The sequence below is a fragment of the Streptomyces argenteolus genome (assembly GCF_042902585.1).
Taxonomy (GTDB): Bacteria; Actinomycetota; Actinomycetes; order Streptomycetales; family Streptomycetaceae; genus Streptomyces; species Streptomyces argenteolus.
Map to the genome: position 1 here is coordinate 513,424 of NZ_JBIBEG010000002.1, position 57,671 is coordinate 571,094.

At 71.4% G+C, this 57,671-nt stretch carries 50 protein-coding genes (2 of these 50 only partly in view); 37 read left to right on the forward strand and 13 right to left on the reverse strand.

What is annotated here, in order from left to right:
- The 7 genes from leuS to ACFY8O_RS08870 form a co-directional block, all read left to right on the forward strand.
- A protein-coding gene (gene leuS, locus ACFY8O_RS08840; RefSeq protein WP_387900165.1) for a leucine--tRNA ligase crosses the window boundary here: on the forward strand, positions 1-2,026 show its 3' portion. The gene continues 848 nt to the left of window position 1, outside the view; only the last 2,026 of its 2,874 coding nucleotides appear in the window; its start codon lies beyond the left edge, outside the window; its stop codon occupies positions 2,024-2,026.
- A 180-nt stretch (positions 2,027-2,206) separates the two neighbouring features.
- Positions 2,207-2,920, forward strand: coding sequence for a hypothetical protein (locus ACFY8O_RS08845; RefSeq protein ID WP_387900167.1), 714 nt, complete (start codon positions 2,207-2,209; stop codon positions 2,918-2,920).
- A 322-nt stretch (positions 2,921-3,242) separates the two neighbouring features.
- Positions 3,243-4,088, forward strand: a complete 846-nt coding sequence (locus tag ACFY8O_RS08850) for a DegV family protein (protein ID WP_145801587.1) — start codon at positions 3,243-3,245, stop codon at positions 4,086-4,088.
- A 1,081-nt stretch (positions 4,089-5,169) separates the two neighbouring features.
- Positions 5,170-5,853, forward strand: coding sequence for a helix-hairpin-helix domain-containing protein (locus ACFY8O_RS08855; RefSeq protein WP_387900169.1), 684 nt, complete (start codon positions 5,170-5,172; stop codon positions 5,851-5,853).
- Entirely contained in the window at positions 5,850-8,510 is a 2,661-nt protein-coding gene (locus tag ACFY8O_RS08860; protein WP_387900171.1) for a ComEC/Rec2 family competence protein, read from the forward strand. Before ACFY8O_RS08855 ends, ACFY8O_RS08860 begins: the two co-directional genes overlap by 4 nt.
- 84 nt (positions 8,511-8,594) lie before the next feature.
- Positions 8,595-9,422, forward strand: coding sequence for an arylamine N-acetyltransferase family protein (locus ACFY8O_RS08865; protein WP_387900173.1), 828 nt, complete (start codon positions 8,595-8,597; stop codon positions 9,420-9,422).
- Between the two features lie 237 nt (positions 9,423-9,659).
- Positions 9,660-10,544: a YceI family protein gene (locus ACFY8O_RS08870; RefSeq protein ID WP_387901061.1), complete on the forward strand. Its 885-nt coding sequence runs from the start codon at positions 9,660-9,662 to the stop codon at positions 10,542-10,544.
- Positions 10,545-10,814: 270 nt separating this feature from the next.
- Here ACFY8O_RS08870 and ACFY8O_RS08875 read toward each other — a convergent pair whose 3' ends face one another.
- Positions 10,815-11,060, reverse strand: coding sequence for a hypothetical protein (locus ACFY8O_RS08875; protein ID WP_145801589.1), 246 nt, complete (start codon positions 11,058-11,060; stop codon positions 10,815-10,817).
- A gap of 90 nt (positions 11,061-11,150) precedes the next feature.
- Here ACFY8O_RS08875 and holA point away from each other — a divergent pair, with 90 nt between their 5' ends.
- Positions 11,151-12,140: a DNA polymerase III subunit delta gene (gene holA / locus ACFY8O_RS08880; protein WP_387900175.1), complete on the forward strand. Its 990-nt coding sequence runs from the start codon at positions 11,151-11,153 to the stop codon at positions 12,138-12,140.
- A 477-nt stretch (positions 12,141-12,617) separates the two neighbouring features.
- Here holA and rpsT read toward each other — a convergent pair whose 3' ends face one another.
- Positions 12,618-12,884 carry a 30S ribosomal protein S20 gene (gene rpsT, locus ACFY8O_RS08885; RefSeq protein ID WP_014156344.1) on the reverse strand — a complete coding sequence of 89 codons (267 nt, stop codon included), beginning with the start codon at positions 12,882-12,884 and terminating at the stop codon, positions 12,618-12,620.
- Positions 12,885-13,099: 215 nt separating this feature from the next.
- Between rpsT and lepA the strand changes: the two genes are divergently transcribed.
- The 4 genes from lepA (at position 13,100) to hemW (ending at position 20,656) form a co-directional block, all read left to right on the forward strand.
- Complete coding sequence (gene lepA, locus ACFY8O_RS08890; protein ID WP_145801591.1) at positions 13,100-14,974, forward strand: translation elongation factor 4; 1,875 nt, start codon at positions 13,100-13,102, stop codon at positions 14,972-14,974.
- A gap of 399 nt (positions 14,975-15,373) precedes the next feature.
- Positions 15,374-17,263 carry an AMP-dependent synthetase/ligase gene (locus ACFY8O_RS08895; RefSeq protein WP_145801592.1) on the forward strand — a complete coding sequence of 630 codons (1,890 nt, stop codon included), beginning with the start codon at positions 15,374-15,376 and terminating at the stop codon, positions 17,261-17,263.
- 175 nt (positions 17,264-17,438) lie between these two features.
- Positions 17,439-19,352, forward strand: coding sequence for a SpoIIE family protein phosphatase (locus tag ACFY8O_RS08900; RefSeq protein ID WP_387900178.1), 1,914 nt, complete (start codon positions 17,439-17,441; stop codon positions 19,350-19,352).
- 71 nt (positions 19,353-19,423) lie between these two features.
- Positions 19,424-20,656, forward strand: coding sequence for a radical SAM family heme chaperone HemW (gene hemW, locus ACFY8O_RS08905; RefSeq protein WP_387900180.1), 1,233 nt, complete (start codon positions 19,424-19,426; stop codon positions 20,654-20,656).
- A 112-nt stretch (positions 20,657-20,768) separates the two neighbouring features.
- Here hemW and ACFY8O_RS08910 read toward each other — a convergent pair whose 3' ends face one another.
- A complete protein-coding gene (locus ACFY8O_RS08910; protein WP_387900182.1) occupies positions 20,769-21,587 on the reverse strand; it encodes a DUF3097 domain-containing protein in 819 nt (272 codons plus the stop codon).
- Between the two features lie 25 nt (positions 21,588-21,612).
- Positions 21,613-22,335: an MBL fold metallo-hydrolase gene (locus tag ACFY8O_RS08915; RefSeq protein WP_387900184.1), complete on the reverse strand. Its 723-nt coding sequence runs from the start codon at positions 22,333-22,335 to the stop codon at positions 21,613-21,615.
- A 165-nt stretch (positions 22,336-22,500) separates the two neighbouring features.
- Here ACFY8O_RS08915 and hrcA point away from each other — a divergent pair, with 165 nt between their 5' ends.
- The 7 genes from hrcA to ACFY8O_RS08950 all read left to right on the forward strand — a co-directional run bounded on the left by hrcA (position 22,501) and on the right by ACFY8O_RS08950 (position 29,144).
- The gene (gene hrcA / locus ACFY8O_RS08920) at positions 22,501-23,517 is read left to right on the forward strand and encodes a heat-inducible transcriptional repressor HrcA (protein WP_145801598.1); all 1,017 of its coding nucleotides are present in this window, start codon (positions 22,501-22,503) and stop codon (positions 23,515-23,517) included.
- Positions 23,518-24,657, forward strand: coding sequence for a molecular chaperone DnaJ (gene dnaJ / locus ACFY8O_RS08925; protein WP_145801599.1), 1,140 nt, complete (start codon positions 23,518-23,520; stop codon positions 24,655-24,657).
- A 168-nt stretch (positions 24,658-24,825) separates the two neighbouring features.
- Entirely contained in the window at positions 24,826-25,899 is a 1,074-nt protein-coding gene (locus ACFY8O_RS08930) for a nitronate monooxygenase (RefSeq protein WP_387900186.1), read from the forward strand.
- Positions 25,896-26,642, forward strand: coding sequence for a 16S rRNA (uracil(1498)-N(3))-methyltransferase (locus ACFY8O_RS08935; protein ID WP_387900188.1), 747 nt, complete (start codon positions 25,896-25,898; stop codon positions 26,640-26,642). The genes ACFY8O_RS08930 and ACFY8O_RS08935 overlap by 4 nt, the downstream gene beginning before the upstream one ends.
- Before the next feature lie 226 nt (positions 26,643-26,868).
- Positions 26,869-27,228 (forward strand): histidine triad nucleotide-binding protein, encoded by a 360-nt coding sequence (locus tag ACFY8O_RS08940; RefSeq protein ID WP_145801603.1) that lies wholly within the window; start codon positions 26,869-26,871, stop codon positions 27,226-27,228.
- Between the two features lie 4 nt (positions 27,229-27,232).
- On the forward strand, positions 27,233-28,141 hold the full coding sequence (locus tag ACFY8O_RS08945; protein WP_145801604.1) for a ribonuclease Z: 909 nt from the start codon (positions 27,233-27,235) through the stop codon (positions 28,139-28,141).
- Positions 28,142-28,151: 10 nt separating this feature from the next.
- Positions 28,152-29,144: an adenosine deaminase gene (locus ACFY8O_RS08950; RefSeq protein ID WP_145801605.1), complete on the forward strand. Its 993-nt coding sequence runs from the start codon at positions 28,152-28,154 to the stop codon at positions 29,142-29,144.
- Here the strand turns inward: ACFY8O_RS08950 and ACFY8O_RS08955 are convergent.
- Positions 29,108-30,466, reverse strand: a complete 1,359-nt coding sequence (locus tag ACFY8O_RS08955) for an MFS transporter (protein WP_387900191.1) — start codon at positions 30,464-30,466, stop codon at positions 29,108-29,110. The genes ACFY8O_RS08950 and ACFY8O_RS08955 overlap by 37 nt on opposite strands.
- Before the next feature lie 395 nt (positions 30,467-30,861).
- Between ACFY8O_RS08955 and ACFY8O_RS08960 the strand changes: the two genes are divergently transcribed.
- From ACFY8O_RS08960 to ACFY8O_RS08980, 5 genes are all read left to right on the forward strand, one after another.
- The gene (locus ACFY8O_RS08960; protein ID WP_387900193.1) at positions 30,862-31,965 is read left to right on the forward strand and encodes a carbohydrate kinase family protein; all 1,104 of its coding nucleotides are present in this window, start codon (positions 30,862-30,864) and stop codon (positions 31,963-31,965) included.
- Positions 31,966-32,092: 127 nt separating this feature from the next.
- Complete coding sequence (locus ACFY8O_RS08965) at positions 32,093-33,115, forward strand: PhoH family protein (protein WP_145801608.1); 1,023 nt, start codon at positions 32,093-32,095, stop codon at positions 33,113-33,115.
- A 12-nt stretch (positions 33,116-33,127) separates the two neighbouring features.
- Positions 33,128-33,625: an rRNA maturation RNase YbeY gene (ybeY, locus tag ACFY8O_RS08970; RefSeq protein ID WP_145801610.1), complete on the forward strand. Its 498-nt coding sequence runs from the start codon at positions 33,128-33,130 to the stop codon at positions 33,623-33,625.
- Positions 33,622-34,905: a hemolysin family protein gene (locus ACFY8O_RS08975; protein ID WP_145801611.1), complete on the forward strand. Its 1,284-nt coding sequence runs from the start codon at positions 33,622-33,624 to the stop codon at positions 34,903-34,905. The genes ybeY and ACFY8O_RS08975 overlap by 4 nt, the downstream gene beginning before the upstream one ends.
- A complete protein-coding gene (locus ACFY8O_RS08980; RefSeq protein ID WP_145801612.1) occupies positions 34,902-35,255 on the forward strand; it encodes an MmcQ/YjbR family DNA-binding protein in 354 nt (117 codons plus the stop codon). The genes ACFY8O_RS08975 and ACFY8O_RS08980 overlap by 4 nt, the downstream gene beginning before the upstream one ends.
- Before the next feature lie 23 nt (positions 35,256-35,278).
- On the opposite strand, the gene ACFY8O_RS08985 is transcribed toward ACFY8O_RS08980, so the two are convergent.
- Positions 35,279-36,694: an MFS transporter gene (locus ACFY8O_RS08985; RefSeq protein ID WP_387900196.1), complete on the reverse strand. Its 1,416-nt coding sequence runs from the start codon at positions 36,692-36,694 to the stop codon at positions 35,279-35,281.
- A gap of 119 nt (positions 36,695-36,813) precedes the next feature.
- On the opposite strand from ACFY8O_RS08985, the gene ACFY8O_RS08990 reads away from it, so the two are divergent.
- The 3 genes from ACFY8O_RS08990 to era are packed head-to-tail and all read left to right on the forward strand — an operon-like array spanning position 36,814 to position 39,165.
- Positions 36,814-37,734, forward strand: a complete 921-nt coding sequence (locus ACFY8O_RS08990; RefSeq protein ID WP_145801614.1) for a helix-turn-helix transcriptional regulator — start codon at positions 36,814-36,816, stop codon at positions 37,732-37,734.
- Between the two features lie 50 nt (positions 37,735-37,784).
- Positions 37,785-38,138 (forward strand): cytidine deaminase, encoded by a 354-nt coding sequence (locus tag ACFY8O_RS08995; protein WP_387900199.1) that lies wholly within the window; start codon positions 37,785-37,787, stop codon positions 38,136-38,138.
- Between the two features lie 52 nt (positions 38,139-38,190).
- A complete protein-coding gene (gene era / locus ACFY8O_RS09000) occupies positions 38,191-39,165 on the forward strand; it encodes a GTPase Era (RefSeq protein ID WP_208765916.1) in 975 nt (324 codons plus the stop codon).
- A gap of 98 nt (positions 39,166-39,263) precedes the next feature.
- Here era and ACFY8O_RS09005 read toward each other — a convergent pair whose 3' ends face one another.
- Positions 39,264-39,530 carry a protealysin inhibitor emfourin gene (locus ACFY8O_RS09005; RefSeq protein ID WP_145801618.1) on the reverse strand — a complete coding sequence of 89 codons (267 nt, stop codon included), beginning with the start codon at positions 39,528-39,530 and terminating at the stop codon, positions 39,264-39,266.
- A gap of 54 nt (positions 39,531-39,584) precedes the next feature.
- Positions 39,585-40,661, reverse strand: coding sequence for a M4 family metallopeptidase (locus tag ACFY8O_RS09010; RefSeq protein WP_145801619.1), 1,077 nt, complete (start codon positions 40,659-40,661; stop codon positions 39,585-39,587).
- 292 nt (positions 40,662-40,953) lie between these two features.
- On the opposite strand from ACFY8O_RS09010, the gene leuA reads away from it, so the two are divergent.
- From leuA to ACFY8O_RS09030, 4 genes are all read left to right on the forward strand, one after another.
- The gene (leuA, locus tag ACFY8O_RS09015; protein WP_145801620.1) at positions 40,954-42,747 is read left to right on the forward strand and encodes a 2-isopropylmalate synthase; all 1,794 of its coding nucleotides are present in this window, start codon (positions 40,954-40,956) and stop codon (positions 42,745-42,747) included.
- A 202-nt stretch (positions 42,748-42,949) separates the two neighbouring features.
- Positions 42,950-43,651 carry a TerB family tellurite resistance protein gene (locus tag ACFY8O_RS09020; protein ID WP_387900202.1) on the forward strand — a complete coding sequence of 234 codons (702 nt, stop codon included), beginning with the start codon at positions 42,950-42,952 and terminating at the stop codon, positions 43,649-43,651.
- A 120-nt stretch (positions 43,652-43,771) separates the two neighbouring features.
- On the forward strand, positions 43,772-44,518 hold the full coding sequence (recO, locus tag ACFY8O_RS09025; RefSeq protein WP_145801622.1) for a DNA repair protein RecO: 747 nt from the start codon (positions 43,772-43,774) through the stop codon (positions 44,516-44,518).
- A gap of 22 nt (positions 44,519-44,540) precedes the next feature.
- The gene (locus ACFY8O_RS09030) at positions 44,541-45,353 is read left to right on the forward strand and encodes an isoprenyl transferase (protein ID WP_387900205.1); all 813 of its coding nucleotides are present in this window, start codon (positions 44,541-44,543) and stop codon (positions 45,351-45,353) included.
- 43 nt (positions 45,354-45,396) lie between these two features.
- Here the strand turns inward: ACFY8O_RS09030 and ACFY8O_RS09035 are convergent, their stop codons facing one another.
- The 4 genes from ACFY8O_RS09035 to ACFY8O_RS09050 all read right to left on the reverse strand — a co-directional run bounded on the left by ACFY8O_RS09035 (position 45,397) and on the right by ACFY8O_RS09050 (position 48,585).
- Positions 45,397-45,831 (reverse strand): Fur family transcriptional regulator, encoded by a 435-nt coding sequence (locus ACFY8O_RS09035; protein WP_145801625.1) that lies wholly within the window; start codon positions 45,829-45,831, stop codon positions 45,397-45,399.
- 65 nt (positions 45,832-45,896) lie between these two features.
- Positions 45,897-46,796, reverse strand: coding sequence for a metal ABC transporter permease (locus tag ACFY8O_RS09040; RefSeq protein ID WP_208765942.1), 900 nt, complete (start codon positions 46,794-46,796; stop codon positions 45,897-45,899).
- A complete protein-coding gene (locus ACFY8O_RS09045; protein WP_145801627.1) occupies positions 46,796-47,572 on the reverse strand; it encodes a metal ABC transporter ATP-binding protein in 777 nt (258 codons plus the stop codon). The genes ACFY8O_RS09040 and ACFY8O_RS09045 overlap by 1 nt, the downstream gene beginning before the upstream one ends.
- Before the next feature lie 41 nt (positions 47,573-47,613).
- Complete coding sequence (locus ACFY8O_RS09050) at positions 47,614-48,585, reverse strand: metal ABC transporter substrate-binding protein (RefSeq protein ID WP_387900207.1); 972 nt, start codon at positions 48,583-48,585, stop codon at positions 47,614-47,616.
- A gap of 219 nt (positions 48,586-48,804) precedes the next feature.
- On the opposite strand from ACFY8O_RS09050, the gene ACFY8O_RS09055 reads away from it, so the two are divergent.
- The 3 genes from ACFY8O_RS09055 to ACFY8O_RS09065 all read left to right on the forward strand — a co-directional run bounded on the left by ACFY8O_RS09055 (position 48,805) and on the right by ACFY8O_RS09065 (position 50,876).
- Complete coding sequence (locus ACFY8O_RS09055; protein ID WP_145801629.1) at positions 48,805-50,187, forward strand: glycine--tRNA ligase; 1,383 nt, start codon at positions 48,805-48,807, stop codon at positions 50,185-50,187.
- A gap of 93 nt (positions 50,188-50,280) precedes the next feature.
- Positions 50,281-50,484 carry a hypothetical protein gene (locus ACFY8O_RS09060; protein ID WP_145801630.1) on the forward strand — a complete coding sequence of 68 codons (204 nt, stop codon included), beginning with the start codon at positions 50,281-50,283 and terminating at the stop codon, positions 50,482-50,484.
- Positions 50,485-50,669: 185 nt separating this feature from the next.
- Complete coding sequence (locus ACFY8O_RS09065) at positions 50,670-50,876, forward strand: DUF6243 family protein (protein WP_145801631.1); 207 nt, start codon at positions 50,670-50,672, stop codon at positions 50,874-50,876.
- 70 nt (positions 50,877-50,946) lie between these two features.
- Here the strand turns inward: ACFY8O_RS09065 and ACFY8O_RS09070 are convergent, their stop codons facing one another.
- Positions 50,947-52,464 carry an MFS transporter gene (locus ACFY8O_RS09070; protein WP_387900210.1) on the reverse strand — a complete coding sequence of 506 codons (1,518 nt, stop codon included), beginning with the start codon at positions 52,462-52,464 and terminating at the stop codon, positions 50,947-50,949.
- Between the two features lie 53 nt (positions 52,465-52,517).
- Here ACFY8O_RS09070 and ACFY8O_RS09075 point away from each other — a divergent pair, with 53 nt between their 5' ends.
- The 3 genes from ACFY8O_RS09075 to ppdK form a co-directional block, all read left to right on the forward strand.
- Positions 52,518-53,381, forward strand: coding sequence for a helix-turn-helix transcriptional regulator (locus ACFY8O_RS09075; protein WP_145801634.1), 864 nt, complete (start codon positions 52,518-52,520; stop codon positions 53,379-53,381).
- A gap of 42 nt (positions 53,382-53,423) precedes the next feature.
- On the forward strand, positions 53,424-54,572 hold the full coding sequence (dusB, locus tag ACFY8O_RS09080; RefSeq protein ID WP_387900213.1) for a tRNA dihydrouridine synthase DusB: 1,149 nt from the start codon (positions 53,424-53,426) through the stop codon (positions 54,570-54,572).
- Positions 54,573-55,145: 573 nt separating this feature from the next.
- Positions 55,146-57,671, forward strand: the 5' portion of a protein-coding gene (ppdK, locus tag ACFY8O_RS09085) for a pyruvate, phosphate dikinase (protein WP_145801636.1). Its footprint extends 186 nt past the window's final position; the window shows 2,526 of its 2,712 coding nt (coding positions 1-2,526); it begins with the start codon at positions 55,146-55,148; its stop codon lies off the right edge, out of view.

Sequence of the window (57,671 nt, forward strand, 5' to 3'; positions counted from 1 at the left end):
CTGGCCCGAGGCCATCAAGCTGCAGCAGCGCAACTGGATCGGCCGGTCCGAGGGTGCGCGCGTCGGCTTCCCGGTCGACGGCGCCGGCGACATCACCGTCTTCACCACCCGTCAGGACACCCTGTTCGGTGCCACCTACATGGTGCTGGCACCGGAGCACGAGCTGGTGGAGCGGATCATCCCCGCCGCCTGGCCGGAGGGCACCCACCCGGTCTGGACCGGTGGTCACGCGAACCCGGCCGAGGCCGTCACCGCCTACCGCAAGCAGGCGGCCGCCAAGTCCGACGTCGAGCGGCAGGCCGAGGCGAAGGACAAGACGGGCGTCTTCACCGGCGCGTACGCGACCAACCCGGTCAGTGGCGAGAAGGTCCCCGTCTTCATCGCGGACTACGTGCTGATGGGGTACGGCACCGGCGCGATCATGGCCGTACCGGCGCACGACGCGCGCGACTTCGCCTTCGCGCGCGCCTTCGAGCTGCCGATGCGCTGTGTCGTCGAGCCGTCGGACGGCCGCGGCACGGACCCGGCGACGTGGGAGGACGCCTTCTCCTCGTACGAGGCGATGCTGGTCAACTCGGCCAACGACGAGATCTCGCTGGACGGCCTGGGCGTGGTCGAGGCCAAGGCCAAGATCACCGAGTGGCTGCAGACGCGCGGCGTCGGCGAGGGCACCGTCAACTTCCGGCTGCGTGACTGGCTGTTCAGCCGTCAGCGCTACTGGGGCGAGCCCTTCCCGATCGTGTACGACGAGGAGGGCATCGCCCACCCGCTGCCCGAGTCGATGCTGCCGCTGGAACTGCCCGAGGTCGAGGACTACTCGCCGCGCACCTTCGACCCGGAGGACGCCGACACCCAGCCCGAGACCCCGCTGTCCCGGAACGCCGACTGGGTCAACGTCACCCTGGACCTGGGTGACGGCGCGGGCCCGCGCAAGTACCGCCGCGAGACCAACACCATGCCGAACTGGGCCGGTTCCTGCTGGTACGAGCTGCGCTACCTGGACCCGCACAACGACCGGCAGCTGGTCGACCCGGCCATCGAGCAGTACTGGATGGGGCCCCGCGAGGGACAGCCCACCGGCGGCGTCGACCTGTACGTCGGTGGCGCGGAGCACGCGGTGCTGCACCTGCTGTACGCGCGCTTCTGGTCCAAGGTGCTGCACGACTTGGGGCACATCTCGTCCGCCGAGCCCTTCCACAAGCTGTACAACCAGGGCATGATCCAGGCCTTCGTCTACCGGGACAGCCGCGGCATCGCGGTCCCGGCCGCCGAGGTCGAGGAGCGCGACGGGGCCTACTACCACGGCGGCGAGAAGGTCAGCCGTGTCCTGGGCAAGATGGGCAAGTCCCTGAAGAACGCCGTCACGCCCGACGAGATCTGCGGTGAGTACGGGGCCGACACCCTGCGGCTGTACGAGATGGCCATGGGGCCGCTGGACGTGTCGCGTCCGTGGGACACCCGGGCGGTCGTCGGCCAGTTCCGGCTGCTGCAGCGTCTGTGGCGCAACGTCGTCGACGAGGAGACCGGGGAGGTCACCGTCGTCGACACGGAGCCCACCGAGGACACGCTGCGGGCGCTGCACAAGGCCATCGACGGTGTCGGCCAGGACATGGCCGGGATGCGCTTCAACACGGCGATCGCCAAGGTCACCGAGCTGAACAACTACCTGACGAAGACCGGTGGCCCGCTGTCGCGGTCCGTCGCCGAACGGCTGGTGCTGCTGATCGCGCCTCTGGCGCCGCACGTGGCGGAGGAGCTGTGGAGCCGGCTGGGCCACACCGGCTCCGTGGTCCACCAGGACTTCCCGGTCGCCGATCCGGCGTACGTCGTGGACGAGACGGTGACCTGCGTGGTGCAGGTCAAGGGCAAGGTGAAGGCTCGCCTGGAGGTCTCCCCGTCGATCACGGACGAGGAGCTGGAGACGCTGGCCCTGGCGGACGAGAACGTCGTCGCCGCGCTGGGCGGGGCAGGGGTCCGCAAGGTGATCGTGCGCGCACCGAAGCTGGTCAACATCGTTCCCGCTTGACGGTCCCGGGCGGCCCGCGCCGCCCCGCGCGAGGCACACCGGGCTCTCGGGCCCGGTGTGCCAGGGCTTTCCCCTACGGGCAGGTTGGGGGTTCCGGTGGAACCCTCGGCCTGCCCGTTCCGTTTACGGTAGGAGGGGCGACCGCACACCGGCAGCCGAGTCGACAACCGAGGGGCGTCCATGGAAACCGTGATCCTCATCCTGACGCTGCTGTTCATCGCGTTCACGGCGCTCGGGGTGTACGCCGGGGTCAAGGCCGTGCGCGCTGCCAAGCGCGGCGTGGACCGGACGATCACGCAGGCCCGCCGCTCCGTGGAGGACACCGCGCTGAGGGCCAAGAGTTACAGCCAGCCGGGCGTGCCCGGGGAGCTCGCACAGCTGCGGCTCGCCTTGCGCACCTCGATGAGGGCCACGCAGGACGCGCTGAACGCCGGAGTGGCGGAGGACGCCTCGCTCTCCGAGTCGCTCGCGCTCTTCGAGCGTCTCAGTGCGCACGGACGCGAACTCGACGACGACCTCAAGCGCCTGGAGCGCGAGCCGGACCGGTCCACGGTGGCCGGACTGATGCCCGGCCTGAAGGAACGGACGCAGCGCATCACGCACTCCGCGGAGTCCCTGCGCTGGGCGGCTCGTGACCGGGCCAGGCAGTTCGCCGACGACGACCTGGCCGCACTGAACGCGCAGATCGACGTGGAGGCCGGGGCACTGCGGCACTGGACGACCGAGGAGGCGCCGGAGCGGGGCACCACCGCCGGCCCCGGCAGGAGCGGATCCGCCGAGGCGGGCCGGAGCACACCCGCCGAGGCGGGCCCGCAGCCACTCGCCCCCGCGGACCCCAGGCTGACCAGCGGCTACCCGTGGCAGAAGTCCTCGAAGCCGGAGACCACGAACTGACCGACCGGCTGACCGGCCGTGTACGGCTCCCACGCGCCGGGGTGGCCGACTCGCCGGATCCTGCTGAGGGCGGACGCACGCGTCCGGCGCAAGCGGATGCGTCGATCCGGATGCCTCCGATCCGGATGCCTCCGATCTGGGCGTCTCCACCCTGGATGCGACCTGCCCGCTGGTAAGTGCGGTCGGATGGTGCGCCGCATGTTTGAGAAGTGCGTATCGGAGAAGCCGGAAGTGTGTCGAGATGGCCTCCGGTCGATCGGAAATGATCAGCAGGCCGGTCCCGGGCTGCCCTGCCCCCTCCCTGGGAGGTAACCTCCGGCTCATGTCCCGCCATGTCGCGATCGTCACCGATTCCACGGCCTACCTGCCGCCCCAGGCGATGGAACGGCACGGCATCACCGCAGTGCCGTTGACCGTGGTCCTCGGGGATCAGGCGCTGGAGGAGGGCACGGAGATCTCGGCCCGGTCGCTGGCCCTGGCCCTGCAGAAGCGCCGCTCCGTGACCACTTCACGACCCAGCCCCGAAGTCTTCGCCGCCACGTACCGCGCCGTGGCGGACGCGGGCGCCACGGGCATCGTCTCCCTCCATCTTTCGGCCGAGTTCTCCGGGACGTACGACGCCGCGCTGCTCGCCGCCCAGGACGCGCCGGTGCCGGTGCGTGTGGTCGACACGGGCGTGGTCGCGATGGCCCTGGGATTCTGCGCGCTCGCCGCCGCTGAGGCGGCGGAGGCGGGCGGTGGTCTGGACGACGCGGTCGCGGCGGCCGAGAAGCGGGCCTCCGGCACGTCCGCCTTCTTCTACGTCGACACGCTCGACTACTTGCGTAGAGGCGGGCGCATAGGTGCCGCCCAGGCGCTGCTGGGGTCCGCCCTGGCCGTCAAACCCCTCCTGCAGCTCGACGGCGGCCGTATCGAACTGCTGGAGAAGGTGCGGACGGCGTCGAAGGCGATCGCCCGACTCGAGGAGATCGCCGTGACCGAGGCGGGCACGGGTCCGGTGGACGTCGCGGTCCATCACCTCGCGGCCCCGGAAGGGGCAGAGCGGCTGGCCGAAAGGCTGCGGGGTCGCGTCCCGGGGCTGGGGGATCTGCATGTGAGCGAGGTGGGTGCGGTCATCGGCGCGCACACCGGGCCCGGGTTGCTCGGCGTCGTGATCTCACCCCGCTGAAGCTCACTCCCGCGAGTGAGGAAGATATCCACAACTGGCAAGTTATCCACCGTAATCGGGGCAGCTCAGCAGGTTTTCGCGGAAGTGCCTAGCGTCGTGAGGCATGACCTTCCGATCACTGCACGTGTCCACCAGCGCGCGGGGCCTCGACGGCCTGGCCCCGGCCCCGCGAACGGCTCTTGCGCCAGAAGCGGCGTCCGCCGAGCAGCCTTTCCGCCGTACGCCCGGCGACACCGAGCTGCTCACGGACCGCCTCGTGCCTCGTGGGCGGCGCGGGGCCGGCGGACCCGCAGGGCGTGCCCGGCACAGATCCGGCGTCCGCCCCGGCGGCCCGGCCGGTACCTCGCCGGGCACCGTGTCCGCGGTCGGACGCGGGCGCGGGCGGCGCGCCGCCCGCGCTAAGGACGCTGAAGTGGCGGCGGCCTCGCGGCTCCGGGCGGACGCGCTGATGGCAGGTGACCGGCCCGCGGAGGGCTGTTCGGTGGGCGATCGGTCTGGCAGCGTCCGGTCGGCTGACGGTAAGTCGGCGGGTGACGCGAGGGCGGGGGCGGCGCCGGACGCCGGCGCACCGATCTCCGGTCTCCCCGCTCCCTTCGTCGCCTCCGAGCGCTCCTCCGGGCTCGTCGGCTCTCCTGGCCCTTCCGGTTCCTCCTGCCTCACCACAGCGTCCGGCCCTTCCGGGGGCTCCCGTGCACCCGGGCTTCCACGCCACTCCCAGGCGGTGCCGTCATGGGCCGCACGCGCGGACACCCGACCGTCGCCAGTCACGGCCCCGGTGAGGTCCTCGGAGCCGGCACCTGCCGTGCGGGGGCCTGCCGTGCAGGTGTCAGTTCCAGGTCCCCCTGCGCCCGGGGTGCCGTTCCCTGCCGCGGAGCCGTCTCCGCGGCAGGGGCCACTCCGTACGACTCTCCCGCAGGGACTTCCCGTGGGGGCGCTTCCCCGTGGGGCGGTGGGCCCGGCCGAGGATCCTGCGGCCGGATCGGACCCTCCAGCGCGCGGTGGGGCATCTGGGCTCGCCGGAGTACGGACAGGGCGGTGGCAGGAAGCCGCTTCCGCTCTGCGGGACCGGTTACCCCTGTGGGTGCAGCTCCGCTGTGGTCTTGAGTCCCGCGCGCTCGCCGCGCTCGCCGTGGTCCTGGCCGGGGCCGCGCTGTTCGCGGCGGTGCACTTCTGGTCGGCCCGCCCCGAGTCCGTACGCGCACCGGAGCGGGTCACGGAGGCCGCCGCGGCCCAGGCCTCCGGGCCCGGTTCCGCGCACACGCAGCTGACCGCCGCCGCACCTGCCCCGACCGGGGGAGCACAGGCGGGCCCGCAGACCGGCGGACGGATCGTCGTCGACGTGAGCGGCAAGGTGCTCCATCCCGGCATCCGGCATCTGCCGGCCGGCTCCCGGGTCGAGGACGCCCTGCGCGCCGCCGGAGGCGTTCGCAAGGGCACGGATGTCATCGGGCTCAACCGTGCGCGTGTCCTGACGGACGGAGAACAGGTCGTGGTGGGTCTGCCCGCCCTGACGACACAGACCGGGGGAGCGGGGGCGGGGGGAGGCCCTTCGGCAGGGCAGGCCGGTCCCGGTGCGCCGGTGAGCCTCGGCACGGCCACCGTGGAGCAGCTTGAATCCCTGCCCGGGGTAGGGCCGGTACTCGCCCAGCACATCATCGACTACCGCACCGAACACGGGGGCTACCGGTCGGTCGACGAACTCCGCGAGGTCAACGGCATCGGCGACCGCCGGTTCGCGGACCTTCGGCCGTTGGTCATCCCGTGAACGGCTCCCACGCGCGGACGAACACGGCCTCGGAGAGTGCTTCGGCTTCGGCCCCCGATGCCGATTCGGTGCGGCAGCCCGGTTCTGCGGACCCGCGCCAGGAAGCCCCGGCCGATCTGCGGCTCGTCCCTCCCGCCCTCGCCGTGTGGGCCGCGGCTGCCCTGGCCCTGGGGGTGCCGGGGTGGTGGGCGGCGGCAGGAGCCGTCCTGTGCGCCCTCGCCGGGCTCAGCCTCATCGCCGTGTCCCGGGCCATGGCCTGCCGGTACCTCGGAGTTCCCAGGCGCTTCCGGTCTCCCGAAGCTCCGCGCCTGCCGGGCCGGCCAGGATGTGCCGGACCGCCAGGGCGCGCCGGGCCTCCCGTGACGCGGGGGCCCTCAGGGGCGGCGCGGACACGGGGGCACGCCTGGCCGCGTGGCACCACCGCCGCCGGCGTGCTGCTCTGCGCGGCTGCCGGCGCGGTGTCCGCCGGGCTCCACGCTGCAGATGTCCGAAGCGGCCCCGTCCCCGGCCTCGCGCAGGACTATGCGCGAGTCGAGGCGGAGCTGACGGTCACATCGGACCCCCGGCAGACCCGGCCGCGCGTACAGGGCGACCACAGCACCCCCGTCTCCCTGTTGCTGAACGCCGAGATCACCCGGCTGACCGCTCCCGACGGAGCGGTCACCGCGCTCAGTACCCCGGTCCTCGTCATGGTCGCGCCGGGGGAGACGGCCACGCTGTGGCAGCGGCTGCTGCCCTCCACCGGGCTGCACGTCGAGGGGAGGCTCGCACCTCCACGGCACGAAGGAGAGCGCGTCACCGCCGTACTGGGCGCGGACGCGGACGACCCGCCACGCGTCACGGTGGAGCCGTCCTTGCTCCACCGCACCGCGGGACGGCTGCGCTCCGGGCTGCGGGAGGCCACGGACGGGCTCGAACCCGACGCACGGGCCCTTCTGCCGGGACTGGTCGTCGGCGACACGTCACGGGTCCCGCCCGAGCTCCACGATGCGTTCAGGACGACCGATCTCACGCATCTGCTCGCCGTTTCCGGGGCCAACCTCTCGGTGCTGCTCTTCCTCCTCATCGGGCCGCCGGGGGCGGCCCTGCGCAGCGAACGCCGCGGTCTCGCCCCGCGACTGGGCATCTCCCTGCGCATGACGGCGCTGATCGGCGGGGGGATCGCCCTGGCGTTCGTGATCGTCTGCCGTCCCGAACCGAGCGTCCTGCGCGCGGCGGCCTGCGGCCTGATCACGCTGCTCGCCATCGGTACGGGCCGGCGCAGGTCGCTGATTCCCGCGCTGGCCGCCGCCGTTCTGCTGCTGGTGCTGTACGACCCCCGGCTGGCCCGCAGTTACGGCTTCCTGCTGTCGGTGCTCGCCACCGGTGCGCTGCTGACGCTCGCGCCCCGCTGGAGCGACGCGCTGCAGCGGCGCGGGGTTCCGGCACGGCTGGCCGAGGTACTGGCCGCGTCAGGCGCCGCGCAGGCGGTCTGCGCCCCCGTCGTCGTGGTCCTCGCGTCCCGGGTCGGGCTCGTAGCGATCCCCTGCAACCTGCTGGCCGAATTCGCGGTGGCTCCCGCGACGGTCCTGGGTTTCGCCGCACTCGCCGCGGCCCCCGTGGCCATGCCGGTGGCGCAGGGCCTGGCCACCGCCGCGGGCTGGCCGACCGGATGGATCGCATCCGTGGCCCGCACCGGTGCCGCTCTTCCCGGGGCCGAGGTCGACTGGCCGGGCGGCTGGCGGGGTGCCGCCCTTCTCGCGGTGCTCACGGCCCTGTCGGTGCCGGCCGCCCGTCGTCTGGCCGGCCACCCGTGGGTCTGCTCGGCCGCTGCGCTCCTGCTCGTGCTGGCGGTCCTGAGACCGGTCCCGCTGACCCGGATGATGACCGGGTGGCCGCCACCCGGCTGGGCCTTCGCCTTGTGCGACGTGGGCCAGGGTGACGCCATGGTGCTCGCCGCCGGGGAGGACACGGGGGTGGTGGTGGACACCGGCCCCGAACCGCGGCTCGTCGACCGGTGCCTGCGTGACCTCGGCATCACCCGTGTGCCCCTCCTGCTGCTGACGCACTTCCACGCCGACCATGTGCGCGGGCTGCCCGGTGCGCTGCGGGGCCGCGCGGTCGGGGCGATCCAGACCACGCATCTCGGCGAACCGCCGGATCAGGCGGCTTTCGTCAGGAGAACGGCCGAGGCCGCTCACGTTCCGATGATCGGTGCCGTGCCGGGGGAGAGACGCCGGGAGGGGCCGCTCGACTGGCAGGTGCTCTGGCCCGCAGCAGACGCGCGGGGGGCCTGGCCGGCTCTCGAGTCCGAGGAGCCCAACGATTCCAGCGTCACCCTCCTCGTTCGGTCCGGCGGGCTGACCCTGCTGCTCCTCGGCGATCTCGAACCTCCGGCGCAGCGAGGGGTGCTGCGGAGCCATCCGGCGATCCCGCGGGTGGACGTGCTCAAGGTCGCGCACCACGGCTCCGCCCATCAGGATCCCGCACTCCTCCGCACCGCCCGCCCTCGGATCGCCCTGATCAGCTGCGGCGCGGACAACCCGTACGGGCATCCGGCGGCCCGGACGCTCGATGCGCTCGAGGCGGCGGGGGCGAAGGTTCTGCGTACCGACACGCACGGGGCGATCGCGGTGACGGGCACCGGTGCGGGACTGCGCGCGGCAGGCCGATCATGAGCGAGGCTTCTCTCCCGCGCTCCGTCGGCGGTCCTAGGACCGGTGGCTCATGCGCTGTCACGCCTGCCGCGACACACTGCCGGTATGGACGACGACGTGCCCCGGCCCACCCCCACATCCGCCCCGGCCTGGGTGGACGCCTATCTGGAACACATCGGCGCCGGCCGCCCCGCGCGTGCTGACGCGGAGGCACTGCGCGAACTGCAACTGCGGCACCTGACGACCGTGCCCTTCGAGAACCTCTCGATCCATCTGGGACAGGACATCGTCCTGGAGGAGGAGAAGCTCATCGACAAGATCGTGACCGATCACAGGGGAGGTTTCTGCTACGAACTGAACGGCGCCTTCGCCGGACTGCTGCGCGCGCTCGGCTTCCGCGTCACCCTGCTCCAAGCGCGTGTGTTCGGCGACGGCGGTCGCCTCGGCATCCCGTACGACCACGTCGCGCTACGGGTGGAGACCGAGGACGGCACGGGCCCATGGCTCGCCGACGTGGGGTTCGGCGACCACGCCCTGGGGCCGCTCGCCCTCGATGTCCGCACGGAACAGGAGGACCCCTGCGGCAGGTTCCGCTTCAGGGAGGCTCCGCAAGGGGATCTCGATCTGCTGCGCGGCAACTCGCGGCAGTTCCGGCTGGATCTGCGCCCGCGCGTCCTTGCCGACTTCCGGGGCGGCGCCTGGTACCACCGCACCTCGCCGGACTCCCATTTCACCCGCTCCGTCGTCTGCTCACGCCGTACCGAGGATGGCCGGGTGACGCTCCGGAACCGCACCCTGATCACGACGGTGCGGGGCGAGCGGCACGATAAGGAACTCGGTGCCGATGCCGAGGTACTCGCCGCGTACAGAGACCACTTCGGGATGGTGCTGCCCCGGTCGCCTTCCGTGCGGGGTGTGATCACGAGCGTATGACCGGTGCGGTGCGGGAGGAGGCTGGACAGAGGCAGTGGCAGACAGGGCAATACGGATGTTCGGTGGTACCTGCACACAGCCGTGCACAGCTCGGCACAACCCCCTCTGAGCTGCGGCGTTTGCCTCGAACCTCGCAACGGTGATCGAATGCGTATTCGTCGGCGGGCCGCTGCTCCGACAACGACGTCCAGCTGTCAGGGGTCCGAGGTGAGATCCGCCCCTGGGGAGTACGTGCACATGTTCGGCCGTTGGCTAGGCAGCAGAGCGAAGTCCGGCACCGCTCAGAACAACGCCCTCGCCGGATTCCCGGTACCGCTCACCGCAGGCATGCTGAGCTGTCGGATCCTGGACCCCGTCAGCGAACCGGTCCAGCAGGCCGACTTCGTCGTCACCGACAGCTCCGGCCGAAAGATCGTCGGTGGAGAGACGGACCCCTTCGGGAACCTGGTCGCGACCGTCCCCGCCGGCGACTACCGCGTGGGTGTCACGGCCGAGGGCTTCACTCCGTTCCACGGCCCGGTCACCGTGACCGAGGGGGGCCACGCGAGTCTCGGTGACGTGTCCCTCCAGGTGGCGCAGCCCCCGCAGCTCCCCGACCCGGGGGACTGGGAGATCGAGCCGTCGCACACCCAGATCGGCTTCACGGCACGGCACATCGGCATGGCCCGTATCCACGGCAGGTTCAACACCTTCGCCGGGGCCGTCCGGATCGCCGACCGCATGGAGGACTCCGCCATGCACGTCGTCATCGACGCCGCGTCGATCGACACGAACGTCCAGATGCGTGACGATCATCTGCGCTCGGCCGACTTCCTCGACATCGAGCGGTATCCGACGCTCGAGTTCTACAGCGACCGCTTCGTCCACCGGGGCGGTACCCGATGGGGCGTCACCGGTGCGCTCACCCTGCACGGTGTGAGCCGGACCGTCACGCTGGACACCCAGTACCTCGGTCTGGGCAACGGCCTCGAAGGGGAGACCAGGGCCGCCTGCCGGGCGACGACCGAGCTGCACCGTGAGGACTTCACGCTCACCTGGCAGACGATGCTGGCGCGCGGTATCGCGGTCGTCGGCCCCAGCATCAAGATCGACATGGACATCCAGATAGTCCCCAAGGGCTGACCGGGTCCCGGCGTCGACCGGGCCCTGTCCCACGACACCCGCACCCGCGCGACCACCTCCCGCCTCACGAGGCGGGGGCGGTGGTCACGCAGGCGCCGTCAGGACGGAACCCCACCCGCCGCACCGGCCATGCTCTGCCCCACTCCCGCCAAGCACCGCCTCGCGGCGGGCGGCAGTGTGTGGAGGGACTGTGTCCCGCTTCACCGTGGCCGTGCGGTCGGGCGGTCCGGGGTCCTCGCCCCAAGAGTCCTCGCGCCAGGTGCCCTTGCCTCAGGGCGACTCCAGCCACCCCTCGTACTCCGCGGCGAACGCGTCGAGGGCCGCGGAGTCCAGCCGTGTGTCCGGGTCCTCCACCACGACCAGCCACTGTGCGTCCTCGGCGTCGTCCTCCCCGGCCAGGGCGTCCCGTACGAGCTGGGGCTCCTCGGTGACGCCGAACCGGTCGGCGAGTTCCCCGGCGACTTCCTCGGCGGCGTCCCGGTCGGGCAGCACCAGTACATGTCTCACATCGCTCACCCGGTCATTCTCCGGTATGCCCGGAGCCGGGTACACGTCCGGGCGGCGGCCCCGCAGGGTTGTCACAGGGGCGTGGGATGCTGGACGGCGATGGCCACCAGACGCAATTCCACCGACGATCCGCTCGCCCCCCTCACCCTCGCCGTGGGCCAGGAAGACCTGCTCCTGGACCGCGCCGTGCAGCAGGTGGTGGCGGCGGCCCGTGCCTCGGACGCCGACACGGACGTCCGCGACCTCACTCCGGACCAGTTGCAGCCGGGCACGCTCGCCGAGCTGACGAGCCCCTCGCTCTTCGCCGAGCGCAAGGTGGTGATCGTTCGCAACGCCCACGACCTCTCCGCCGACACGGTCAAGGACGTGAAGGCGTACATCGGCGCCCCGGCCGAGGAGATCACTCTCGTACTCCTGCACGCGGGTGGAGCCAAGGGCAAGGGGCTGCTGGACGCGGCGCGGAAGGCCGGGGCGCGGGAGGTGGCGTGTCCCAAGACGACCAAACCGGCCGAGCGGCTGTCCTTCGTGCGGTCGGAGTTCCGGGCGCTGGGGCGCTCGGCGACCCCCGAGGCGTGCCAGGCCCTGGTGGACGCCATCGGCAGCGACCTGCGGGAGCTGGCGAGTGCTGTCTCGCAGTTGGTCGCGGACGTCGAGGGCACCATCGACGAAGCGGTCGTCGGCCGCTATTACACGGGCCGCGCCGAGGCATCCTCCTTCACCGTGGCCGACCGTGCGGTGGAGGGCCGGGCGGCGGAGGCGCTGGAGGCGCTGCGGTGGTCGCTCTCCACCGGTGTGGCCCCGGTCCTGATCACCAGTGCCCTCGCCCAGGGTGTCCGTGCGATCGGCAAGCTCTCCTCGGCCCGTGGTGGACGGCCTGCGGACCTCGCCCGTGAGCTGGGCATGCCGCCCTGGAAGATCGACCGGGTACGGCAGCAGATGCGCGGGTGGACGCCGGACGGAGTGGCGGCGGCGCTGCTGGCGGTCGCGGCGGCCGACGCCGGCGTCAAGGGCGGTGGGGACGACCCTGAGTACGCCTTGGAGAAGGCCGTGGTCGCGGTAGCCCGCGCGGCACGTTCGGGTGGCCGCTGACCGACCCGGCCGCTGTGGTCGCACCTCAGGCTCCGGAGGCCGAGGGCCCACCCCCGACCCGCAGAGGCGCGCGCCGCGCTCCGTCGGGTCCCGGATCGGCTTCCCCACCAGGAACCGAGGCCACTGACCCGGCACCCTCCCCAACCCAACCCAGCCCGGCCCGGCCCCGCCGGTCCCGGCCCGGCCCCGCCGGTCCCTGACGGCCCAGCGCCGCCGAGAGCTGCTGGCTGCCCCGCACTCCCGGCCAGCCCCGCCCCCCACGACCAGGGCCAGCCGCGCCCAGGCAGCCCCACCTCCGAGGCCCCATGCCGAAGGCCCCGGCCGTCGTCCTGGGGAGGACGTCGGCCGGGGCCTTCGGTTCACAACGTGGTGCGCCGCACCCGCGTGGCGAACGCAGGTTCGGTGTGCGGCGCGGGGTGCCGGTCAGGGGCGGGAGAGAGGGCCCGCTGAATCCGTCCCGGCGATCACATCAGTAGCTCAGCCCTGGAGGGCGGCAACCTTGAGCGCCAGCGCCGACTTCTTGTTGGCGGCGGCGTTCTTGTGGATGACACCCTTCGAGACAGCCTTGTCGAGCTGGCGCGACGCGTCACGGACGGCCACAGTGGCCTTCTCGACGTCACCGGCAGCGGCAGCCTCACGGGCCTTGCGGATCGAGGTCTTGAGCGAGGACTTGACGGCCTTGTTGCGCAGGCGCGCCTTCTCGTTCGTCTTGTTCCGCTTGATCTGGGACTTGATGTTCGCCACGAAAGAGCCTTTTCAGGTTCGTTGGATCTTCTATGTGCGCCACGCCGCTTCTGAGGGCCACGAGGCACAGCTGCCCACGGTAGCAGTCACCCTCGGACCGGCCCAAACCGGTCCCGGTCCCGCAGGCGTGGGACCATGGAGGCTACGTATCGATCCGTCCGACCCGACATCGACCCGAGACACGGCGTCCGGCGTCTCAAGAATCAGGACCCTGCGTGCCCGCGACTCCTACCAACGTGCCCGAGCCGAGCCGTACCGACCCGGCGCTGATCCGCAACTTCTGCATCATCGCGCACATCGACCACGGCAAGTCGACCCTTGCCGACCGGATGCTCCAGCTGACGGGAGTGGTCGACCAGCGGCAGATGCGCGCCCAGTATCTCGACCGGATGGACATCGAGCGCGAGCGCGGCATCACCATCAAGTCCCAGGCGGTCCGACTGCCGTGGGCGCCCACCGAGGGTGAGGACAAGGGCGCGACCCACATCCTCAACATGATCGACACCCCGGGCCACGTGGACTTCACCTACGAGGTCTCCCGCTCGCTGGCCGCGTGCGAGGGCACCGTCCTCCTGGTCGACGCCGCTCAGGGCATCGAGGCGCAGACGCTGGCCAACCTCTACCTGGCGATGGAGAACGACCTCACCATCGTCCCGGTGCTCAACAAGATCGACCTGCCTGCCGCCCAGCCCGAGAAGTTCTCCGAGGAGCTCGCCAACCTCATCGGCTGCCAGCCCGAGGACGTGCTCAAGGTCTCCGCGAAGACCGGTGTCGGCGTCGACGCGCTGCTCGACCGCGTCGTGCGGGACGTCCCGGCTCCGGTCGGCCAGGCGGACGCCCCCGCCCGCGCGATGATCTTCGACTCGGTCTACGACGCCTACCGTGGTGTCGTCACCTACGTCAGGGTCGTGGATGGTCAGCTCAACAAGCGTGAGCGCATCAAGATGATGTCGACGGGCGCCACCCACGAGCTGCTGGAGATCGGTGTCTCCTCCCCGGAGATGACCCCGGCCGACGGCATCGGCGTGGGCGAGGTCGGCTACATCATCACGGGTGTGAAGGACGTCCGGCAGTCCAAGGTCGGTGACACCATCACCTCCCTGAACAAGGGGGCGACCGAGGCGCTGGGCGGGTACAAGGACCCGAAGCCGATGGTGTTCTCGGGGCTCTACCCCCTGGACGGGTCCGACTACCCGGACCTGCGCGAGGCCCTGGACAAGCTCCAGCTCAACGACGCCGCCCTGGTGTACGAGCCGGAGACCTCCGCCGCGCTCGGCTTCGGTTTCCGCGTCGGCTTCCTCGGCCTGCTGCACCTCGACGTGATCCGTGAGCGCCTGGAGCGCGAGTTCGGCCTGGAGCTGATCGCCACCGCCCCCAACGTGGTCTACCGCGTGGAGATGGAGGACGGCTCGGAGCACATCGTCACCAACCCGAGCGAGTTCCCCGAGGGCAAGATCGACAAGGTGCACGAGCCGGTCGTCCGGGCCACGGTCCTCGCGCCCAGCGAGTTCATCGGCGCGATCATGGAGCTCTGCCAGAACCGGCGCGGCACCCTGATCGGCATGGACTACCTCTCCGAGGACCGGGTCGAGATCCGCTACACCCTGCCGCTCGCCGAGATCGTCTTCGACTTCTTCGACCAGCTGAAGTCCAAGACGCGCGGCTACGCCTCCCTGGACTACGAGCCCACGGGTGAGCAGTCCGCCCAGCTCGTCAAGGTCGACATCCTGCTGCACGGCGACAAGGTCGACGCCTTCTCCGCGGTCACGCACAAGGACAAGGCGTACGCCTACGGTGTCCGGCTCGTGGCCAAGCTCCAGAAGCTCATCCCCCGGCAGAACTTCGAGGTGCCGATCCAGGCGGCCATCGGCTCCCGGGTCATCGCGCGTGAGACCGTCCGCGCCATTCGCAAGGACGTCCTCGCCAAGTGCTACGGCGGTGACATCTCCCGTAAGCGGAAGCTGCTGGAGAAGCAGAAGGAAGGCAAGAAGCGGATGAAGATGGTCGGCAACGTGGAGGTGCCGCAGGACGCGTTCATCTCCGTACTGTCGACCGACGAGTCGGCGGGCGAGGGCAAGGCCAAGAAGTAACCCCTGCCCCCAGGCGAGCCGGAGCGGCCCCGGCCCGGCCGGCCGGAGGAGCGTCCGGGCGCCATCGGCCGGGACGCTCCACCGGGCCCGGGCACCACTCCCGGCGTACCGGGCGTACGCCGTCTCGCCGTCGGCGTGTACCCGGCTGTACGGCCTGGGAGTACCCGGGAGTAGCCCCACTGGCCCCTGCGTCGCGGATGTCCGTGACGCGGGGGCCCGGTTCGTTATGAAGCGGCGGCCTGTTGCCTCTTACGCGACGGTCCCGGGCCCTTTAGTCTGATCACCACCCCGTTAGTTACTCGCCAGTTAAACAAGACAGGCCGAGCGGGAACGAGAAGCAGGAAGAACCAGCAGCACCAAGAAGCCGGTCGTAGCAATGCCGCAGGCCCGGAGGACGTCGTGAGCGACACACAGACCTTGATCGATAGCCGACCGCCCTCCGTGGCGACTCTCTTCATCGACCGCGTGGCGGCCACCCCGGACGGTGAGGCCTATCGCTACCCGGTGCCGGCCGCGTCGGGCCAGGGCCCGGACGAGTGGAAGTCGCTGACCTGGGCGCAGGCCGCCGAACGGGTCCACGCCGTCGCGGCCGGGCTGATCGCTCTCGGCGTCCGGCCGGAGGAGCGGGTCGCCCTGGCCTCCTCCACCCGTGTCGAATGGATCCTGGTCGACCTCGGGGTGATGTGCGCGGGAGCCGCCACCACGACGATCTACCCCTCGACGAACACCGAGGAGTCCGCCTTCATCCTGGCCGACTCCGAGAGCCGTGTGTTGATCGCCGAGGACGCCGTCCAGCTGGCGAAGGCCCGTGAGAGCCGGTCGGAGCTGCCCGAGCTGGCACACGTCGTCGTCATCGACGCGGCCGGGGTCGAGCCCGCCGAGGACGACCCCGAGGGCTGGCTGCTCACCCTGGCCGAGCTGGAGGCCAAGGGCGCGGAGTACCTGGAGAAGAACCCGGACGCGATCACCGACCGGGTCTCCGCCATCACCGCGGACCAGCTGGCCACGCTGATCTACACCTCGGGCACCACGGGTCGCCCCAAGGGCGTACGGCTGCCGCACGACAACTGGTCGTACATGGCCAAGGCGACCGTGTCGACCGGGATGATCAACCCGGACGACGTCCAGTACCTCTGGCTGCCGCTCGCCCACGTCTTCGGCAAGGTGCTCACCTCCGGCCAGATCGAGGTCGGCCACGTCACGGCCGTCGACGGACGTGTCGACAAGATCATCGAGAACCTCCCGGTGGTCCAGCCGACCTACATGGCGGCCGTCCCCCGCATCTTCGAGAAGGTCTACAACGGGGTCGCCGCCAAGGCGAGGGCCGGCGGCGGAGCCAAGTACAAGATCTTCCAGTGGGCCGCAGGAGTCGCCCGCGAGCACGCGAAGGTCTCGCAGGACAACTTCCGCCGCACCGGCAAGGCCTCCGTCCCCTTCGCCCTGGGCGCCAAGCACAAGGTCGCCGACGCCCTCGTCTACGCGAAGATCCGCGAGGCCTTCGGAGGCCGGCTCCGCGCCTGCATCTCCGGGTCCGCCGCCCTGGCCCCCGACATCGGCCTCTTCTTCGCCGGCGCGGGCATCCACATCCTGGAGGGTTACGGCCTCACCGAGTCCAGCGCCGCCTCCTTCGTCAACCCGGGCGAGGCGTACCGCACCGGCACCGTCGGCAAGCCGCTCCCCGGCACCGAGGTCCGCATCGCGGACGACGGCGAGATCCTGCTGCGCGGCCCCGGCCTGATGGAGGGCTACCACCGGCTGCCCGAGAAGACCGCGGAGGTGCTGGAGTCCGACGGCTGGTTCCACACCGGCGACATCGGCGAGCTGTCCCAGGACGGCTACCTGCGCATCACCGACCGCAAGAAGGACCTGATCAAGACGTCCGGAGGCAAGTACATCGCCCCGGCCGAGGTCGAGGGCCAGTTCAAGGCGGTGTGCCCCTTCGTCTCCAACATCCTGGTGCACGGCGCGGACCGGAACTTCTGCACCGCCCTCATCGCGCTCGACGAGCCGACCATCCTCGGCTGGGCCGAGGAGAACGGTCTCGGCGGCAAGCCCTACGCCGACGTGGTGGCCTCGCCGCAGGCCGTGGAGCTCATCGACGGCTATGTGCAGCGGCTCAACGAGGGTCTCCAGCGCTGGCAGGCCATCAGGAAGTTCCGGCTGCTCCCGCGCGACCTCGACATCGAGCACGGGGAGCTGACCCCCAGCCTCAAGCTCAAGCGGCCGGTCGTCGAGCGGGAGTACAAGGACCTGATCGACGACATGTACGCGGGCGCCCGGGAGGCGTAACCCCCCGGAGCTGTGCGGGAGCGGGGCCGGCGGACGCGGAAGCGACCGCCGGCCCCGCGCGTTTCCTTACGGCTCGTCCGGCCACTTCCGTCACTCGGTGCTTATGGGCGCGCCCGGTCTGTCACTCTGTCGTAGAACGTCAGCGGCATTTCGCGAGACCGTCAGGAGCCGCACTGTGGGGCCCATTCCCTTGCAGCGGGACATCGTTCACCGTCCCGGCACCGTCGTCGCCGGTCAGGGCGACGGCACGCGTCCCGTCGCCCGCACGAGCCTGCCGGGCATTCCGCAGGCCTCGTCCGCGGCCCGCAAATTCGTCCGTGCCGCGCTCGCCGACTGGACCGGCCTCGGCCTGCCCAGCGCCGGTGAATTCGGCGAGCGGCTGACCGACGACGCGCTGACCGTGGCCAGCGAGCTGGTCACCAACGCGGTCGTGCACGCCGGTACGACGGTGGAACTGCTTCTCAGGCTGGAGGACTCGGCCGGTCCCGAGCCGGCCGCGCTGGTGCTGGAGATCACCGACCACCACCCCGCCCGGTCGGTGCGCGACAGCCGCGCCGAGCGGCCCGACCCCGCGGAGTACGGCCGGGGGCTGCAACTCGTCGCCACGCTCGCCGAATCCTGGGGCATCACCTACCGCACCGGCCTCAAGACTGTCTGGGCCCGTCTTCCCGGCGACGACCGGTACGGACTGCCCGACGCCACGCGGGCCGAGGAGTCCCCGCGCAGGCGCGCCCTGCCCGACGGCCGGATCCCCGCTCCCGCGGCCGGGCCCGCCGGGCGCGACGACGCCGGCTGGGCCGGGGGCGGCGGGCTCTCCTTCCTGGCCGAGGCGTCCGGCCTGCTCGCCGGCCAGCTCGACGAGGATCTCGTCGCCTCGACCGCGGGCCCGCTCCTGGTGCCCCGGCTCGCCGACTGGTGCGCGATATGGCTGGAGAGCGAAGCGGGCGGCCCGGCGGCCGTCCCCCGGCTCGCCGGCGTCTGGCACCGGGACGAGCGACGGGCCGAGCTGCTGCGCCCGGCGCTGGAGAAGGAACCGCTCCGCTTACCCGGGAGCGTCGGCACGGGGCCCGTGCCGCTGCCGTGGCCCGAAGCGGCGGAACGCGGCAAGGGGCCCGGTGCCGCCCTGGCCCACCGCATCGTCTCGGGCGGGCGCACGCTCGGCGCGGTTCTGGTGGGCCGCGAGGGCGCCGACCACATCCCCGACGAGGTCGCCGCGCTCCTGGCGGACTTCGTCCGCAGGGTCGGTCTCGCCGTGGGCGCCGCGCGCGCCTACACCCGGCAGGCCACCATCAGCCGCATCCTCCAGCGCGGCCTGCTCCCCAGCAAGGTCGCCGACATACCCGGGGTCACGAGCGCCCTGGTGTACGAGCCCGGGGACGACGGGGTCGTCGGCGGTGACTTCTACGACCTCTTCCCCTGCCCCGGCGGACGCTGGTGCTTCGTGCTCGGCGACGTACAGGGCAGCGGTCCCGAAGCCGCCGTGGTCACCGGTCTGGCCCGCCCCTGGCTGCGGCTGCTGTCCCGGGAGGGATTCCGCGTCGGGGAGGTCCTCGACCGGCTCAACCGGCTCCTCCTGGACGACGCCATGGAGGCCGCGGAAGCCGCCGCGCTCATGGTCGCCGCCGCGGGCGGTCAGCAGATCCAGGGCGACGGGCAGATCCAGGACGGCTCCCAGTCCCGTTTCCTCTCCCTGCTGTACGGCGACCTCGTGCCGCTCCCCGGCGGCGGGGTGCGCTGCACCGTGGCGAGCGCGGGCCACCCGCTCCCGCTGCTGCTGCGCCCCGACGGCTCCGTACGGCCCGCCGCCGAGCCGCAGGTGCTCCTGGGGGTCGTCGACGACGTGGCGTACGAGAGCCAGAGCTTCGTCCTGGAGCCCGGGGACAGCCTCCTCTGCGTCACCGACGGGGTGACGGAGCGGCGCTCGGGGCGGCTGATGTTCGACGACGGGGACGGTCTCGCACGGGCCCTCGCCGCATGCGCGGGGCTGCCGGCCGCCGGAATAGCCGAGCGGATCAAGAGAGCCGTCCACACCTTCGCCGAGCGCCCGCCCGACGACGACCTGGCCATGCTCGTGCTCCAGGTCGACTGAGGCGCGGCGAGGCCCCGGGGCCGCGACGAGGTGGTCCGGGGCAGCTCCGGCGGCGAGCGACAATGGACGGTATGCCTTCCGTACTGCCCGATGGTGAAGCCGTGCCCGACGACGGGGCGCTGCCCCGCCACGCCCTGGAAGGCGCCGCCGACCGGCCGCTCGGCTTCTACCTGCACGTGCCCTACTGCGCCACCCGCTGCGGCTACTGCGACTTCAACACGTACACCGCGACCGAGCTGCGCGGATCGGGCGGCGCCCTGGCCTCCCGGGACAACTACGCCGCCCACCTGGTCCAGGAGGTCCGCCAGGCCCGCAAGGTCCTCGGTGACGATCCCCGGCCGGTCCGTACGGTCTTCGTCGGAGGCGGTACGCCGACCCTGCTCCCCGCCGCGGACCTCGTGCGGATGCTCGCGGCGATCCGTGAGGAGTTCGGGCTGGCGCCGGACGCCGAGATCACCACGGAGGCCAACCCGGAATCCGTGGACCCGGCGTACCTGGCCTCCCTGCGGGAGGGCGGCTTCAACCGGGTCTCCTTCGGCATGCAGAGTGCCCGGCAGCACGTCCTGAAGATCCTCGACCGCACCCACACCCCGGGCCGGCCGGAGGCCTGTGTCGCCGAGGCCCGCGCGGCGGGCTTCGAGCACGTCAACCTCGACCTGATCTACGGCACGCCCGGCGAGTCCGACGACGACTGGCGGGCCTCCCTCGACGCCGCGATCGGTGCCGGGCCCGACCACGTGTCGGCGTACGCGCTGATCGTCGAGGAGGGGACCCAGCTCGCCCGGCGCATCCGGCGCGGTGAGGTCCCGATGACGGACGACGACGTCCACGCCGACCGGTATCTGATCGCCGACGAGGCCATGGCGGCGGCGGGCTTCTCCTGGTACGAGGTGTCGAACTGGTCCCGTACGCCCGAGGGCCGCTGCCTGCACAACGAGCTGTACTGGCGCGGGGCCGACTGGTGGGGCGCCGGACCGGGGGCGCACAGCCACGTCGGGGGCGTGCGCTGGTGGAACGTGAAGCACCCCGGGGCGTACGCCCAGGCCCTGGCCGAGGGGCGCTCGCCCGGCGCCGGCCGCGAGATCCTCGCGGACGAGGACAGGCGGGTCGAGCGCATCCTGCTGGAGCTGCGGCTCGTCGAGGGCTGCCCGCTGTCGCTGCTCGCCCCCGCCGGGGCGGCGGCGGCGGGACGCGCCGTGGCGGACGGCCTGCTGGAACCCGGGCCCTACGGGGAGGGGCGCGCGGTCCTCACCCTGAGGGGCCGCCTGCTGGCCGACGCCGTGGTCCGCGACCTGGTGGACTGAGCCGGGGGCCGAGCGCCCCCTCCGCGAGCCGCACACGGCTCTCCCGGGGCCTTCGGCAGGGCGGTCGGGCCCCGGGACGGGTGATCTGCCGGACAGCGGACAGGCCGGGCCGTCAGCCGGGCAGCGTGACGAAGTCGATCAGCTCCTCGACCCGGCCCAGCAGCTGCGGTTCGAGGTCCTTGTAGGACGAGACCCGGGACAGGATGTGCTGCCAGGCGGCGCCGGTGTTCTCCGGCCAGCCCAGCGCACGGCAGACACCCGTCTTCCAGTCCTGACCGCGCGGTACCACCGGCCAGACGGGGATGCCCACCGACGCGGGCTTCACCGCCTCCCAGACGTCGATGTACGGATGCCCCACCACCAGCACGTGCGCGTCCGTGACCTGGGCGGCGATCCGGGACTCCTTGGACCCGGGCACCAGGTGGTCGACGAGGACCCCGAGCCGGGCGTCCGGGCCCGGCGCGAACTCCCGCACGATCGACGGAAGGTCGTCGATCCCCTCCAGGTACTCCACCACCACGCCCTCGATCCGCAGATCGTCGCCCCAGACCCGCTCGACGAGCTCGGCGTCGTGCCGGCCCTCCACGTAGATCCGTCCCGCCCGCGCCACCCGCGCCCGCGCCCCGGGGACGGCCACCGAGCCCGACGCCGTACGGGAGGGACGGGCGGGCCCGCCCGCCGACGGGCGCACGAGGGTGACCACCTTGCCCTCCAGCAGGAAGCCGCGCGGCGTCATGGGGAACACCCGGTGCTTGCCGAAGCGGTCCTCCAGCGTCACCGTCGGGCCCTCGGCCGTCTTCTCGCACCGGATGACCGCCCCGCAGAAGCCGGTGACGGCCTCCTCGACGACCAGGTCGGGCTCGGCGGGCACCTCGGGGGCGGGGGCGGACTTCTTCCACGGCGGAGTCAGGTCCGGCTGGTAGCTGCGCATGGCAGCACGATAATCGGGGCCGCTTTCACGACACGCCGAAGCGCGCGGCCAGTTGATCGCGTTGCGCCCGTACGAACGCGGCGTCCACCACGGCCCCGTGGCCCGGCACGTACAGGGCCTCCTCGCCGCCCAGCTCCAGCAGCCGGTCCAGCGCGGACGGCCAGTGCGAGGGGACCGCGTCCGGACCCGCCTGCGGCTCGCCGGACTCCTCGACCAGATCGCCGCAGAGCACCACCACGGGGGAGCCCGGCACCAGCACCGCGAGGTCGTGCCCGCTGTGGCCCGGGCCCACGTTGGCCAGCAGCACCTGGAGACCGCCGCCCAGATCGAGGGTCCACTCGCCGCTCACCTGGTGCCGAGGCGCCACCAGGGCGTCCGTGGCCGCCGTGGCGTCCGCCTCGCTCATCCCGTGCCGCACCGCGTCCGCCCGCAGTTCCCCGGCGCTCCGCTCCAGCAGCGCGGCCGTGCCGACCGCGCCGTAGACCTCCGCCCCCGCGAAGGCGGCGGTGCCCAGCACATGGTCGAAGTGCGGGTGGCTGAGTGCGATATGCGTCACCCTCCGGCCCAGCAGACCCTCCGCCTGACTCCGCAGCTCTACCCCCTCGCGGAGCGTCGAACCGGTGTCGTAGAGCAGCACACCGTCCTCCCCGGCCACCAGCGCGGCGGTCGCGTCCCAGACGGGAAGGCGCCGCCGCCCCGTGCCGTTGCCCAACCGCTCCCAGCCGAACTCTTCCCAAGCGACGTCCATACGACGACGCTATCGGCAACGACCTGCGCCGTCGCGTGACAGCGTGGCCGGTCGCCCTTGCCCCCGGCCCACCCTGCCCCCGTACACTGACCGGGGGGATCGCTGGCACTCGAACGCACAGAGTGCCAGGCAGACGCCGGAGAACCACAGCTGGAGGTGTGCGCGGTGCTCAGCGAACGCAGACTCGAAGTGCTGCGCGCGATCGTGCAGGACTATGTCGGCACCGAGGAGCCCGTCGGCTCCAAGGCACTCACGGAGCGGCACAGCCTCGGGGTCTCCCCGGCCACCGTCCGTAACGACATGGCGGTGCTGGAGGACGAGGGCTTCATCGCCCAGCCGCACACCAGCGCCGGGCGCATTCCGACGGACAAGGGGTACCGGCTCTTCGTCGACAAGCTCGCGGGCGTCAAGCCCCTGTCGTCGCCGGAGCGCCGTGCCATCCAGAACTTCCTCGACGGCGCGGTCGACCTCGACGACGTCGTGGGCCGCACGGTCCGGCTGCTCGCGCAGCTGACCAGACAGGTCGCCGTCGTGCAGTACCCCTCGCTGACCCGTTCCACGGTGCGGCACGTGGAACTGCTGTCCCTGGCCCCCGCGCGGCTGATGCTCGTGCTGATCACGGACACGGGCCGGGTCGAACAGCGTATGATCGACTGCCCTGCACCGTTCGGTGACACGTCTCTGGCGGATCTGCGGGCCCGGCTCAACAGCCGGGTCGTCGGACGACGCTTCGCGGACGTCCCGCGGCTGGTGCAGGACCTGCCGGAGTCTTTCGAGAGCGAGGACCGGGGAACCGTCTCCACGGTGCTCTCCGTCCTCCTGGAGACACTGGTCGAAGAGACGGAGGAGCGGCTGATCATCGGCGGCACCTCCAACCTCACCCGCTTCGGGCACGACTTCCCTGTGATGATCCGGCCGGTGCTGGAGGCATTGGAGGAGCAGGTCGTCCTGCTGAAGCTGCTCGGTGAGGCAACGGATTCGGGCATGACCGTACGGATCGGGCACGAGAACGCCCACGAGGGCCTCAACGCCACGTCCGTCGTCGCGGTCGGCTACGGTTCGGGCGACGAGGCAGTCGCCAAACTCGGCGTGGTCGGACCGACCCGCATGGACTACCCCGGAACGATGGGAGCGGTACGCGCAGTGGCACGTTACGTCGGACAGATCCTGGCGGAGTCGTAAGTGGCCACGGACTACTACGCCGTACTCGGCGTGCGCCGCGACGCATCTCAGGACGAGATCAAGAAGGCATTCCGCAGGCTCGCCCGCGAGCTGCACCCGGATGTCAACCCGGATCCCAAGACCCAGGAGCGGTTCAAGGAGATCAACGCCGCTTACGAGGTGCTGTCGGACCCGCAGAAGAAGCAGGTCTACGACCTCGGCGGCGACCCGCTGTCGGCCTCGGGCGGCGGTGGCGGAGCCGGTGGCTTCGGTGCCGGCGGCTTCGGCAACTTCAGCGACATCATGGACGCGTTCTTCGGCAACGCCGCCCAGCGCGGGCCCCGTTCGCGGACCCGGCGCGGCCAGGACGCCATGATCCGGCTGGAGATCGACCTCAACGAGGCGGCCTTCGGCACGACCAAGGACATCCAGGTCGACACCGCGGTCGTCTGTACGACGTGCAGTGGCGAGGGGGCCGCACCCGGTACCTCCGCGCAGACCTGTGACATGTGCCGCGGCCGTGGCGAGGTCTCCCAGGTCACCAGGTCCTTCCTCGGCCAGGTCATGACCTCGCGGCCCTGCCCGCAGTGTCAGGGCTTCGGTACGGTCGTGCCGACCCCGTGCCCCGAGTGCGCGGGCGACGGCCGGATCCGCTCGCGGCGCACCCTCACCGTGAAGATCCCGGCCGGTGTCGACAACGGCACCCGGATCCAGCTCGCGGGGGAGGGCGAGGTCGGCCCCGGCGGCGGCCCCGCCGGCGACCTGTACGTCGAGATCCACGAGCTGGCGCACCCGGTGTTCCAGCGGCGGGGCGACGACCTGCACTGCACGGTCACCATCCCCATGACGGCGGCGGCCCTCGGCACCCAGGTGCCGCTGGAGACGCTGGACGGCCTGGAGGAGATCGACATCAGGCCCGGCACCCAGTCCGGCCAGTCGGTGCCCCTGCACGGGCGCGGGATCACGCACCTGCGGGGCGGCGGGCGCGGTGACCTCATCGTGCACGTCGAGGTCATGACCCCGACGAAGATGGACCCCGAGCAGGAGCGCCTCCTGCGGGAGCTGGCGAAGCTGCGCGGCGAGGAGCGGCCCACCGGCCAGTTCCAGCCGGGACAGCAGGGACTCTTCTCCCGTCTGAAGGACGCGTTCAACGGCCGCTGAGCCGGGTCGGCGCACCGCTCGACACCCACCGCACCGCCCGCCGGCCCGTTCCGGCGGGCGGTGCCGTGCGTGGCACGGCCAGGGCCGTCCCCGTGGGTGCGGCGCCCTGCCCGGGCAGGGGGAAAGGGCTGATTCGGCACGGTCCGCGGGACGTGGCACGATGCGGTCATGTCCTTGGCGCTGACCGATCTCTCCCGCTACCCGATCGTGCAGGCCCCGATGGCGGGCGGGGTCTCGCGCCCCGAGCTGGCCGCCGCGGTCGCCGAGGCCGGAGGGCTCGGCTTCCTCGCTGCCGGCTACAAGACGGCGGACGGGATGTACAACGAGATCGAGCAGCTGAGGCGGATGACGCCGCAGCCCTTCGGTGTGAACCTCTTCATGCCGCAGCCGCCGGTCGCCGATTTCAGCGCCGTCGAGGTCTACCGTGACCAGCTGGCCGGGGAGGCCTCCTGGTACGAGACCCCCCTCGGCGAACCGGACGCCGACGGGGACGACGGTTTCGAGGCCAAGGTCGCGATCCTGCTGGAGGACCCCGTCCCCCTGGTCTCCTTCACCTTCGGCTGCCCTTCCCGCGAGGTCCTCGACGCGTTCGCCGCCGTCGGCACGCACACCGTCGTCACGGTCACCTCGGCCCAGGAGGCACGGAACGCCCAGTGGGCGGGCGCCGACGCCCTCTGCGTGCAGGGCGTCGAGGCGGGCGGTCACCAGTCCACCCACCGCGACGACCCGCAGGGCGGACTCTCCGGCACCGGACTGCTCGCGCTGATCGCGGAGGTCCGCGAGTCCGTGCGGCTGCCGGTCATCGCCACCGGCGGCCTGATGCGCGGGTCCCAGATCGCGGCGGTCCTGGCGGCCGGAGCCGACGCGGCGCAGCTCGGTACCGCCTTCCTCGCCACCCCCGAATCCGGCGCGCACCCGCTGCACAAGCAGGCCCTGACCAACCCGCTGTTCGTGACCACGACCCTGACCCGGGCGTTCTCCGGGCGGCCCGCGCGCGGGCTGGTCAACCGGTTCGTCCGGGAGCACGGGCCGTACGCGCCGGCCGCCTACCCGCAGGTGCACCAGGTCACCGGCGGACTGAGGCGGGCCGCGGCCAAGGCGGGGGACGCCCAAGGTATGGCCCTGTGGGCGGGCCAGGGGCACCGGCTGGCACGCGAGCTGCCCGCAGGGGAACTCGTGGGACTGCTCGCCGCAGAAACGGAAGCCGCGTGTGCGGCAGTGAGTGGGAGGAGTGCCCAGTGACGGCACCGGTCTTCGTCGTCGAACACCTGCCCGGCGGGCCGGAGTTCGTCCTGGACGGCCCCGAAGGGCGCCACGCCGTGTCCGTGAAGCGGCTGAACCCCGGTGAGGACGTCGTCCTCACCGACGGCCGGGGGCGCTGGGCCGAAGGCGTCGTACGCGCGGCCGAGGGCAAGGACCGGCTCGTCGTCACGGGCCTGGAGACGGTGCACGAGGAGCCCGTGCACACGCCCTTCGTCACCGTCGTCCAGGCGCTGCCCAAGGGCGACCGGGGCGAACTCGCCGTGGAGACGATGACCGAGACGGGCGTCGACGCGATCGTGCCCTGGCAGGCGGCCCGCTGCATCACGCAGTGGAAGGGCGACCGGGGGCTCAAGTCCCTGGCCAAGTGGCGCAGCACCGCGCGCGAGGCCGGGAAGCAGTCGCGCCGGGTGCGCTTCCCCGAGGTGGCGGACGCCATGACGACCAAGCAGGTCGCCGCCCTGCTGGCGGGCGCGGACTTCGCGGGCGTCCTGCACGAGGACAGGGAGAGCGGAAGCGAACCGCTGGCCACCGCCGAACTGCCCGCCACCGGAACGATCGTGCTGGTCGTGGGCCCCGAGGGCGGGGTCGCCCCCCAGGAGCTCGCCGCCTTCGCCGAGGCGGGAGCACCCCCGTACCGGCTCGGACCGAGCGTGCTGCGCACCTCGACCGCGGGGACGGCCGCGGCAGCCCTGCTGATGGGCCGCACCGGGCGCTGGAGCTGAGACCTCGGCGCGTGCGTCTGCTCCGCGGGGTGCCGGAACCGGGGCGTGCAGCGTCCGTCCGCCGGGCGCCGAGCCCCGGCCCGCGGCGGCAGCGGCCCGCCGGCGCGGGGCGTGCGTCACCGGGGCCTCCGCGTGCCGCTGCCGCCGCAGGCTCCGTGCGGTGACCCCGGCCGGATAGCATGCCGGTGTACTGATCACGAGGACCCTACGAGCGAGGAGCCGGGCCATGGCGGGAGAGCCGCAGACCGACTGCCTGTTCTGCAAGATCGTCACGGGGGACATCCCGGCGACCATCGTCCGCGAGAGTGAGACGACCGTCGCCTTCCGCGACATAAACCCCCAGGCCCCCACGCACGTCCTGGTCATCCCGAAGGCGCACTACCCCGACGCCGCCTCGCTCGCCGCGGCCGAGCCGCGGATCGCCGCCGACGTGATGCGTGAGGCCGGTCTGGTCGCCGCCGACGAGAAGATCACCGACACCGGCTACCGCATCGTCCTCAACACCGGCGCGGGCGCGGGACAGACCGTCTTCCACGCGCACGCGCACGTCCTGGGCGGGCGCGGGATGCAGTGGCCCCCCGGCTGACGTCGTGTCCGTACGAGAACTCGTGGTCCTCGGCACCGCCAGCCAGGTCCCGACCCGCCACCGCAACCACAACGGCTACCTGCTGCGCTGGGACGGTGAGGGCATCCTCTTCGACCCGGGCGAGGGGACCCAGCGCCAGATGCTGCGGGCCGGTGTCGCCGCGCACGACATCGACCGGATCTGTGTCACGCACTTCCACGGCGACCACGCGCTGGGCCTGGCGGGAGTGATCCAGCGGATCAATCTCGACCAGGTCCCGCATCCCGTCACCGCCCACTTCCCGGCGAGCGGACAGCGCTTCTTCGACCGGCTGCGGTACGCGACCGCCTACCGCGAGTCCGTCGAGCTGACCGAGGCCCCGGTGGCGGCGGACGGTGTCCTCGCCACCACCGCCTCGTACACCCTCGACAGCCGGAAGCTCTCGCATCCCGTCGAGTCCTTCGGCTACCGCCTCACCGAGCCCGACCGGGTGCGGATGCTGCCCGCGAAGCTGGCGGAGCACGGCATCGCGGGGCCCGACGTCGGACGGCTCCAGCGGGACGGCGCGCTGGGCGGTGTCACGCTGGAGGAGGTCTCCGAGACCCGCCGCGGACAGCGCTTCGCGTTCGTCATGGACACCCGGCTGTGCGACGGCGCGTTCGCGCTCGCCGAGGGATGCGACATGCTGGTCATCGAGTCGACGTTCCTCGACGAGGACGGACGGCTCGCCGCCGACCACGGTCACCTCACCGCGGGACAGGCCGCCCGGGTGGCGAAGGAGTCGGGCGTCCGGCACCTCGTGCTCACGCACTTCTCCCAGCGCTACAGCGACCCCGAAGCCTTCGAGCACCAGGCCAGGGCGGCCGGCTTCGAAGGCGAACTGACCATGGCCCAGGACCTGATCAGGGTCCCCGTACCCACCCGCCACACGTAACGAGAACCCCGTGCACCTCCCCAAAGCCGAACTCCACCTCCACATCGAAGGGACCCTCGAACCCGAGCTGGCCTTCGAGCTCGCCGCCCGCAACGGCGTGGCCCTGCCCTACGCGGACACCGAAGAGCTGCGCACCGCCTACCTCTTCGACGACCTGCAGAGCTTCCTCGACCTCTACTACGCCCTGATGGCGGTCCTGCGCACCGAGGACGACTTCGCGGAGCTCGCCGACGCCTACCTCACCCGTGCCGCCGCCCAGGGCGTCCGGCACGCGGAGATCTTCTTCGACCCGCAGGCCCACACGGACCGCGGCGTCCCGATCGGCACCGTCATCGAGGGGCTCGGCAGGGCGCTGGACCGCAGCGAGGAGAAGCACGGCATCTCCACCCAGCTGATCATGTGCTTCCTGCGCGACAAGTCGGCGGAGTCGGCGCTGGAGACGCTGGAGGCGTCGAAGCCGTACCTGCACCGCATCAGCGCGGTCGGCCTGGACTCGGCGGAGGTCGGCCACCCGCCCGCGAAGTTCCGTGAGGTGTACGCCGCCGCCACGGCTCTCGGGCTGCGCAAGGTCGCCCATGCCGGCGAGGAGGGCCCGCCGGAGTACATCCGGGAGGCCCTGGACGTCCTCGGCGTCGAGCGCATCGACCACGGCCTGCGCTGCATGGAGGACCCGGAGCTGGTGGACCGGCTGGTCTCGGAGCGGATCCCGCTGACGCTCTGCCCGCTGTCCAACGTCCGGCTGCGCGCCGTCGACATCCTGGAACAGCACCCGCTGCGGGCCATGATGGACGCCGGGCTGCTCTGCACGGTGAACTCCGACGACCCCGCCTACTTCGGCGGATACGTCGGAGACACCTTCCACGCCGTCCACGAGGCGCTCGGCCTGGACCGCGAACAGCTGCGCACGCTGGCCCGGAACTCCTTCGAGGCGGCCTTCCTCGACCACGACGAGGAGCGCAGGGCGCGCTACCTCTCCGAGGTCGAGGCGTACGCGTTCGACTGACCCGCACCGCCGGCCGGGCCGGCCGTGCGGAACGCGCTCCGCACCAGCCGCCTGCGCCGCAGCGCCGGCACGCTGATCTCCGCGACCGCCTGTTCCGGCGCGCCCAGCTTGGGCACCGCGCCGGACAGGCTGTTGGTGGTCGCGGCGAGCAGCGCGGCCGGGGCACCACCCCTGCGCCGGACCGAACCCGGCACCAGCGGGCGTCCACCGGTGTGCAGGGCCACCGCGGTGACCGGAGCGGCGACCAGGAGCGTGGCGGCCCCCAGGATCAGGCCCATCACCGCGTAGCCCGCCTGCTCGGAGAGCACACTGCCGAGCAGGGGGCCGCAGGCCGTACCGACGGAGGACGCCGAGCCCGCGAGGACCGCCCACCGGCCGCGTACGTCCAGGGACGCGGCCAGGCCGATCAGATACGACAGGACCACCGGGTAGATGGTGTTCCACGCGATCTCGCCGGTCGCGAACGATCCCAGGTCCTCGGCCGAGGAGCTGAGCACGATGCTCCCCGCGATGATCATCGTCCCGAGACCGATCGGCACGGCACGCCCGAGGCGGGACCCGAGCATGCCTGCCCCCATGACGCCGAGCAGCCCGGCGCCCAGCGCCGCCGCGAACACGGCCCCGATGGTCACCTCGGACAGCCCCACCTGGACCGCGCCGATGCGGCTGCTCACGCCCCACAGCGCGTTCTGCGCCATGGACCAGACGAGCATCCCGCCGGCCAGCACCAGGCCCGAACGCCGGTGCGGAAGGCGGCCCTGCACCGCTGACGTCTCGCCCACGGGTGCCGGCCCGCCCAGCCGCGACGTGGCGGGCCAGACGAGCAGGGCCACCAGCGCGATGGACGCGAAGGGCAGCCGGTGCCCGCCGCCCAGGTGGGGGACCGTCAGATAGAGGGCTCCCGCCGTCGCCGAGACGCTGAGGAGCCCGAGCGAGGAGGTCCGGTGCGGATCGCGCTGCGCCGCGATGCCCGACGCCGCGACGGCGGTCGCCGTGCCCGAGCCGAACCCGCCGACGCCCACACCCGCGACGACCAGCGGCACCGACGTGGTCAGCGCCGCGCAGCCGTAACCGAGCACCGCCAGCAGCAGACCGGCCCGTGCGGGTCTTTGCGCCCCGAACCTCTCGACGCGTTCCGCCAGGATGAAACCGGCCGAGGCCGAGCTCAGCAGCAGGGCGCTGCCGACCAGACCGGCCTGTGCCGAGCTCAGCCCCAGATAGGTGCTGAGGCGGCCGACGATGGTGGGGAGGAGATAGGCGGCGAGGTAACCGGCGGTGAACACGGCGACCAGGGGCCACGCGGCGCGAGGGCGCGAGGACATGGGCGTTCCTGAAGACATGCCAGAGGAGGCAGAAGAAGGCAGGGGAGGGTACGGCGGGGTGGGGCAGGGGAGGGTGATGCGAGGAGAAGCGGGGGAATGCCGGAGAAGCGGCACTCGTCGTCAACTGTCCCGAACGGTGCTCGCGGGCCAATTTGTATCAAGCGCGCACAGGCGGCGGAAAGCCGGGCTGATGTGATCTGGGTCACGTTTATGTTTATGCATCACAGGGCCGGGTACGAGCGCATGTTTATGCAGGTGGGAGCGGGGATGTGTCGTCCGGTACGGACCCTCCGGACCGAGAGCCGTACGGCGCGGACCCTCCGGGCGGCGGGGCGAATCGGGCACACTGGCCGGATCCCGCACTGTTCAGAACGTCCTCGGCCGGGGAGCGCACGGTGAGCACACTTGATCCAGGCATCGATCCGCTGTACGGGCTGCGCGCCCCGCAGGACCCCGCCTGTGACGTCTTCCTGACCGGCACGGTCTTCCTCGACATCATCTTCACCGGCCTGGACTCCGCGCCGGTGCGCGGAACAGAGTCCTGGGCGCGGGGGATGGGTTCGAGCCCCGGGGGCGTCGCCAACATGGCCACCGCCCTCGCCCGTCTGGGTCTGCACACATCCCTGGCCGCCGCCTTCGGGGACGACCACTACGGCGAGTACTGCTGGGACGCCCTCGAACAGGGTGAGGGCATCGACCTCTCCCTCTCGCGCACCGTCCCCGGCTGGCACTCGCCCGTCACCGTCTCCATGGCGTACGAGGGCGAGCGCACGATGGTCTCGCACGGCCACGAGGCGCCGGCCCCCACAGGGCCCGCCGTGCCCGGCCGGACGCTGCCCGACGGTCCGCCCCGCGCCCGCGCCGCCGTGGCCTCGCTGGTGCCCGGCCGCAGCGAGCCCTGGGTGGCCCGCGCGGCCCGCGACGGCGCGATGGTCTTCGCCGACGTCGGCTGGGACGAGACCGGCCGCTGGGACCTGGACGCCCTGCCCGACCTCGACCACTGCCTGGCCTTCCTGCCCAACGCGCAGGAGGCCATGCGCTACACCCGGACCGACTGCCCCCGCGCCGCCGCCCACGCCCTGGCCGAGCGGGTCCCGCTGGCCGTGGTCACCCTGGGGGCCGAGGGCGCCTACGCCGTCGACCGGGAGGCCGGGACCGCCGCCGAGGTGCCCGCCATCGAGGTCGAGGCCCTGGACCCCACCGGTGCGGGCGACGTCTTCGTCGCGGGCTTCCTGACCGGCACCCTGGCCGGCTGGCCGCTCGCCGACCGCCTCGCGTTCGCCGGACTGACGGCCGCGCTGTCGGTGCAGGAGTTCGGCGGTTCGCTCTCCGCGCCCGGGTGGGCCGAGGTCGCCGGATGGTGGCAGCAGGTGCGCACCTGCGCCGCCCAGGACCCCGCGGCGCTGGAGCGCTACGCCTTCCTGGACGAGCTGCTGCCCGGCACCTGCCGGGCCTGGCCGCTGCGCCGCGCCGTCCCCACCATCGGCTTCCGGCAGTGAAGCGCCGATGATCACCGGGTAAAACCTCTCGGCGTTGTCGGTGGGGAGTCGTACGCTGGTAGTCCAGAGGCCTTCGAGCAGCGACGGCCCTGCAACGGGAGGTATGCGCAGGCCCGAGGGCCGGCCCATGACTCAGTCACCTACACAGCAGCAGGCGCGCGCCAAGATCAGCATCCCGGCCGCACATCCCATGGTGATGCTCCTGGGGTCCGGCGATTCGCTGCTGCGCGTGATCGAAACGGCGTTCCCGGCCGTCGACATCCATGTCCGGGGAAACGAGATAAGTGCGACTGGGAACGCGGCGGACGTCGCGCTGATCCAGCGCCTTTTCGACGAGATGGTGCTGGTGCTCCGCACCGGGCTGCCGATGACGGAGGACGCGGTGGAACGCTCGATCGCCATGCTCAGGGCGAGCGGGAACGGCAACGGGGACGGCGCCGAGACCCCGGCGGAGGTGCTCACCCAGAACATCCTCTCCAGCCGTGGCCGCACGATCCGTCCCAAGACGCTCAACCAGAAGCGCTACGTCGACGCGATCGACAAGCACACGATCGTGTTCGGCATCGGTCCCGCGGGCACCGGGAAGACCTATCTGGCCATGGCCAAGGCGGTCCAGGCCCTGCAGTCCAAGCAGGTCAGCCGGATCATCCTGACCAGGCCCGCCGTCGAGGCGGGGGAGCGGCTCGGCTTCCTTCCGGGCACGCTCTTCGACAAGATCGACCCTTATCTGCGCCCGCTCTACGACGCCCTGCACGACATGCTCGACCCCGACTCGATCCCCCGGCTCATGGCCGCGGGCACGATCGAGGTCGCTCCGCTCGCGTACATGCGCGGACGGACCCTGAACGACGCCTTCATCATTCTCGACGAGGCGCAGAACACCAGCGCCGAGCAGATGAAGATGTTCCTCACCCGCCTCGGTTTCGACTCGAAGATCGTCGTCACCGGTGACGTCACCCAGGTGGACCTCCCGGGCGGCACCAAGAGCGGTCTGCGTCAGGTCCAGGAGATCCTGGACGACGTCGAGGACGTGCACTTCTCCAGGCTCACCTCCCAGGATGTCGTCCGGCACAAGCTCGTCGGCCGTATCGTCGACGCGTACGAGAAGTACGACAACGCAGACGGCCGCACCGGCCGCAACGGGAAGTAGTCGCAGCGCACCATGTCGATCGACGTCAACAACGAGTCCGGAACCGAGGTCGACGAGCAGGCGATCCTCGACATCGCCCGCTACGCCCTCGCCCGGATGCGGATCCACCCGCTGTCCGAACTGTCGGTGATCGTGGTGGACACGGCCGCCATGGAGCAGCTCCACATCCAGTGGATGGACCTCCCGGGCCCGACGGATGTCATGTCCTTCCCGATGGACGAGCTCCGTCCGCCGGCCAAGGACGACGAGGAGCCCCCGCAGGGGCTCCTCGGTGACATCGTGCTCTGCCCGGAGGTCGCCCGGAAGCAGGGTGAGGACGCCGAGACGCGGCACTCCATGGACGAGGAGCTCCAGCTCCTGACCGTCCACGGAGTGCTGCACCTCCTCGGTTACGACCACGAGGAGCCGGACGAGAAGGCCGAGATGTTCGGTCTCCAGGCGGCGATCGTGGACGGCTGGCGCGGCGAGCGCGGGCTGACCGGTCCGTCCCCGGCCCCCACCGTCTCGTGAGCGTCCCCCTCGTCTCCGGGGCCGTCCTGCTGATCGTCGTCGGCTGGCTCGCGGCCTGCGCCGAGGCCGGGATAGCGCGCACGTCGAGCTTCCGTGCCGCCGAGGCCGTCCGGGCCGGGCGCCGCGGCAGCGCCAAGCTGGAACAGGTCGCCGCCGACCCCACCCGCTACCTCAACGTCGCGCTCCTCGTCCGGGTGGCCTGCGAGATGTCCGCCGGGGTGCTCGTCACGTACGCCTGCCTCCAGGAGTTCACCGAGACCTGGCAGGCGCTGGCCGTCGCCATGGGCGTCATGGTCCTCGTCAGTTACGTCGCCATCGGGGTCTCGCCGCGCACCATCGGCCGCCAGCACCCGCTGAACACCGCCACGGCCGCGGCGTACGTCCTGCTGCCGCTGGCCAGGATCATGGGGCCGGTCCCGCAGCTGCTGATCCTCCTGGGCAACGCCCTGACCCCCGGCAAGGGCTTCCGCAAGGGCCCCTTCGCCAGTGAGGCCGAACTGCGCGCGATGGTCGACCTCGCCGAGCAGGAGTCGCTCATCGAGGACGAGGAACGCCGCATGGTGCACTCGGTCTTCGAGCTCGGCGACACCCTCGTGCGCGAGGTGATGGTGCCCCGCACCGACCTGGTCTGCATCGAGCGCTACAAGACGGTCCGTCAGGCACTCACCCTCGCGCTGCGCTCGGGCTTCTCCCGCATCCCCGTCACCGGGGAGAACGAGGACGACATGGTCGGGATCGTCTACCTCAAGGACCTCGTCCGCAAGACGCACATCAACCGGGACGCGGAGGCCGACCTGGTCTCCACGGCGATGCGCCCCGCCGCGTTCGTCCCCGACACGAAGAACGCCGGCGACCTGCTGCGCGAGATGCAGCAGGACCGCAGCCACGTCGCCGTCGTCATCGACGAGTACGGAGGCACGGCCGGCATCGTCACCATCGAGGACATCCTCGAGGAGATCGTCGGTGAGATCACCGACGAGTACGACCGTGAACTCCCGCCGGTCCAGGAGCTGGAGAACGGCTGCTTCCGGGTCACCGCCCGGCTCGACATCGGCGACCTCGGTGAGCTGTTCGGCCTCGACTCGTACGACGACGAGGACGTGGAGACGGTCGGCGGCCTGCTGGCGAAGGCGCTCGGAAGGGTGCCGATCTCCGGTGCCACCGCGATCGTCGACCTCCCCGACGGACGCAAGCTGCGCCTGACCGCCGAGTCGCCGGCCGGCCGCAGGAACAAGATCGTGACCGTGCTCGTGGAACCGGAGGGAACGGAGCCGGTATGACCCCCCAGGAGCTGCGCGCCCTGTGCCTGGAGTTCGAGGCGGGCGTCGAGGAGTTCCCCTTCGGACCCGAGGCCTCGGTCTTCAAGGTCCTGGGCAAGATGTTCGCCCTCAGCGTGCTGGACGCGCGGCCCCTGAAGGTCAGCCTCAAGTGCGATCCGGACGAGGCGCTGCGGCTGCGGGAGAAGCACGCCGCGATCGTCCCCGGCTACCACCTGAACAAGCGGCACTGGAACACCGTGACGGTCTCCGAGCTCCCGGACCGGATGGTCCGGGAGCTCGTGGAGGACAGTTACGACCTGGTGGTGGCCGGCCTCCCCAAGGCGCAGCGGCTGCGCCTGGACCGGCCCTAGCCGCACAGGACGCCTTCGCGTGCTCAGGCGGTCCTGCGCAGACCGGCCCCCACCAGCAGCCCCGTCGCGATCAGGATCACCGCCGCCACGGCCACCACCAGCCGGACGCCGTCGAACAGCGAGCCCTGGGTGGTCGACAGCACGCCCAGCAGCGGGATGCCCACCGTGATACCCACCTGCTGGGTCGTGGTGACCAGTCCGGTCGCCAGCCCCTGCTCCCCGTCCGGAACGCCGGAGGTCACCGTCAGCCCGTACGCGATGATCGCGCCCAGGTGGCAGGCGCTCGCCAGCGACACCGCCACCGTGGCGAGCAGGACACCCGAGTCCTCGCCCAGGCCCAGCAGGGCGCCGATGAAGACCCCCTGGCCCAGCAGCGACATCACCAGCGTCCGGCGGGCGCCGAACCGGCCCACGATCCGCGCGGCGTACATCCCGGCGGCCACCGACACGAGGCCCTGCACCCCGAAGACGAGCCCGGTGCCGAGCGCCGAGAGGTGCAGCAGCTCCTGGAGGTAGAGCGTCAGGACGAAGACGATGGTGCTCATCAGCGAGAAGGTCGCCAGGCCGCCCAGGTTCCCGAAGGCCACCGTCCGGCGCCTCAGCATCGGCAGGGAGACGAGCGGGGCCGCCGAGCGCGACTCGACGACCACGAACGCGGTCAGCAGGGCCACGCCCAGCACCAGGGTGATCCGCACGTCCGTGCCCCCGAAGCCGCGCTCGGCCGCCGTCGACAGCGCGTAGATCAGGGAGAGCAGCCCACCGGTGACCGTGACGGCCCCGGGCACGTCCAGCTTCGGGCGTTCCGGCGTACGCGACTCGGCGAGCAGCCTCGGGGCCAGGAGCAGCACGATCACAGCCGCGCCGGCCAGGAGCGCCATGGTGGAGCGCCAGCCCAGGGTGTCGGTGAGCACACCGCCCGAGACCATGCCGACGGTGAAGCCCAGTGAGAGCAGGGTTCCGCTGATGCCCAGCGCCCGGTCCCGCAGCGGCCCCTCCGGGAACGTGGTGGTCAGCAGGGACATCCCGGTCGGCACGATCACCGCGGCGCCGAGCCCCTGGAGCGCCCGGCCGGCCAGGAACGACGCGGGGTTCCACGCCAGTGTGGCCAGCAGCGAGGCCGCCCCGAAGACGGCAAGGCCGACGAGGAACAGCCTGCGCCTGCCGTAGAGATCGGCGATCCGGCCGAAGAGCAGCAGGAACCCGCCGGACGGCAGGGCGAACGCGGTGACGGCCCACTGGAGCCCGGACCGGCTCAGGCCCAGGTCCTCACCGAGGACGGGCAGCGCCACGTTCAGGACGGAGAAGTCGAGCGCCACCATGAACTGGGCCGCGCACAGCGCGAAGAGCACCAGGCGCGCCCGGCCGGAGAGGGAGGGTGGGGCCTCGGGCACCGGGGCGACGGTGCGGGAGGAAGCGGAGGTCGGGGATTCGATTGCCATGTCCCCCAGCGTGGGCGGACCGGAATATCCGTGGGGAGCGGCCACTTATCCTGTTGGCCGCACCACCAGTCAGGGGAAGACGCCACCAGCCAGGAGCACACGGACACCAGGGGGAGTACGTGGCCTCACCGGCCCAGCACGACAGCGCGGTTCGTGACAGCACGGCCCGTGCCACCGACGACAAGGCCCACCGCCTCGCCGAACTGCGCGAGTTCCTGCGGAGCCGCAGGGCCAGGGTCAGCCCGGCCGACGCGGGTCTGCCGGACGGCGGAGGCCGCCGGCGTACGCCCGGACTGCGCCGGGAGGAGGTCGCCGTCCTCGCGGGCGTGGGCGTCTCCTGGTACCAGTGGCTCGAACAGGGCCGCGACATCACCGTCTCGCCGCAGGTCCTGGACTCCGTCGCCAGGGTGCTGCGCCTCACCAGCGCGGAGCGCCGCCACCTCTACGTCCTGGCCGGGCTCAACCCGCCCGCCCTGGAGGTCGATCCGGCGCACCGCGACATGTGCGAGGGGCTGACCCGGCTCATCGACGCCTGGATGCCGTTCCCCGCCCACATCATGGACCGGTACTGGAACACGGTGCTCTACAACGACGCCGCGTCGGCGGTGCTCGGCATGCGCCCGGGGATCGTGCAGAACTGCATGATCGCGTTCTTCACCGACCCGGTGTACCGGGCCCGGTCGAAACACTGGGAGACCATCGCTTCCCAGGTTGTCGCCCAGTACCGGGCCGCCTGCTCCGACCATCCCGACGACGAGGGGTTCCGGGCAGTGGTCGACGAGGCGAGGGAGCTCAGCGACGAGTTCTCGGCGCTCTGGGACCGGCGCGACGTCACTCCGGGCGGCCAGGTCCGCAAGGAGCTCACCCACCCGTTGGTCGGCACGCTGTGCGTGGAGTCCACCCAGCTGCGGGTGCCCGCCCGCCCCGACCTGGTGATCGTCCTGCACACCCCGCTGCCGGACACCGGGACGGAGGCCAAGCTCCAGTGGCTGGCCTCGCCCGAAGGACGGCGCGGTTCGATGTACCCCGTCCCGGGGTGAGCGGACCCCCGTTGCGGCGGACGGGTCCGGCCCCTTCGTATGCTCAGCACATGACCGATGACAACGCCCTCGGCGCCGAGGACCGCAAGATCGTCACGCTGGCCCGCAGCGTCCGCGCCCGGAACGCGGTGCCGGAGGGTGCCGCCGTACGGGACGAGACCGGACGTACGTACGCCGCCGGCACCGTGGCCCTGGAGTCGCTGAAGCTCAGCGCGCTGCAGACCGCCGTCGCGATGGCGGTGGCCAGCGGTGCCACGTCCCTGGAGGCGGCGGCCGTCGTCTCCGAGGCCGGCGCCGCCTCCGACGCCGACCGCGCGGCCGTCCGTGACCTGGGCGGCCCGGACACGCCCGTGCTGCTCGCGGGCCCCGACGGGACCCTGCGCGCCACGGTCACGGCGGGCTGATTCGGGCCCGGGCTCGCCCTGCTGTGCATCGGCGCCGCCGGGATCGGGGAGAATGGGCGCCATGAGCGCTCGCCCGAACACCGAAGCCGCTGCGCAGCAGGCTGAGAACACCGCCCCCCACCGGGCCGGCTTCGCCTGCTTCGTGGGCCGCCCCAACGCGGGCAAGTCCACCCTCACGAACGCTCTGGTCGGCCAGAAGGTGGCGATCACCTCCAACCGCCCCCAGACCACCAGGCACACCGTGCGGGGCATCGTGCACCGTGACGACGCCCAGCTGATCCTGGTGGACACGCCCGGCCTCCACAAGCCGCGCACCCTGCTCGGAGAGCGGCTGAACGACGTCGTGCGGACCACCTGGGCCGAGGTCGACGTCATCGGCTTCTGCCTGCCCGCCGACCAGAAGCTCGGCCCCGGCGACAAGTACATCGTCAAGGAACTCGCCGGGATCAGGAAGACCCCGAAGATCGCGATCATCACCAAGACCGACCTGGTCGAGTCCAAGGCGCTCGCCGAGCAGCTGCTCGCCGTCTCCGCGCTGGCCGACGAGCTCGGCTTCGAGTGGGCGGAGATCATCCCGGTCTCGGCGGTCAAGGACCAGCAGGTCGGTCTCCTGGCCGACCTGATCGCCCCGCTCCTGCCCGAGAGCCCCCCGCTCTACCCGGAGGGCGACCTCACCGACGAGCCCGAGATGGTCATGGTCGCCGAGCTCATCCGCGAGGCCGCGCTCGAAGGCGTACGGGACGAACTGCCGCACTCCATCGCGGTCGTCGTCGAGGAGATGCTGCCCCGCGAGGACCGTCCGGCGGACAAGCCCCTGCTGGACATCCACGCGAACGTCTACATCGAGCGGCCCAGCCAGAAGGGCATCATCATCGGCCCGAAGGGCAAGCGGCTCAAGGACGTCGGAACGAAGTCGCGCAAGCACATCGAGGCACTGCTGGGCACGCCGGTCTTCCTGGACCTGCACGTGAAGGTCGCCAAGGACTGGCAGCGGGACCCGAAGCAGCTGCGCAAGCTGGGCTTCTGAGGCGTCCGCCGGCCTGCCCGGGTCGGCGGACGGACGCCGCCCGGGCGCAGGCCCGGGCGGACACCTCCCGAAGGCAGGCCCGGCAGCACCACCCGGGTCTACGCGCCCTCTTTCAGGACCCGGGAGACCAGCGCCCGCTGCGCCTCGGTCAGCCGTGGATCCGCGCAGTCGACCGCCCGGTCGCCCACCGTGATCCGATAGCGGAAGCCGTCGGGCACCCCTGCCTGCGGGCCGCCCCGGTCGGCGACGAGCGCCGCTTCTGCCAGGGCCTCCCACTCCGCGGCGTCCGGCCTCCCCGCCGTGTCGACCTCGCCCCGGCGTGCGATGCCGGCGAACCCGCCGGTCCGGCTCACCTGAATACGCATGCGTCCTGCTCCTGCCTGGCCCCGTCCGGACGGGGCCGGCTCGTACCTACCCGGTCAGCGTGTCGGCACGCCCACCTCCGACCACGCCTTCAGCACCGCCTCGGCCTCGTCGCCCTCCCCGAACCTGTGCTGCGCCGCCGTGACGGTCAGCTTGGCGAAGTCCGTGAAGGACGCGTCCTGGGTCAGTTCGCCGCCGGTCAGCACGTCGAACCAGATCCGGCCGGCCCGCTCCCACGCGTTGCCGCCCAGCGCCGTGGCCAGCAGGTAGAAGGCGCGGTTGGGGATACCGGAGTTGATGTGGACCCCGCCGTTGTCGTCCTCCGTCTCGACGTAGTCGTCCATCGACGCCGGCTGCGGGTCCTTGCCGAGCACGTCGTCGTCGTACGCCGTGCCCGGAGCCTTCATCGAGCGCAGCGCGACGCCGCTGACCCGGGGGGCGAGCAGCCCCTCGCCGATCAGCCAGTCGCCCTGGTCCGCGCTCTGACCCAGCGAGTGCTGCTTGACCAGGGAGCCGAAGACGTCCGACACCGACTCGTTGAGGGCGCCCGACTGGCCCTCGTACGCCAGGTTGGCGGTGTACTGGGTGAGCCCGTGCGCCAGCTCGTGGGCGATCACGTCGATGGCGAGGGTGAAGTCGAGGAAGATCTCCCCGTCGCCGTCCCCGAAGACCATCTGCTCGCCGTCGAAGAACGCGTTGTTGTACTGCTCGTCGTAGTGCACGGAGCCGATGAGGGGCAGCCCCTTGCCGTCGATCGAGCTGCGGCCGTACTCCGTCAGCAGCAGGTCGAAGGTGGCGCCCAGTCCCGCGTACGCGCGGTTGACGCTGGCGTCCCGGGTGGGGTCGTCCCCCTCGTCACGGACCTTCACGCCCGGCAGGTCCGTGCCGTGCCGGCAGTCGTACAGGGTGCGGTGGGGCTTGCTGGGGACCGGAGCCGAGGTGCGGGCGGCCTGGGGGGTCCAGGCCAGCGCGGTCACGCGCCGGTGGTGGCGCCGGGCCGCGTCGGCCGCCAGGGTGCGGCGCGCGGGATCGGCCAGGAGCGGGTCGTCGGCCTGGGACAGCTTGTCGAGGAGGTGGGGCGGCACGATGGTGCAGAAGACGGGCTGGAGCCCGTTGTTCGGTCGAGGCTGCATGCAAATGACTGTGGCACTCCGTCACCGTGCTGTCACTAAGTGCGATTACGATTGACGAAATAGAGTGATGTATCACCGTTCTGCCTTCATGCGGGCCTGATCCCGCATACTGATACGGACCGACGCACCAGGCGCCCCTCGGTTAATGTGGCCGCATCATGCGTTTCGGGCTGCTCCTTCTTAGCTGCCGCGGCGAGGGCCTGTAGTCGTAGGCCGGCTCCCTCCCCGCGGAGTTCGCTGTTGCAGCGACACAGTCGGCCGCCCCTGCTGGACCTCAGAGGAGCCGTACGCCATGACCGCAGTGAACCCTTCCGCGCACGCCGACGCAGCCGCCACCCCCGTGGGTGGCCGCACCCCGGTCACCAACGCGACGCAGCTGCAGAAGCCGTCCGGGATGCCGGTGCACAAGTACCGCGGCTACGAGGCCGTGGACATCGCCGACCGCACGTGGCCGGACAACCGCATCACCGTGGCGCCCCGCTGGCTGTCCACGGACCTGCGCGACGGCAACCAGGCCCTGATCGACCCGATGTCGCCGGCCCGCAAGCGCGAGATGTTCGACCTGCTCGTACGCATGGGCTACAAGGAGATCGAGGTCGGCTTCCCGTCCTCCGGCGAGACCGACTTCGCGTTCGTGCGCTCCATCATCGAAGAGGGCGCGATCCCCGAGGACGTGACGATCTCCGTCCTGACGCAGGCCCGCGAGGAACTGATCGAGCGCACCGTCGAATCGCTGCGCGGCGCCCATCGCGCCACCGTGCACCTGTACAACGCCACCGCCCCCACCTTCCGCCGCGTGGTCTTCCGTGGCTCGAAGGAGGAGGTCAAGCAGATCGCCGTGGACGGCACGCGGCTGGTCATGGAGTACGCCGACAAGATCCTGGGCGACGAGACGATCTTCGGCTACCAGTACAGCCCGGAGATCTTCACCGACACCGAGCTGGACTTCGCCCTGGAGGTCTGCGAGGCGGTCTGTGACGTCTGGCAGCCCGCGGAGGGCCGCGAGATCATCCTCAACCTGCCCGCCACCGTGGAGCGTTCGACGCCCTCCACCCACGCGGACCGCTTCGAGTGGATGTCGCGCAACCTGTCCCGCCGCGAGTACGTCTGCCTGTCGGTCCACCCCCACAACGACCGGGGTACCGCCGTCGCCGCCGCCGAACTGGCCATCATGGCCGGCGCCGACCGCATCGAGGGCTGCCTGTTCGGCCAGGGCGAGCGCACCGGCAACGTCGACCTGGTCACGCTGGGCATGAACCTCTTCTCGCAGGGCGTCGACCCGCAGATCGACTTCTCGCAGATCGACGAGATCCGCCGCACCAGCGAGTACTGCAACCAGATGGAGGTCCACCCGCGCCACCCCTACGCGGGCGACCTGGTCTACACGGCCTTCTCCGGCTCCCACCAGGACGCCATCAAGAAGGGCTTCGACGCGATGGAGGCCGACGCCGCCGCCCAGGGCAGGACGGTCGACGACATCGAGTGGGCCGTCCCGTACCTGCCGATCGACCCGAAGGACGTCGGCCGCTCCTACGAGGCCGTCATCCGGGTCAACTCGCAGTCGGGCAAGGGCGGCATCGCGTACGTCCTGAAGAACGACCACAAGCTGGACCTGCCGCGCCGCATGCAGATCGAGTTCTCCCGGATCATTCAGGCCAAGACCGACGCCGAGGGCGGCGAGGTCACGCCGGGCCAGATCTGGTCGACCTTCCGGGACGAGTACCTGCCGAACCCGGAGAACGCCTGGGGGCGCGTGCAGATCCGTTCCGGCCAGACGACGACCGGCTCCGACGGGCAGGACACGATCACCGTCGAGGCCACGGTCGACGGCGCGGACACGGTGCTGACCGGCACGGGCAACGGCCCGATCTCCGCGTTCTTCGACGCGCTGCAGGCCATCGGCATCGACGCCCGCCTGCTGGACTACACCGAGCACACGATGAGCGAGGGCGCGAGCGCGCAGGCGGCCTCCTACATCGAGTGCGCCATCGACGGCAAGGTGCTGTGGGGCATCGGGATCGACGCCAACACCACGCGTGCCTCGCTCAAGGCCGTGGTCTCCGCGGTCAACCGCGCGACCCGCTGACACCGGCGGGCGGCATCACGGACAAACGTCCGAGAGGCTGCCGAACCGACCGGCCCGCGAACCCCGTTCACCCTCCGAGGGTGGGCGGGGTTCGGCCATCTCCCGGTGTTGTGACGTCCGGGATACTGACGCCACATCACGCATGTGGCTAACATCACGTCCAACGCGGCAATGTTGCCGTGGCGTTACGGAGGTGTGCGACGTGCGGACAGCCAAAGGACAAAGCGCCACAAAGCTGCGCATCTGCGGCATCCGCACCGTCTGGGACGCCGTCGGTGACGGCGAGTTCTTCTGCCCGGGCTGCGGTGGCGACCGCAACTACCGGCGCCTCACCGGCCGTCACCGCCTGACGGTCCTCGGCCTGCCGCTGCTGAACCGGGGAAGCGCCGGACCCGTCGTCGAATGCGCCGCCTGCCGGGCGCACTTCGCGACCGACGCCCTCGACCACCCCACCACGACACACTTCTCCGCCATGCTCCGCGAGGCCGTGCACACGGTCACGCTCGCCGTGCTCGCGGCGGGTGGCACCACCTCCCGTACGGTTCTGGAGACCGCCGCGGCCGTCGTCCGCGACGCCGGACTCGACGACTGCACCCAGGAGCAGCTCTTCACCATCGTCGAGGTGCTCGCCGCCGACACCGGCTGCGGCACCTCCGACCCGGCGGCCGAGGCCTGCGGCGCCGCCCTCGCCATCGAGCTGCACGAGGTCCTGGAACCCCTGGCGCCCCACCTGGCCGTCGCCGGCCGCGAGGGCGTCCTGCTGCGGGGCGCCAGGATCGCGCTCGCCGACGGACCGTACAGCCAGGCCGAGCGGGAGGTGCTCACGATGGTCGGCGGCGCGCTCCAGCTCTGCCCCGCCGACACCGCGGAGCTGCTGGCCGCGGCGGCCCGTACGCCCTCGTAGGCCCCGTACGGCCCTCACAGGGCGCCTGGGGGCTCCTGGAGGGTCCCGGGGCCCGCCCCGGCCCCGCACCGCTCCGGAACCGCTTCGTGGGCCGGCGCCCCGGTGGGCGACAATGGGCCCATGAGCTTGTTCCGGGACGACGGCGTCGTGCTGCGTACGCAGAAGCTGGGCGAGGCCGACCGGATCATCACGATCCTGACCCGCGGCCACGGGCGGGTGCGTGCCGTCGCCCGCGGGGTGCGCCGCACCAAGTCGAAGTTCGGGGCGCGGCTCGAACCCTTCTCGCACGTGGACGTGCAGTTCTTCGCACGGGGCAGCGAGCTCGTCGGCCGCGGCCTCCCCCTGTGCACCCAGAGCGAGACGATCGCTCCGTACGGGGGCGGCATCGTCTCCGACTACGCCCGGTACACCGCGGGCACCGCGATGCTGGAGACCGCCGAGCGCTTCACCGACCACGAGGGCGAACCCGCGGTCCAGCAGTACCTCCTGCTCGTCGGCGGGCTGCGCACCCTCGCGCGCGCCGAGCACGCGCCGAACCTCATCCTGGACGCCTTCCTGCTGCGCTCCCTGGCCGTCAACGGCTACGCGCCGAGCTTCGACGACTGCGCCAAGTGCGGAATGCCCGGACCGAACCGGTTCTTCTCCGTCGCGGCGGGCGGCGTCATATGCGGCGACTGCCGGGTGCCCGGCAGCGTCGTACCCTCGGCGGAGGCCGTCGAACTGCTGAGCGCTCTGCTCACCGGTGACTGGGAGACGGCGGACGCGTCCGAGGCGCGTCATGTCAGGGAGGGGAGCGGGCTGGTGTCCGCCTACCTGCACTGGCATCTGGAGCGCGGTCTGCGCTCGCTGCGGTACGTAGAGAAGTGACACAGGGAGACGAGAGAAGCCCATGGCAGTACGCGGGATGCTCGGCGGCCGTAACCGGCGTGAGTACAAGACCCCCGAGCCGCACCCCTCCGGCGCCACCCCGCCGAAGATCCCCGGCGAGCTCGTGCCCAAGCACGTGGCCGTCGTGATGGACGGCAACGGCCGCTGGGCCAAGGAGCGGGGCCTGCCGCGCACCGAGGGCCACAAGGTCGGTGAGGGCGTCGTCATGGACGTCCTCAAGGGCTGTATCGAGATGGGCGTCAAGAACCTCTCGCTGTACGCCTTCTCCACGGAGAACTGGAAGCGCTCGCCGGACGAGGTGAAGTTCCTCATGAACTTCAACCGGGACGTCATCCGCCGCCGCCGCGACGAGATGGACGAGCTCGGCATCCGCATCCGCTGGGTCGGCCGCATGCCGAAGCTCTGGAAGTCCGTCGTCCAGGAGCTCCAGGTCGCCCAGGAGCAGACCAAGGACAACGACAGGATGACGCTGTACTTCTGCGTCAACTACGGCGGCCGGGCCGAGATCGCCGACGCGGCGCAGCGCATCGCCCAGGACGTCGCCGCCGGGAAGCTCGACCCCTCGAAGGTCAACGAGAAGACCTTCGCGAAGTACATCTACTACCCGGACATGCCGGACGTGGACCTCTTCGTACGCCCCAGCGGGGAGCAGCGCACGTCCAACTACCTGATCTGGCAGAGCGCGTACGCGGAGATGGTCTTCCAGGACGTCCTGTGGCCGGACTTCGACCGCCGGGACCTGTGGCGTGCCTGCCTGGAGTTCGCCCGGCGCGACCGGCGCTTCGGCGGGGCAGAGGAGATCACCAAGGCGTGAGCCCGGCGGTGGGGGCCCCGGTGGCCGGGGCCCCCACCGGTGGTCAGCTCCGCTCGGCCGCGCACTCCGCGCAGGTGCCGAAGATCTCGACGGTGTGGGCCACGTTCACGTAGCCGTGCTGTGCGGCGACGGTCTCGGCCCACTGCTCCACGGCCGGGCCCTCCACCTCGACGGCCTTGCCGCAGACGCGGCACACCAGATGGTGGTGGTGGTCACCGGTCGAGCAGCGCCGGTAGACGGCCTCGCCGTCCGTCGTGCGCAGCACGTCGACCTCGCCGGCGTCGGCGAGGGACTGGAGCGTGCGGTAGACCGTGGTCAGGCCCACCGAGTCGCCCCGGTGCTTGAGCACGTCGTGCAGGTCCTGGGCGCTGCGGAACTCGTCGACCTCGTCGAGGGCCGCCGCGACCGCCGCCCGCTGCCGGGTGGACCGGCCGCGTACCGGTGCCGCGTTCGTGCCACTGATCGGCGCCGTCGCCACAGCTGCCTCCTCGTGTCGCCCGTACGTACGTCGGGCCATTGTGCCAGCCCGGCCCGGCGGCACGGTCACACCCGCACGTCGTCCGACGCCGGGCGGGCCGCCGGTACCTCAAGGGTGCACCGGTCCGCCTCGCTCCCGCGTTCCTTCGCGCGCCGGCGGGCCAGCGGCGTGGCGAGCGCGGTGAGCAGGACGAACGCGGCGATGGCCAGCAGCACGATCGTCGCGCCGGGGGGCACGTCCTGGTAGTACGAGGTCACGGTGCCGGCCAGGGTGACCGCCGTACCGATGACGACGGCCAGGACGAACGTCACCTTGAAGGACTTCGAGATCTGCTGGGCGGCGGCGACCGGCACCACCATCAGCGCGCTGACCAGCAGCAGGCCGACGACCCGCATCGCCACGGTGACCGTGACGGCTGCCGTCACGGCGACCAGCAGGTTGAGCACGCGCACCGGCAGTCCCGTGACCCGGGCGAACTCCTCGTCCTGGCTGACGGCGAACAGCTGCCGCCGCAGCCCCACGGTGACCAGCACCACGAAGGCGGCCAGGACGACGATCGCGGTGACGTCCTCCTCGGAGACCGTCGACAGGGAGCCGAAGAGGTACGAGGTCAGATTGGCGTTGGAGCCGGTGTCCGAGAGGTTGATCAGCATCACCCCGCCCGCCATGCCGCCGTAGAACAACATGGCCAGGGCGATGTCGCCGCGGGTGCGTCCGTACCAGCGGATGAGCTCCATCACGACCGAACCGGCGACGGCGACGAGCGTCGCCATCCACACCGGGTTGGTGGAGAGCAGGAAGCCGAGGCCGACACCGGTCATCGCGACGTGGCCGATGCCGTCGCCCATCAGGGCCTGGCGGCGCTGGACGAGGTAGATGCCGATGGCGGGGGCGGTGATGCCGACCAGGACGGCCGCGATCAGGGCCCGCTGCATGAAGGGGGGGTTCAGGAATTCCAGCATGATCAGGTCAGCAGTCCCGTCCGTACGGGCTCGGTGGCCGCGTGGGGGTGTACGTGGTCGTGGCCGGGCAGCGCGTGCTGGCCCACGGCCTCGGGGGGCGGCCCGTCGTGCATGACACAGCCGTCACGCAGGACGATCGCCCGGTCGATCAGCGGTTCCAGCGCGCCGAGCTCGTGCAGGACGAGCAGCACCGTCGCCCCGCCGGCGACCTGCTCGCGCAGCGTGGCGGCGAGGATCTCCTGGCTGGCCAGGTCGACGCCTGCCATGGGCTCGTCCATGATCAGGACCTCGGGCTCGGCGACGAGGGCGCGGGCGATCAGCACCCGCTGGTGCTGGCCGCCGGAGAGGGCGTTCACCGAGTCCTTGGCGCGCTCGGTGAGGCCGACGAGCTCGATGGCCCGGTCCACGGCCGCCCGGTCCGCCCGGCCGGGCACCCTGAGCTTCGTGCGCGACAGCCGCCCGGAGGCGACCACCTCGCGGATCGTGGCCGGGACGCCGCCGGCCGCCGTGGTGCGCTGCGGTACGTAACCGACACGGGCCCACTGCCGGAACCTGCGCAGCGGCGTGCCGAACAGCTCGACGGTCCCGGCGGTCAGCGGCACCTGGCCGATGACCGAGCGCACGGCGGTGGACTTGCCGGAGCCGTTGGCCCCCAGCAGGGCCACGACCTCACCGCGGTGGACGGTGAGGTCGACACCGCGCAGCACCGGGCGCGCGCCGAGCGTCGCCGTGGCTCCGCGCATGCTGATCACGGCTTCTGGCGTACTGGGCTCGGGCATGCTCGCCTCCGGTGCTGCGGCTGGTTCGGGTGTTGCTCGGGTCACTTCGCGCCGAGGGCCTTCTCCAGCGCGGCCAGGTTGGACTCCATGACCTCGGTGTAGTCAGCGCCCGCGGACTTGTCGGTAATTCCCTCCAGCGGGTCCAGGACGGCCGTCCGCAGGTTGAGGTCGTCGGCCAGGGTCTTGGCGGTCTTGTCGCTGGCGAGCGTCTCGAAGAACACCGTGGTGGCCTTGTTCTCCTCGGCGACGTGGTGGATCTCCTCGATCCGGGCGGGGCTGGGCTCGGCCTCGGGGTCGATGCCGGCGATGCCCTCCTGGGTGAGGCCGTAGCGCTCGGCGAGGTACCCGAAGGCGGAGTGCGTGGTGATGAAGGTCTTCGTGGCGGTGTTCTTCAGCCCGGTCTCGTAGGCCTTGTCCAGCGTGTTCAGCTCGGCGACCAGGCTCTCGGTGTTCTTGCGGTAGTCCGCCGCGTGGTCGGGGTCCGCCTTCTCCAGGGACTTCCCGACGCCCTCGGCGACCTCGGCGTACTTCACGGGGTCGAGCCAGATGTGGGGGTCGAGGCCCGCCTCCTCGCCCGCGTGCTCCTCGCCCTCGTGCTCGCCGGCGCCGTGGTCGTGGTCGTCGACGGCCGAGCCGTGGCTCTCCAGCGTGGTGAGCTCGGCCGCGTCCACGGTGTTCTCGACACCGGCCTGCGCCACGGCGTCGTCGACGGCGGGCTGGACGTTCTTGAGGTACAGGATGTAGTCGGCGTCGCTCAGGCCGCCGATCTGCTGGGGGGAGAGCTCCAGGTCGTGCGGTTCCACGCCGGGCTTCGTCAGCGAGGTGACCGAGACGTGGCTTCCGCCTATCTCCTCGGCGAGGAACTGCATCGGGTAGAAGGACGCCACCACGTTCAGCTTGCCGTCCCGGCTCCCCTCGGCCGCGTCGGACGAGGAGCAGGCGGAGAGCGCGGTGAGGCCGAGGGCGACGGCTCCCGCGACGGCGGTGGTGGGTATCAGGCGGCGTACGTTCATGACAGTCATTTTCAACAAATGTGGAAACGATTGTCAACAAGGCTGATCAGATGCCCGGATCCGGACGTCGTGACCGCGATGCGCCCCACCGATTTGATCCGGGGGGTGCGCCCGCCGGTAATCTGGGGCATTCGCCCGCCCGTCTCCCGCACCACCACCCCCACCGAGGCGCCGCGCGCCGTCCCTGTCCAATTTCGCCGTCGTAATGAAGAGAGCACCGTGGCCGCCGACAAGATCGACACCATCGTCAGCCTGAGCAAGCGCCGTGGCTTCGTCTACCCCTGCAGTGAGATCTACGGTGGCCAGAAAGCCGCCTGGGACTACGGGCCCCTGGGCGTCGAGCTGAAGGAGAACCTCAAGCGCCAGTGGTGGCGCTACATGGTCACCTCGCGCGAGGACGTGGTCGGTATCGACTCGTCGGTCATCCTTGCCCCCGAGGTCTGGGTCGCCTCCGGCCACGTCGCCACGTTCTCGGACCCGCTCACCGAGTGCACCTCCTGTCACAAGCGCTACCGCGCCGACCACCTGGAGGAGGCGTACGAGGAGAAGCACGGCAAGCCGCCCGTGAACGGCCTGGCCGACCTCAACTGCCCCAACTGCGGTAACAAGGGCACCTTCACCGAGCCCAAGCAGTTCTCGGGTCTGCTCTCCACCCACCTCGGCCCGACCCAGGACTCCGGCTCGGTCGCCTACCTGCGTCCCGAGACGGCCCAGGGCATCTTCACCAACTTCGGCCAGGTGCTCCAGACCTCGCGCAAGAAGCCGCCGTTCGGTATCGCGCAGATGGGCAAGTCCTTCCGGAACGAGATCACTCCGGGCAACTTCATCTTCCGCACGCGCGAGTTCGAGCAGATGGAGATGGAGTTCTTCGTCAAGCCGGGCGAGGACGAGCAGTGGCAGGAGTACTGGATGGAGCAGCGCTGGAACTGGTACACCGGCCTGGGCCTGCGCGAGGAGAACATGCGGTGGTTCGAGCACCCGCAGGAGAAGCTCTCCCACTACTCCAAGCGCACCGCTGACATCGAGTACCGCTTCCGCTTCGGCGGCAGCGAGTGGGGCGAGCTGGAGGGCGTCGCCAACCGCACGGACTACGACCTCAAGGCGCACTCCAAGGCGTCGGGTACCGACCTCTTCTACTTCGACCAGGAGAAGGGCGAGCGCTACACGCCGTACGTCATCGAGCCGGCGGCCGGCGTCGGCCGCTCGCTGCTGGCCTTCCTCCTCGACGCGTACAGCGAGGACGAGGCCCCCAACGCCAAGGGCGTCATGGAGAAGCGCGCCGTGATGCGCCTCGACCCGCGCCTGGCGCCGGTCAAGGTCGCCGTCCTGCCGCTGTCCCGCAACCCGCAGCTCTCGCCGAAGGCCAAGGGCCTCGCCGCCGACCTGCGGCAGAACTGGAACATCGAGTTCGACGACGCGGGCGCCATCGGCCGCCGCTACCGTCGCCAGGACGAGATCGGCACGCCGTTCTGCGTCACCGTCGACTTCGACACCCTCGACGACAACGCGGTGACCGTGCGCGAGCGCGACACGATGAAGCAGGAGCGCGTCTCCCTGGACCAGATCCAGAGCTACCTCGGCTCCCGTCTGCTGGGCTGCTGACCGCGTCGTCCTCGTAACGAAGCCCCCGGTTCCGGCGTACGGAGCCGGGGGCTTCGGGCACACTGGGCGCACTCGTCCACAGGGGAGGCCAGGATGCCGTCCATGACCACGAGCAAGGTCAGCAGATGGGACCAGCACGGCCGTGAACACGTCGTCCACGTACGGAAGTCGGGGCCCCGGCGGCAGCTGACCTGCGCCACCTGCGGCTGGCGCAAGGGGGCGCAGTTCCTGCCCTGGCTGAAGGCCGAGGAGCACCTGACCGAGGCGCACCAGGCAACGGTCGACCCGGCGTCCTGAGGCGGCAGCGGGGCGCCGGCGGAAAAAAACCGGATGAGGCACCCCCCGCGCCGGGGTACCTTTTCGGCATGTCTTCGTTCTTCCAGATCTACGAGTGAGCGCGCGACGGGCCCGACCGCCCGTCGCCCATCGGATCGATACACGACGCGTCATCCTCACCACCTCACTACGAACGGGAGAACCCCGTGGCCAAGAGCCGCAACAACCTCCTCGGCGTGGGCGGGCAGCGCAAGAAGCTGTCCCGCGCCGAACAGCAGGGCGCGGGCACCGCGCGCAACGACGACCGCAAGGCCGCCGAGGACAAGAAGCAGGAGCTCGTGCGCAAGATGCGTGAGCGCGCGGCCGCCGCCGCCGAGGCCTCGCCGGAGCAGGACGCGCCGGCCGGGAGCTGACCTCCCGCACCCCCCCGTACGGCAAGGGCCCCGGATCACCTCGGTGATCCGGGGCCCTCGCACGTCGCGCTCATCCCACCGCGCGGGGCAGCCGCAGGCTCAGCAGCGTCGTCAGGACGACGGTGCCCAGTTGCACCAGCAGCGTCACGAGCAGGGCGTCGCGCATCCCCTGCCCGGGCGCCAGCGCGAGGAAGAGCGAGCCGAGCGTGGCGACGCCGAGGGCCAGCGCGGCCTGCTGCGTCGTCGTCATCACGCCGCCGCCCACCCCGGCCCGCTCCGAGGGCACGTCGGACAGCACGATGCGGATCAGGACGGGCAGTTGCAGTCCCTGCCCGAGCCCGGCGACCGCGACGCCCGGCAGCAGCCCCAGGGGGCCGAGGTCCGGCCAGCCGCGCCACACGGTCAGCGCCAGCACCGTGACGCCCACGCCCTGGAGCAGGCCGCCGGCCGTCACGACCCTGCTGCCGAAGCGGCGCACGAGCCGGGGGCCGGCCAGGGAGGCCAGGAAGAAGGCGGTGGCCATCGGCGCCAGCGACAGGCCGGCCGCCGCAGGTCCCATCTCCAGGCCTTGCTGGAGGGCCACGGCGATCACGAACATGAAACCGCCGAAGCCGATGGAGAAGGGCACCACGAGTGTCAGCCCGCGCCGCAGCGAGTGGAGCCGCAGCAGGCTCGGCGGCACCAGCGGGGTCCGCCCCAGGGCGTCGGCCCGCCGCTCGACCCGGTAGAAGGCCGCCGCGGCGAACGGGAACAGGCCCAGCGACACCCAGGTCCACCACGGCCAGCCGGCTGCCCGCCCCTCGGTCAGCGGGGCCAGCAGCGTCACCAGCGAGAGGGCCAGCAGCAGCGTGCCCGGCACGTCGATGGGCGCGGGCCGCTCCGAGCGCGTCTCGGGCATCGACCGGGCGGCCAGGAACAGCCCCACGGCGGCCACCGGGACGTTCACCAGGAACACCGAGCGCCAGCCCGCGCCCTCACCGAACACCGAGGACAGCGGGGCCGCGGAGACCAGGACACCGCCGAGGATCTGCCCGGCGACCATGGAGAGCCCGGCGGTGGCCCCGTACAGGCTCATGGCGCGGGCGCGGTGGGGTCCGGCGGTGGCGGCCTGGATGGTGGCGAGCACCTGCGGCAGCATCAGCGCGGCGGCGGCACCCTGCGCGACCCGGGCCCCGACGAGGGTCCAGGCGTCCGGGGCCAGCCCGCAGGCGAGCGAGGTGAGGCCGAAGGCGGCCATGCCGATGAGGAAGAGCCTGCGCCGCCCGGCCATGTCGCCGAGACGCCCGCCGAGGACGAGCAGCACGGCGTAGGAGAGGCCGTAGCCCGCGACCACCAGTTCCAGGAGGGCGGGACCGGCGGCCAGGTCGTGGTCGACGGCGGGCAGGGCGACGTTCACGATGAAGAAGTCGATGAGCGGCAGCGCCCCGCCCAGGAGCACGGTGAACAGACCGAGCCCTCCGAGCGTGGGCACCGGGTGGTCGTACCGCGCCCCGGATGCGCCGGTGGCGGGTGCCTTCGTGGTTACGGAGAAATCACTCACGGCATCGAGACTGGACCGGCGCCCAGACCGGTACCAGAGTCCCTTCATCCTGGTACCAGGAGCACCTGGCAATGTGCTGGGGTGTCCGGCACGCTGGTGTGATGACGAGCGTGGCTCCCGGTGCGACCGAGACGGACATCAGGCGGCACGAGCTGGCGAACTTCCTGCGCAGCCGCCGGGAGCGGATCACCCCCGAGCAGGTCGGCCTGCCCCGTGGCCGCCGCAGGCGCACCCCCGGGCTGCGTCGCGAGGAGGTCGCGCAGCTCTCGGCCGTCGGCGTCACCTGGTACACGTGGCTGGAGCAGGCGCGCGACATCCAGGTCTCGCCCCAGGTGCTCGACTCGCTGGCCCGCGCCCTGCTGTTCGACCGCAGCGAGCGCACCCACCTCTTCTCCCTCGCGGGGGCCGTCGACCCCGCGCCTGGCTCGGACTGCACGGGCATCACTCCGGCGCTGCGGGAGATGCTGGTGCGCCTGGAGCCCTACCCGGCCTGCGTCCAGAACAGCCGGTACGACATCCTCGCCTACAACCGCACCTACGGACGGCTGCTGTGCGACCTGGACGCCGTCGCCCCCGAGGACCGCAACTGCATGCTTCTCGCCTACACCGACGAGGGCTGGCGGTCCTCCGTCGTCGATCTGACCGCCATGCGCCGGGTGATGGCCGCGAAGTTCCGCGCGGCGATGGCGGACCACCTGGCCGAGCCGGCCTGGAAGGCGCTGCTGAGCCGGCTGGAGGCGGCCTCGCCGGAGTTCTCGGAGATCTGGGCCCGGCACGAGGTGGTCGGAGCCTCCAACCGGACCAAGGTCTTCCGTAACGCCCGGGTGGGGCTGCTCAGCCTCGACCACACCGATCTGTGGCTGGGGCCCTCGGCCGGTCCCCGCCTGGTGACCTACGTCCCGGCGGACGAGGAGTCCCGGCGAGGACTGGAGCGGCTGCTGGCCTCGGCTCTCGCCGAGGTCTGAACGGCTGTCCCGGCCGCCGCCGGGGTGCGGGACAATGGGGCAATGACCACGCTCGCCCCCTCCCTCCCGCTGCTCCGGATCGGCCCGCACACCGTGCAGCCGCCGGTCGTGCTCGCCCCCATGGCCGGCATCACCAACGCGCCCTTCCGCACCCTGTGCCGCGAGTTCTCCGGCGGCAAGGGGCTGTTCGTCAGCGAGATGATCACGACGCGGGCGCTGGTCGAGCGCAACGAGAAGACCATGCAGCTCATCCACTTCGACGCGAGCGAGACCCCGCGCTCGATCCAGCTGTACGGAGTGGACCCGGTCACCGTCGGCAAGGCGGTCCGCATGATCGTGGACGAGGACCTCGCCGACCACATCGACCTGAACTTCGGCTGTCCCGTCCCCAAGGTCACCCGCAAGGGCGGAGGCTCCGCGCTCCCGTACAAGCGGCCCCTGCTCCGGGCCATCCTCCGTGAGGCCGTGGCACAGGCGGGCGAGATCCCGGTCACCATCAAGATGCGCAAGGGCATCGACGACGACCACATCACCTTCCTCGACGCCGGCCGTATCGCCGTCGAGGAGGGCATCACGGCCGTCGCCCTGCACGGCAGGACCACCGCCCAGCACTACGGCGGCACCGCGGACTGGGACGCCATCGCACGGCTCAAGGAGCACGTCCCGGAGATCCCCGTCCTCGGCAACGGCGACATCTGGTGCGCCGACGACGCCCTGCGGATGATGCGCGAGACAGGCTGCGACGGCGTGGTCGTCGGCCGCGGCTGCCTGGGACGCCCCTGGCTCTTCGGCGACCTGGTCAGCGCCTTCGAAGGCACCGGGACGAGGCAGGCGCCCACCCTGCGCCAGGTCGCGGACGTCATGCTGCGCCACGCGACGCTCCTGGGGGAGTGGATCGGTGACGAGAGCCGTGGCGTGATCGACTTCCGCAAGCACGTCGCCTGGTACCTCAAGGGCTTCGCGGTCGGCTCGGACATGCGCAGGAGGCTCGCGGTCACCTCCTCGCTGGAGGAGCTCGGCGGCCAGCTCCAGGAACTCGACCTCGACCAGCCCTGGCCGGACGGCGCGGACGGCCCCCGGGGGCGGACGTCCGGCAACAACCGTGTGGCGCTGCCGGACGGCTGGCTCAAGGACCCGTACGACTGCGCGGGCGTGAGCGCCGACGCGGAGCTGGACACCTCGGGCGGCTGAGCACGCGCCCGCTCGAAGGGCACCGAGTGCCCCGGACCTGAGCCCGCTCATTTGAGCGGGCTTTTGCCGTCCACTTCGGCGTGCGCCCCCGGGAACGGCTGAAAGGTGTGCACGATCCCTCTCCTTGAGCGACCGCACGTCACTCTGTGCCTCTGACTCGTGACTTTCAGGTGAAGAGGTGGCGCCTCAGGGGCGTCCGGATGGTGACATCTGAGCGGAGTGGACGGCGTGATTCTCGCCACCCCTGAGGAGGGTTTGGCTCAGATGAGCGCTCAAAGGCTTGCTGTACTTCTCAAATGATGGCACTGGGTGCCAACCCGCTTTACTTTGATCGATCGAGCCATCGGTGACTCCGCGTGTGCTTCGCGCCCCTGCATGCGCACGCTGCGTGTGGTTGCCTTCAAGTGGTGAATGCATGCTCGCCTCACCCGCCGTCCGTGTGTCACTTTCGATCTGCTGGCGGACGGGTGGTTGAGACCTCATGACGCGCACGTGGCCGTACCCAGACACCTTCGATCTGGGTATGTTCCTCGCCGTCAGGGCAGCCACCGCGTCCTCGAGGAGTCGAGACCCGTGTCGGAAAACAAAGACCCCCAGAAGTTCGTCTACGACTTCACCGAGGGCAACAAGGATCTGAAGGATCTTCTGGGCGGCAAGGGTGCCAACCTCGCCGAGATGACCAACCTCGGGCTGCCGGTCCCTCCCGGCTTCACCATCACGACCGAGGCCTGCAAGGTCTACCTCGACAGCGGTGAGGAGCCCGCGGAGCTGCGCGACGAGGTCGGTGCGCACCTCGCGGCGCTCGAGCGGCGGATGGGCAAGACGCTGGGCCAGGCCGACGACCCGCTGCTGGTCTCCGTCCGGTCCGGTGCGAAGTTCTCCATGCCCGGGATGATGGACACGGTCCTGAACATCGGTCTCTCCGACGCCTCGGTCGTGGGCCTCGCCGCGCAGGCCGGCGACGAGCGCTTCGCCTGGGACTCCTACCGGCGCCTCATCCAGATGTTCGGCAAGACCGTGCTCGGTGTCGACGGCGACCTCTTCGAGGAGGCCCTGGAGGCCGCCAAGGAGGCCAAGGGCGTCACGGTCGACGTGGACCTGGACGCGGCGGACCTGAAGAAGCTGGTCGAGCAGTTCAAGAAGATCGTCACCCGGGACGCCGGGCGGGACTTCCCGCAGGACCCGCGCGAGCAGATGGACCTGGCCATAAAGGCGGTCTTCGACTCGTGGAACACCGACCGGGCCAAGCTCTACCGCCGCCAGGAGCGCATCCCGGGCGACCTCGGCACGGCCGTCAACATCTGCTCCATGGTCTTCGGCAACCTCGGCCCTGACTCGGGTACGGGCGTCGCCTTCACCCGTGACCCGGCCAGTGGCCACCAGGGCGTCTACGGGGACTACCTGCAGAACGCCCAGGGTGAGGACGTCGTCGCCGGTATCCGCAACACGGTGGCGCTCGCCGAGCTGGAGTCGATCGACAAGGCGTCGTACGACCAGCTGATGAAGATCATGGAGACGCTGGAGACCCACTACAAGGATCTCTGCGACATCGAGTTCACCATCGAGCGCGGCCAGCTCTGGATGCTCCAGACCCGGGTCGGCAAGCGGACCGCCGGTGCCGCCTTCCGCATCGCCACCCAGCTCGTCGACCAGGGCCTCATCGACGAGGCCGAGGCGCTCCAGCGGGTCAACGGCGCACAGCTCGCGCAGCTGATGTTCCCGCGCTTCGACCACAGTGCCGCCAGCGTGCTGCTGGGGCGTGGCATCGCCGCCTCGCCCGGCGCGGCCGTGGGCAAGGCCGTCTTCGACTCGTACACCGCCGTCAAGTGGTCGCGGTCGGGCGAGAAGGTCATCCTCATCCGCCGGGAGACCAACCCCGACGACCTCGACGGCATGATCGCCGCCGAGGGCATCCTGACCTCGCGCGGCGGCAAGACCTCGCACGCCGCCGTCGTCGCCCGGGGCATGGGCAAGACCTGTGTCTGCGGCGCCGAGGAGATCGAGGTCGACACCAAGCGCCGCCGGCTGACCGTCGGGGACACCGTCGTGGAGGAGGGCGACCTCGTCTCCGTCGACGGCTCCACCGGCAAGGTGTACCTCGGCGAGGTACCCGTCGTACCGTCCCCGGTCGTCGAGTACTTCGAGGGCCGCATGCACGCGGGTGCCGACGACGCCGACGAGCTCGTCGCCGCCGTGCACCGGATCATGGCGTACGCGGACCGGGTGCGCCGGCTGCGCGTGCGGGCCAACGCGGACAACGCCGAGGACGCCTCCAGGGCCCGGCGCTTCGGCGCCCAGGGCATCGGCCTGTGCCGCACCGAGCACATGTTCCTCGGTGAGCGCCGCGAGATGGTCGAGAAGCTGATCCTCGCGGACACCGACGACGAGCGCGAGGCCGCGCTGGACGCCCTGCTGCCGCTCCAGAAGGCCGACTTCATCGAGCTGTTCGAGTCGATGGACGGGCTCCCCGTCACCGTCCGGCTGCTCGACCCGCCGCTGCACGAGTTCCTGCCCGACATCACCGAGCTCTCCGTGCGGGTCGCGCTCGCCGAGTCCCGCAAGGACGCCAACGAGAACGATCTGCGGCTGCTCCAGGCCGTGCACAAGCTCCACGAGCAGAACCCGATGCTGGGGCTGCGCGGTGTCCGTCTCGGCCTGGTCATCCCGGGTCTCTTCGCGATGCAGGTGCGGGCGATCGCGGAAGCGGCGGCGCACCGCAAGAACGCCAAGGGTGACCCGCGCGCCGAGATCATGATCCCGCTCGTCGGGACGGTCCAGGAGCTGGAGATCGTCCGCGAGGAGGCCGACCGGGTCATCGCGGAGGTCGAGGAGGCCACGGGCACGGAGCTGAGGTTGAAGATCGGCACGATGATCGAGCTGCCCCGCGCCGCGCTGACCGCCGGTCAGATCGCGGAGGCCGCACAGTTCTTCTCCTTCGGCACCAACGACCTCACCCAGACGGTGTGGGGCTTCTCCCGCGACGACGTGGAGGCCTCGTTCTTCACGGCGTACCTGGAGAAGGGCATCTTCGGGGTGTCGCCGTTCGAGACGATCGACAAGGACGGTGTCGGCGCGCTCGTACGCAGCGCCGTGGAGGCC

Bases quoted from the DNA above. Each gene is read 5' to 3' on its own strand.
- era (WP_208765916.1), top strand. From the start codon at position 38,191: ATGGGCGCCATGAGCGCTCGCCCGAACACCGAAGCCGCTGCGCAGCAG.
- ACFY8O_RS08980 (WP_145801612.1), top strand. From the start codon at position 34,902: ATGACCCCCCAGGAGCTGCGCGCCCTGTGCCTGGAGTTCGAGGCGGGC.
- ACFY8O_RS08915 (WP_387900184.1), bottom strand. From the start codon at position 22,335: ATGGACGTCGCTTGGGAAGAGTTCGGCTGGGAGCGGTTGGGCAACGGC.
- ybeY (WP_145801610.1), top strand. From the start codon at position 33,128: ATGTCGATCGACGTCAACAACGAGTCCGGAACCGAGGTCGACGAGCAG.
- ACFY8O_RS09075 (WP_145801634.1), top strand. From the start codon at position 52,518: ATGACGAGCGTGGCTCCCGGTGCGACCGAGACGGACATCAGGCGGCAC.
- ACFY8O_RS08965 (WP_145801608.1), top strand. From the start codon at position 32,093: ATGACTCAGTCACCTACACAGCAGCAGGCGCGCGCCAAGATCAGCATC.
- ACFY8O_RS08930 (WP_387900186.1), top strand. From the start codon at position 24,826: ATGTCCTTGGCGCTGACCGATCTCTCCCGCTACCCGATCGTGCAGGCC.
- ACFY8O_RS09010 (WP_145801619.1), bottom strand. From the start codon at position 40,661: ATGCAGCCTCGACCGAACAACGGGCTCCAGCCCGTCTTCTGCACCATC.
- ACFY8O_RS08845 (WP_387900167.1), top strand. From the start codon at position 2,207: ATGGAAACCGTGATCCTCATCCTGACGCTGCTGTTCATCGCGTTCACG.
- ACFY8O_RS08910 (WP_387900182.1), bottom strand. From the start codon at position 21,587: ATGCGCAGCTACCAGCCGGACCTGACTCCGCCGTGGAAGAAGTCCGCC.
- ACFY8O_RS08955 (WP_387900191.1), bottom strand. From the start codon at position 30,466: ATGTCCTCGCGCCCTCGCGCCGCGTGGCCCCTGGTCGCCGTGTTCACC.
- ACFY8O_RS08865 (WP_387900173.1), top strand. From the start codon at position 8,595: ATGGACGACGACGTGCCCCGGCCCACCCCCACATCCGCCCCGGCCTGG.
- hemW (WP_387900180.1), top strand. From the start codon at position 19,424: ATGCCTTCCGTACTGCCCGATGGTGAAGCCGTGCCCGACGACGGGGCG.
- ACFY8O_RS09030 (WP_387900205.1), top strand. From the start codon at position 44,541: ATGGCAGTACGCGGGATGCTCGGCGGCCGTAACCGGCGTGAGTACAAG.
- dusB (WP_387900213.1), top strand. From the start codon at position 53,424: ATGACCACGCTCGCCCCCTCCCTCCCGCTGCTCCGGATCGGCCCGCAC.
- recO (WP_145801622.1), top strand. From the start codon at position 43,772: ATGAGCTTGTTCCGGGACGACGGCGTCGTGCTGCGTACGCAGAAGCTG.
- ACFY8O_RS09005 (WP_145801618.1), bottom strand. From the start codon at position 39,530: ATGCGTATTCAGGTGAGCCGGACCGGCGGGTTCGCCGGCATCGCACGC.
- ACFY8O_RS08850 (WP_145801587.1), top strand. From the start codon at position 3,243: ATGTCCCGCCATGTCGCGATCGTCACCGATTCCACGGCCTACCTGCCG.
- ACFY8O_RS09060 (WP_145801630.1), top strand. From the start codon at position 50,281: ATGCCGTCCATGACCACGAGCAAGGTCAGCAGATGGGACCAGCACGGC.
- leuA (WP_145801620.1), top strand. From the start codon at position 40,954: ATGACCGCAGTGAACCCTTCCGCGCACGCCGACGCAGCCGCCACCCCC.
- ACFY8O_RS08985 (WP_387900196.1), bottom strand. From the start codon at position 36,694: ATGGCAATCGAATCCCCGACCTCCGCTTCCTCCCGCACCGTCGCCCCG.
- ACFY8O_RS08870 (WP_387901061.1), top strand. From the start codon at position 9,660: ATGTTCGGCCGTTGGCTAGGCAGCAGAGCGAAGTCCGGCACCGCTCAG.
- ACFY8O_RS09045 (WP_145801627.1), bottom strand. From the start codon at position 47,572: ATGCCCGAGCCCAGTACGCCAGAAGCCGTGATCAGCATGCGCGGAGCC.
- ACFY8O_RS09070 (WP_387900210.1), bottom strand. From the start codon at position 52,464: ATGAAGGGACTCTGGTACCGGTCTGGGCGCCGGTCCAGTCTCGATGCC.
- holA (WP_387900175.1), top strand. From the start codon at position 11,151: ATGGCCACCAGACGCAATTCCACCGACGATCCGCTCGCCCCCCTCACC.
- ACFY8O_RS08995 (WP_387900199.1), top strand. From the start codon at position 37,785: ATGACCGATGACAACGCCCTCGGCGCCGAGGACCGCAAGATCGTCACG.
- ACFY8O_RS08940 (WP_145801603.1), top strand. From the start codon at position 26,869: ATGGCGGGAGAGCCGCAGACCGACTGCCTGTTCTGCAAGATCGTCACG.
- ACFY8O_RS09050 (WP_387900207.1), bottom strand. From the start codon at position 48,585: ATGAACGTACGCCGCCTGATACCCACCACCGCCGTCGCGGGAGCCGTC.